This is a genomic window from Domibacillus iocasae (assembly GCF_001750285.1).
In the GTDB taxonomy this organism is placed as follows: Bacteria; Bacillota; Bacilli; order Bacillales; family Domibacillaceae; genus Domibacillus; species Domibacillus iocasae.
In genome coordinates this window covers 173,015-226,879 of record NZ_MAMP01000020.1, presented here as the reverse complement: position 1 = coordinate 226,879, position 53,865 = coordinate 173,015, and the positions used below count along the sequence as shown (strand labels likewise).

Here is a 53,865-nt window from a genome sequence, read left to right as displayed (position 1 = left end):
ATGGATTCGCAAGGGAGAAAGGATGGGGCATATGAAGCATCCGGGCAGTAAAGCGGGGACAAAACCAAAAATCAGCAATATGTCTGTCACGCTGAAACGGATTGGCCGCTATTTGCTTAAGCGAAAAGGAAAGCTGGCTTTAACGATGACAATGGTCACGCTCAGTTCCGCACTGGCGCTCGCCGGTCCATTTTTAACCGGTCTGGCCATTGATGATTATATAACATCCGGCGATGCACAGGGGCTTTTTTGGCTGCTTGCTGGTCTCGCGCTTGTATATATGGGCTATTCACTCGTGACTTTTTTGCAAAACTATTGGATGGCGGACATTGCACAAAAAACAGTGTATGAACTGCGGGATGACTTGTTCCGCCATTTTCACAAACTGCCGATTTCTTTTTTCGATAAGCGCCGCCATGGTGAATTGATGAGCCGGGTGACCAATGACATCGATAACATTAGCAGCACGTTAAACAGTTCCATTATCCAAGTAGCATCGGGTCTTTTGACGCTTATAGGCTCCATTGTCGTTATGCTTTATTTAAGCCCGCTTCTAACGGTTGTGACACTGCTTATCATTCCGCTTATGTTTGGCGGAATGAAATGGATTACCAACCGGACAGGACCGAGATTTAAAGAGCAGCAGCGCCACCTCGGTGACTTGAATGGTTTTATTGAAGAAGCCATTTCAAGCAGGCACATCGTCAAAATGTTTTCACGCGAGGACGAAATGATCGATGAATTCATGGAAAAAAATGAGCGGCTGCGGGAAGCCGGCTATTTGGCACAGGCGTATTCGGGATTTATTCCGAAGCTGATGAACTTGCTGAATAATGCGGGTTTTGCGGTAATTGCGCTCGCCGGCGGTATTTTAGCGCTGAATGGACATGCGACTGTTGGTACGATTGTGATTTTTACCGAATACGCCCGTCAGTTCACACGACCGCTTAATGATCTTGCCAATCAATACAACACAATGTTATCGGCTGTGGCCGGGGCGGAACGTGTTTTTGATATTATGGATACAGATGAAGCGGTTGATGGAAAGGAAGGAAGGCAGCATAAACTGTCTGGTCATGTCGTTTTTGAGGATGTATCTTTTTCTTATGAAAAAGGGAAAGAAACGCTGTCGAACATGTCATTTGAAGCATCGATTGGTGAAACGATCGCACTTATCGGACCGACGGGATCAGGTAAAACAACCATTATGAATTTGCTGGCCCGGTTTTATGAGCCGGATGGCGGAGCTATTTTATTTGATAGTGTGGACAGCAGCGAGATAGCAGGTTCTGTGCTGCGCGGCCAAATGGGTTTTGTTTTGCAGGATACGGTGTTATTTGAAGAGACAGTGATGGAAAACATTCGCTACGGCCGACTGGATGCGACAGATGAAGAAGTGATCGAAGCGGCGCGAAAAGCCAATGCCCATTCGTTTATTATGCGTATGCCGGATGGCTACGCGTCAAAATTAAGTCAGGACGGCTCGGGCATCAGTCAGGGACAGCGGCAGCTTCTATCCATTGCGCGGGCCATTTTAGCTGATCCGGTTGTTCTTATTTTAGACGAAGCAACGAGCAGCATTGATACGATTACAGAGCTCCATATTCAAGATGCACTTGGCCGGTTGATGGAAGGGAGGACGAGTTTTGTGATCGCTCATCGGCTGAACACGATCCAGCGTGCCGATCAGGTAATAAAGCTGCAAAACGGCAGCATCGAAGCAATTGGCTCTTATGAAGAAGTTGTTTTGGATTCCTATACAACTGGACATAAATCAAGTTAAATGGATATAAAAAAGCATCGCAGGCGATTGTGCGATGCTTTTTCTTCTTAATTATAGCTCCAGCGTTTGCGGAGGCTGTCCTTTTTTATTCATTAAGCGAATTTGATCCGGATTAATTTGCAAAATAAGCAGCTTCGGATCTTCTGGACCATCAAACCAAGGCTCTAAATGTTCGTTCCATACTTTTTCTTTTAAGCTTTCGTCATCTGACTCAATCACTTTTCCTTCGATTTCCACATATGTGTCCCCGACGCCTTCTCCTTCATATCCAAGCAGAATATGTGTATAAGGGTTTTGCTCAATATCTTCAGTTTTATGCGTATCTTTGCTCGTCACGGTATAAAGGGTTAAATCATCGTTGAAAAATGTCATGTAGCGCGAACGGGGCTTATTATCGTGAATTGTTGCCATCGTTCCGACACGGCTTTCTTTTAAAATAGATAAGACTTGCTCTTTCACTGAACTCATTGATTGATCACTCCTTATGTTCTATTCTGTACTATTCCACTTTTCTCTTGAATTAAACGCATGAATTAAACAAATAAAAAACACTCAAAGCGAGTGTTTTTTATTTGAACCATTATTCCGGCTGCGATTTTACTAAAATATTCACATGGTTTTTTGCTTTCATTAAATGCCGGTCCATTCTAATTTGATTTATACTTTTCCAGGCACGATGGCCGGTTCGTAAATCGTTTCCACATAGTAGCAGCTTACTTCTTCATTTACCATATATTTAAGGAAGCACCTATATTGATGGAGGGAAAAGATGGTTTTTCTCAGCTTTTATGCCGCTCTTATTTGTATAATCGGCAGTATTGTCGGCTTAACCCCGAATCCAGACAGCGGTGAGCGAATCATCCTGTTCATTTGGCTTGGATTTGGCGTGATGTTATTTGTTTACACGGTGTATTGGTACAATAAGCGGCGAAAAAAAGGTAAAGATGATGACTGTCCAGGCTTGGACTGTCCAACATCAACGATCAACAAACGAATATTTGACTGCGATCGGGACGGAGACTGCGACTGTGGTCCGGATTGTTCGTTATGAAAGATTTTTTAACACTTCAATTTATGCCGTGCCATCGCCGCCCGGAGCATTCTTTAATTGTAAAAGGAAAGAAGTTTCCAGTCTGTTATCGCTGTATGTTTATCTTAATCGGCTTTTTTATGTCGATTCCAATGGCCTTTTTTACACTGCTTTTTTCCGTTATTCCGTCTTTTTTTGCTGCCGTTTTGATGAATGTGCCGGGGCTGATCGATGGGTTTACACAATAGAAAAAATGCCGCACGAGCAATAATTCTCTTCGAATCGGTACAGGTTTTTTAACAGGTTTTGGACTGGCACCGTTCGTCGTGGCATCTGCAAAAGCAGGGACCTTTTTTATTGTGAACTGAAAAAGTCATATACATTTTTACTGATCAATAAAACTGTGACGATGATAAATAGAAGCCGAACGTACGTCGTTCCTTTTCGAATCGCGAATTTTGATCCGGTCAGAGCACCGAGAATCATCGCCACGCCCATTACCAGCCCGTATGAAATGTGAACCATATCCATCGTCAAAAACAGAATCAATGCGGCGATGTTGCTTCCGAAGTTCAACAGTTTTGCATTGCCGGCAGACTGCATGAAATCAAAACCGAGCAATAGGAAGGCAAACAAAATAAATGAGCCGGTCCCAGCACCAAGAAAACCGTCATAAAAGCCAATAAACAAAATAGCCGTCATAAACAGCACGGCTTTTTTCCAACTTAGTTTTTTATACGTAGACACGCTTCCCCAATTCTTTTTAAAGATTGTATAAACTGCAACGGCGATGAGCAAAACGAGAATAAGCGGCTTTAAAATATCTGGAGAAACGTAACGAACTGTTATTGCGCCGAGAAGAGAACCGATAAACGCGATTGGAAACAGCTTGCCTGTCAGACGGAAATCAACTTTTCCAGCTTTAATAAAAGCAATCGTACTCGTCAGCGCACCCATTGTGCTGGACAACTTATTAGTCGCGACAGCAGTAGCTGGTGGAAGTCCTGTTGCAAGAAGAGCGGGAATGGAAATTAGTCCTCCGCCCCCGACTACCGCATCGATAAAAGCTGCTAAAAAACCGAAAAAAAATAACGTAAGAATGATCGTTTCGTCCAAATAAACACCTCGCTTATAATAGTTACCACTGTAATAGTAACTATTATTTTTCGTTTTGTAAACATGATATGATAAGAAAAAGAAACGTTCTGGAGGGCAAAATGGACGAACTTATTCAAAAAATACAATCGATTGGCTTTAATCAATACGAATCAAAAGCGTATGTCACACTTGTGAAAATCGGAACATCAACAGCGTATCAAGTCAGCAAAGAATCCGGCATACCGCGGGCGCGCGTATATGATGTACTGAAAAGTTTGTCTGCCCAAGGAGTGGTGATTCAAGAAGAAATAAACGACAGTGTTTATTATTCACCCCTGCCGGTGGATGTTTTTTTGTCCTCTATTCAATCCGAGTGGGAAACGAAATTTTCATCTATCCACGAATCATTAAAAATGTTAGAGGCGATTCAGCCGGTTCCGGATAACCGGGTTGCGTCCATTCAAGGACAGGAATCAATTCTTGCATTTTGTGAAACACTTCTAAAAAAAGCCAAACGAAAAGTGATTGTTTCTTTATGGAGCGAGATGTATGAAATGCTAGAACCGCTCTTGAAAGAAGCAGCGCATCGTTGTAAGATGAAGGGTATTGTTTTTCAAGTAATCAATCCGATCACTGGACTTGATTTGCATCGCCAGACAAGTTTTGTTGAGCAGATTGGGCATAAAAAGTGGTTTATTTTATCCGTTGATGGCAGCGAAATGCTATATGGTCCATCTGTAGAACAGCGCGATAACGCTTTTTATACGGATGATCCGGTTCATATTTATTTGCTTGAAAATTATGTATGGCACGATATATTAGTCAATCGCCTTGTGAAGGAAAAAGAACTGGAAAAATGGATTTCTGCAGAGCGGAATGAATTTTTTAATTAGAAAGAGGGCATGTAATTGTGGCAAAGATTCAAGCTCCGGTCAAAAAAGGAGAAACCGTTCACGTATCGGTTGCTGATTTAACACATGAGGGAAAAGGGGTAGCGAAAGTTGACGGCTATCCGTTATTTATAGAAGGCATTCTGCCGGGTGAAACAGGGGAAATTGAAGTAACGAAATTAAATAAGGGATACGGATTTGCAAGACTAATCCGTCTTGAGCAGGCATCACCGGAACGAGTGGAGCCGCCTTGTCCGGTATACGATGAATGCGGCGGCTGCCAGCTTCAGCACTTGTCTTATACAGGGCAGATGGAGATGAAATACAACCAGGTTCGCAATGTAATTGACCGGATCGCCAAGCTGCCGCATGTGCCGGTTCACCCGGTGCTCGGCATGGATGACCCATGGCGTTACCGGAATAAAGCGCAGGTGCCAGTCGGATTATCAGGCGGCCGGATTGTCGCGGGTTTTTATAAAAAACGTTCGCATGAGATCATTGATATGACCGAATGCCTGATCCAGCACGAAGAAAGTGATGCGATCATTCAAAAGGTGAAAGATGTCTGCGCGGCACACGGCGTCATGCCGTATGATGAACAGCGCCATAAAGGTGTATTGCGTCATGTTATGGCACGGATCGGTTACCAAACCGGTGAAAAAATGGCTGTTTTGATTACGCGCACACATGAGCTGCCGAACAAAGACGCTATCGTGGAAGGAATCCGCGCTGCCATTCCAGGCATTACATCAATTGTTCAAAACGTAAATCCAGATAAAACAAACGTTATTTTTGGCAGTCAAACACAGACACTGTACGGAGAAAATGTTATTTACGATACGATCGGGGGCATCAAATTTGCCATTTCCGCTCGGTCATTTTACCAGGTCAACCCGGTGCAGACAGAAGTACTGTATAACAGAGCACTGGAGTATGCCGGCCTGACCGGGGAAGAAACGGTTATCGACGCTTACTGCGGTATCGGTACTATTTCTTTGTTCCTCGCTCAAAAAGCGAAGCAGGTGTATGGCGTCGAAATCGTTCCGCAGGCGATTGAAGATGCAAAACAAAATGCAGAGCTAAACGGTATCACAAATGCATATTTTGAAGCGGGCAAAGCAGAAGAAGTGATCCCGGCCTGGTTCAAGCAAGGCATTAAGCCGGACGTTATCGTTGTTGACCCGCCGCGTAAAGGCTGTGACGAAGCGTTATTGGATACGATTTTAAAAATGAAGCCGAAGAAAGTTGTTTATGTATCATGCAACCCGGGGACACTCGCACGTGATTTGCGGGTATTAGAAGATGGAGGCTATAAGACGCGTGAAGTGCAGCCGGTGGATATGTTTCCCCAAACGGTGCATGTAGAGGCAGTAGCAGTGTTAGAGTTGATTTAATAAGGTTTTGAAGCAAGGAAGAGGTCAGTTGACCACATTTTGACCACATTCTCTGCATTTTTTAGATTTTGGAAATGTAATCTTCGAATAGCTGTGTTGATTTTTCTTTCATGTTATCTGTGACATGTGCATAGACATTTCCGGTCGTTTGGATGTTTCCGTGGCCAAGTCGATCTTGTACTTCTTTTAAGGACATGCCAGACTCTAAACATAATGTCGCATGTGTATGTCTCAGATCATGAAAACGAATTTTCTGTACGCCGGCTTCTTTTATAACTTGGTTAAACATAAAAGTCATTGTTCTCGGATAAATGGGTTTTCCCGTTTCCGTGGTAAACACCAGATCATGTTCGACGAAAATTCTTCGATGAATCATTTTCAATTCATTTTGGTGAGCCTTCCATCTTTTTAAGTCTGAAATGAGGGAGTCTCCGATTTTTATTTTACGGACAGAACTTTTGGTTTTCGGTGTATTAAACCGGAAGCCTTTTTTGTCATACACCAAAGACCGTTCAATATTAATTTCTTTATTTTCAAAATCAATATCAGACCACTTTAATGAAAGAACCTCACCACGGCGAGCTCCCGTTTTAAAAGCTGTACTGATAATCGTGTACATACGCAAATTGGTGAGAAGAGCAGTACTCAAACATTGTTGAGCTTCATCCCGTGACCAGGTAGGATAGATGACTTTTCGTGGACGTGGTCGTTCCACATCACTTAACGGATTCACATCAATTACATTCCATTTCCTTGCTGCCTCAAGTGCGCCATAAAGAACGGTGGAAACGTACTCAATATAACGTGGAGACAGCTCCTCTTCAGTTAAATCATTTATGAATTTCTGCAAAAACATTGCATTTAACGCAGACACCCGGACATCCCCCATGACAGGAATTACACGACGCTGCATTGTATTCATATAGCTGGAGAGAGTAGTTTCCTTTAACCGATGTTTCATAACCAGGTTAAACCACTGATCAAAGAGTTGTCGCACTGTCATATCCTGCACGTCCGAACCGATCCCACGCTTGTCCTGCTTAATCATTTCCTCGATTGCTTCGTCTACCTTAGCCTGTGCTTCTTTTTTGGTAAGAGCTCTTCTTGTTATTTGGCGTCGTTTGCCGGTGATAGGATCGCGCGGACCTTCAGCTGTACATTTCCATGCATAACCTTGCTTATTTTTTGCATCTACTTTCTTTAAATAACTCATGATATAATTCCTCCTTTGATATATTATGCTAATCGTTTCTCCAAACACAGTGGTAAAAAAGAGGGGAATAGTCTAATTAAACGGTAAATTCAATCAAGAAAACAAGTTGAAATAGTAATGTAAATATTACCTTGCGCCAAAAGAATATACGTTCTTTTTGAAGTTAAAAAAAGAAGCGGTTAAACCACTGATTAAACCTTGCTGCCGCAAACCACGGCATTACATTGAATTTCTCTGAAACTATCAAAATAGTTTCTTCTAGAGAAGGAGGAAATTGGATTTTCTCAAGCATGAAACCAGGTACACAGAAATAGGCGGCGAAATGATCTGCCTGCCATTCTTGCATCATGCGTAAACCAGACGGAAGAAGGTTTTGGTTGCCGGCATGGCGCAGCACATGGGCCAGCTCATGAGCGAAGTCTTGCCATTGGAGCGGGGGAGGAAGTTGTTTGTTGACCAAAATCACCACGAATCCGGCAGCATAAACGCTTTTGCTTGGAGCGTCTACATAATCAATAACGATACCGAGTCGGTGAGCGATCAATTCCATATCAATATCTTCAGGATTATCAATATTCATGTTTCGATAGAGCGCTTCAACAAAATCTTCAAGGTGGGTTTTTGTATAGGTCATATGGCTGCCTCTTTTCCAATTTACAATAGTGGGAATATATGTTCTTTTGAGTATACAACAAAACTCCCCCTCGTAGAAGGGAGAGCTTGAAAGTTTTTCGACAATTATTTCGGCATAGATAATTCTACTTCGAAACCTGGTTTATTTTTAGCATGGTTTTGATCAGTAAACACTGAACGATCGTTCTTCAAAACAATTACTTCAAAGAATGGAGTGAAACGCTCTTCTGAAATACCAAAGGCAGATAAGAATTTACCAAACATCTCTTGTTCTTCGCGTTCAGATTCACCATCAGCTAAAGATGAATCGACGATGTTTACTAGGATGCACATTTTTTGAGCATCTGTTAAAGCTGGTGCAGCTTCTTTTAGGAATTGATCGATAGAGTTGCGGCGTATATATTTAATAGCTTTATCCATTAAATCATCGTTATTACCACCAACCATGATCTTGCCATTTTTACTCTTACCACCTAAAACAGCGAGGAGTTGACCGATTTCCTCATTGTCAAACTCACCATCAGAACCCATCATATACAGCAAAGATGTTGCAAAAGCAAAGTGCGGGGTCATTCCATTGTCGTTTTTTGCGTCGTCACCTTTAAACATATCAAACAATCCCATCAGTAAAACCTCCTAAAATTATAATTATATGAAAATCCTCATAAGAGGTTTCATCCTAATAATGAACTTCCCTAAATTAAAAGGGTAGCTTGTAATATCAATTTTCGCAAGCGTAATTATCTTTGTCACGGTCATGTTTTGAATCATATGCTGGATGACCGGCTGGCACGCCGTCTGGATAAACAGCTCTTAACGCTGTGCAATTTTGGAATGATTCTACTTGCGCAACAGGCTCTTCAACTACTGGTTCTGGCTCAGGTTCTACTTCTACTACTACAGGTTCCGGCTCCGGCTCCGGTTCATAAACAGTAGCGTCATACCCGTCTTCAGTGGCATAGTTTTCAACTTCCCAAATGCCGATACTTTTATCTTTTGCTGCTGCTTGTGCAACTTCAAGTTCATCCAAATATTTGGTGTTTGGTGGGTAAACAGCGACACGGGCAAGTCCTTCTTCAACCAGTATTTTATTGAACATCTTGTCACCAACATATACGTAAGCGAGAAGGCGGCCGTATCGATCGCGCTCTTCAACGCCGAGCTCGATTTCAACTTCTTTACCGGACAGCTGTTCAGTTGTAAAAGCAGAAGCTTCTTTTCCAAGGGGCTGTACACCGGTTTGTGGATGCTTTGTTTCAGGGGTATCGACTAAAATAAGACGGATAGTTTCTTCTTTGCCATCCATATTTACTTTGATAGTGTCTCCATCTGTGACAGAAAGAACAGTTGCGGCGATAAAGCCATTATCTTTCTCGATTACAGCGACTGCTTTGGCAGCTTCTTCTTTCTCAGCGGCTGCTTCGGTTGCTTTTTTAGTCTCAGCTTCTTTCTGAGCTAATTCCTTTTCTTTGGAGGCTAATTCTTTTTCTTTTTCTTCAAGAGCTTTTTCTGTTTCAGCCGCCTCTTTTTCTGCAGCGGCTAGTTTAGCATCTCTTTCTTCTAACTTCTCTTTTTGCTGTTCCTGTACCTGCTGCTGTGCTGTTTCAGAAGGTGGCTGGACAAAGATCATAGCAAGTATCAGAGAAACGATAGGGCCAATAATAATCAGCCATATAGGTCTTTTTACAAATGGCTTTTTCTGTCCTGCGGCAAAGATGCCTAACAGAATAAGCAAAAGACCAATTAATGCCCAGGGGCTAACGACTGATAAAAGCAGTGAAAATAAAATCGCTATAGCGAGCAAAATAATTTTGACAATTTTCAATTTATCTAATCCTTTCTATTAATCTTTTCTATTTTTAATCTAACATTCTCAAAAACTGTTTATAGTTCTCTTTTTACATTTGAATATTGCGGAAATAAAGATTAAAGAAGCAGCTTCTTCTGCGCATCAAATTCTTCTTGTGACAAGATACCGGCGTCTTTTAGTTCGGCCAGTTTTTTCAACTCGTCAGCAACAGAAAGGGAGGAGCTGTTTGGAGAAGAGACAGCCGCTTCTTTTCTCTGAATTTTTCCTTCTACAATCCCTTTTACCTCTTCAGCCATATGTTGTTCTTTTTTTGAAAACATCACAGTGTTTTCATCTGCTGACATATAGATTCCTTTTACATCTTTGCTTCCAGGAATGCTGAACTGCAAGAAACCACCCTTTATAGCGGAAGCGGGAATTAGTTGAACGCTGGTTATCATATCTAATTTCAGTGACTTCTCGCCTTTTAGTCCGGAAGATTTGTTAAAAAGGCCTTTGCGATCAATGCGAATAAAATCTGAATCAATTGTTACAGTCGTTTTGCCACCATGCTTAAATTCATAAGTGTGCATAGTTATGGTTACACCTCTCAATGTTAGTTGTTTCAAACATATAAAGAAAAAAGTCCCATCTAATATATAAAAATAATACACGCCTAAGCGTGTTCATTTTAATCCTCTTCTTTTTAACACTTCCCAGATTTGCCGCATTTCCTCAAGCTGATCCTCTGGCGCTTCTTTCATTTCACGAAAAAACAATCCGGTTTCTGGATCGTTAAAGAAGGCAAGCATTTTTTGATCTTCTTCAGAAAGTTCTGGATTTGGTATTGCGGGGCGTCCTACTAAATAATCAACGGATACTTTATAGTAGTCAGCAATCTTTACCAAGATATCGATATCCGGTTCTACTCTATTGTTTTCATAATGAGAATACCGAGCTCTCGAAAGACCTATAGCATTTGCTACTTCTTCTTGTGTTCTTTTTCCTCGTAATGCTTTTAATTTATCTCCAAGAATTTTTGCTTTTTCCATAAGTATTCTCACCTCATTATCCTTAATTATAGACAATCAGCGATAAAATTTGTATCTATGATAAAAAAGTTTTCAAATAATTATTGACGATACAAAATTTATCGGATATATTTTAAATACGATAAATAATTTATCGGAAAGGAGTTGAAAGTTTTGGAGCGTAAGCTGCTTATAAAACTCAGAATCGGAAAAGGATTTACTCAAGAAGAGTTAGCAGAAGATCTTGGCATATCAACAATTTATGTACGAAAGCTCGAAAAAGGCAATGTAAATCCTGGCCGTAAAACAATGATTAAGTACGAACAATATTTCAAAGTAAGTATGAAAGAATTGTTTCCAGATCTTTTTTTTGACAGTGGTGATACAAAACTTATCGAAAAGAAGGAAGTCAGCTAAGAAAGGAAGGTGATCAAAAATAGAGGCGATTCAGGCCTCACCTTCCATAAACGGCGAAATTCGCTGTCAAAACATTGTTCCTATTTGAGAATTAAATATTCTTAATAGAGAACAAAAAAGAGTTTTGTCGATTGCTTACAGAAATACCGACATATTGCGGATAGGAGGAACTAAAGTGAATCAACTTGTTTTCATCCAAAATGGCAAGGCACTTACAGACAGTTTAACAGTCGCAGAAGTTTTCGGAAAACGTCATGACACTGTGCTACGGGACATTAGGAATCTTGATTGCAGTGAAGGATTTAACCTCCACAATTTTGCGGAGATCGATTACACCGATGATCGTAACCGCACATATAAAAAGTATTTGATTAAACGTGATGGGTTAGCATTCCTGGTTATGGGATACACCGGAAAAACTGCTGCTGAATATAAAGAAAAGTTTATTCGAGAATTTAATCAGATGGAAGAGCGACTTCGTAACAACGTCCATGTCCTTGATGAACGGACATCCCTAATCCAATCGATGAAGCTCACAATCGAAACGGCAGAACGCCAAGATCAAATTCAAGAAGTGGTTAATACGCACTCCTTAAAAATTTCTGAACTTGAGACAAAGGTGGAGGAACAGATCACGCTCACATCTGGCGAACAACGCCGCTTACAAAAGGGCATTGCGATTAAAGTGTACGAACTTGAATCTGATCCAGCTGTACGACCGCGATTGTTTAAAGAACTACATCGTGAAATTAAAGATCGATTCGGAGTTTCCTCCTATAAAGACGTAAAACAGAAAGAATTGCAATCAGCAATCCGCTACGTTGAAAACTGGGTGCCACGAAAGGCGGTGGTTTAAATGCAAATCAATATTACTTTAACGGATGAACAAGTCGAGCAGGTCAGTGTTCAACTTCAGCATCTAATGAAAGAAAGCATCCAATCGGCAGTTAAAGAACTGGCTGAAGCGCAGCGCCATCCAGAAATTTTAAACAAGCAAGAAGCAAAAGAAATTCTTCGCATCAAGAGCGATTTTAAAATGGATGAGTTGCTTAATCGTCCGGACTTCCCAGTCATGCGAACAGTTGAAAAAGGCAAGCCTTACTTCATTTATGACGAGCTTATGGCATGGGTAAAAACGCAGTCCTCCTGGTCGAAAGAAGAAAATAAATCTTTCAGGAGTGTTATCTAATTTTATTGTACTATGCATCAGACAAAAGATTGGTAAATGAAGGAGGAAAAGTCAGTGGCAAAAGGTAATATTGGCCGTGCATTAAAAGAGGCGCGTGGCGAACAGACACAACTGCAACTCTCAATAGAACATCAAATATCAAGAGAAACAGTCTCGGCGTATGAAACAGGGCGGGCAAAGATTCCGCCTGACATATCTCGAAGCATCATAAGTAAAAAGGATGATGCTTGGCTGGCAATGGCTGTCCGTCATGAATATACCCGAACAGGTCCTGTTCGGTTAGAAGGCAAGAGAGTCGATCTGCATAGGTCCAGTACGAAAGAGAAGCTGCTTGAAGAACTTGAAGAAGCGAAGATTTTTCTAGAAAAGTGCTGCATGTCCAATCATTTATCTTTTATCACATCTTTTGACCGGCAGGATTTAGAAGAAACACTTGTACAGTTAGTAGATGTTGTGACGGGCATTGAACACTTTTTAGCTGTCGTTTGCGAGGAAGCAGACATTAGTTATCTAGATGTCTGGCAAAAGCATTACAACAAGTTAATAAGCCGTGGATACGTAAATAAAGAACAGATCGCTGGAGGAAAAGCATGAAGAAAAAGGACAAGCCAAGGAAACGTCGTCGACCATATCAAGTGATCGTCCAAAGACTTAATCAGCAAGGAATAAAAGCGAAAGTGGTGAAGAAACGTCATGTATTGGGTGTTTGATGCAGCACAAACTATTAATTTAACAATCGCTGGTATGGCTCTTTGTGGAATCGGCTGGATTTGCCGAGGTGTATGGGGCCGGTACAAAGAAGATGCAAAAAAATAACGCCTGCAGTGGAGTGCAGACGTCGAATCAACAGCTAATTATTCTACAGATATTATAACACATATTTTTCTTAGGTGGGCACTTCGGTGCTCGTCAACGGCGATCGGAGTGGGCTTACCCCTGTGCCTGTGGGCTCCGGTCGCGGTTGATGGGCTTCAGCCATCAGAAAGAAGGTGAAAGCATGAAGCAAGGAAAGAATCCAACACGCGCTGAAAAAGCGGTCATTACCTCTTATAACTTGAATCCGAACAACTGGCTGATCTGCAAGAAAGTAAATGATATGTACACGCTTGAGCATCGTCAAACGGGCAAGATCCGGCAGATCCCGATGGACCCAGTGAAAAAATTAGGATAAGGAGCGATGAATGTGGAACATCCAGAAATTACACAAATCATGCAAACAGGTTATCCAGCAGATATGCAGAAAGAGCCAGAAGGCACTGATTATTTCGGCAATGAATACTTCGCCGGTGAAGAAATTGTAATCACTGAAGACAACGAAGTCATTCGTCTTGAGAGTTTGGAAGATTACTTGATCGAAGTAAAAGGGATTCGTTTTACAAAAGCATGAAAAAACCCGCTGTAGGAGGCGGGCCGTTAGAAATTTATAAGATACACCCATTGTACTGCACATTTAAAACTGAATCAAGGGAGTGGATTTAAGTGGAAATCACTTTTGAACATATTCAGATGGAAAACTTCAAGAATCACAATGAGTTTTCATCTAACATGGGCGCGATCACAAACATTTACGGGCGCAACGGTGCTGGTAAGTCCAGCATCGGTGACGCGGTCACTTGGCTGCTATACGGAACAGATCAAATGGGCAGCAAGCTTGATCCGAGGCCCATTGATCAGCCAGACACCGAAACAGTCGCCACCGTCAAAATGCTGGTAGATGGGAAAGCGATGATTCTTTCCCGCTCCCAAAACAAAACAACGAAATACCACCTTAATGAAGTACCAGTCAAAGCAACGGAATTTAATGAAGCCATTGAAGCCATTTTTGACAAGGATTTGTTCCTGTCCATGTTTAATCCAATTTACTTCTTCACACAGAACTGGAAAGAGCAACGCACCCAGGTACTGCGGTATGTGGATGAACCGTTAAACAGCGAAGTGTTTGCTGAAATGGCCGAATTGCAGGCCAAGCTTCTACAAGAACATTTGAAGAAGCATTCGCTTGATGATTTGGAAAAGGTTCATAAGGAACGGTTCAAGAAGCGGGATGTAGAGTACACGAAAGCTGATGAACGTCTGGCCACGCTGAAAGAGCAGCTTGAAAAAGAGCTGGAGGGCAAAGAGCCAATCGATCTTGATGCCATTAAAGCGGAAATTGATTCACTCGCAAAAGAACGGGATTCATTAGATGAACAATATCATAAGGCTTCTGCTGTTATTCAGAAAAGAAACTCTCTTTTAGCACAGATCGATTTTAAGCGGGAAGAAGCAATGAAGCAAATGGCGGCTCTGGAAGCCATCAAGAAGGAACCAATTGAAGAAAACTGCCGGACATGCGGACAAGGCTTAAACGAAGATGCAATCGATGCAGTGAAACAGGATATGAAAAAACGGTTTTCCGAAGGTGTTGATCATGGGAAGCAGCTGCAGGCTGAACTAAACGAAATGAAAAAACAACTTGAAGAACTGCAAGAAGTTGAAATGATCGATACCCGCAAGAAAAGTGCTGAATTGGATGAACGTATATACTCACTGATGGCAAAACGTGATGCAGCTGCTCGGATCGGCCGGTTAGAAACAGAGATTTCACTGGCTGCTGAAAACAAAGCGCATGTCCTGAAAGAACGGAATGAATCACAGGCGCTGATCGACAGCATTAAGATATTCCGAACCAAACAGGCAGAAGTCATGGTAAAGAAAGTAGACAGCCTATTTACCACCATTTCAGTACGGTTATTCGAAAAGCTAAAAAATGGCGAAATGAAAGAAACCTTCGAGATTGAAATGGACAGCAAGCCATACAGCAAACTTTCAACAGCCGAAAAGATTAAATGTGGTCTTGAAATGGTGGAAGTGCTGAGCCAGCAGTCCGAATTAATCATCCCAACGTTTATTGATAACGCAGAATCGATTCTAAAATATACAGCGCCAGCAGGACAGCTTATTTCAGCCAAAGTAAAAGCCGGTGAGTTGAAAGTAGAGATCAAAGACGAAATCAAGGAGGTTGCTTCTTAATGACAACTGAAAAAGCTGTTCAAAAGTCTTCGAATGAAATTGTAGCTGGCACGTTGACCCGTGGTGAAGTTGCCACATTAAAGCAGACACTGGCGCCGCAAGGCATTAATGATGCGCAGTTTAACCTATACATCCAAACGTGCGCCGCATCCGGTTTAAATCCGTTTATGAATCATATTTACGCCATTCCATACAACGGAACAATGAACATTCAGATCAGTGTTGATGGCATTCATTATTTGGCAAGAAAGCATCCAGATTACATTACTGCTTCTGCTGAAATCGTTGGCGAAAATGAAGTCGAAAATTTTGAAGCAGAATTGGTCAACGGCGAATTTAAAATTTTGAAACACAAAATTGCTTTACCGATTAGAGGGAGTGCGGTTGCTGCTTATGCTATCGCCAAACGAAAGGGAGCGCCGGATCAAGTAATCTTCATGGACCGGTCAGAAGTATCGAATATGGAAAAAGGCAGAAACCCGCTCTGGAAATCGAATTTCAATGACATGTTCAAAAAGCACGTCATGAAACGGGCGCTTAAAGCTCAGTTTGGGGTTGATATCGATGATCATACCATCGATGGTGTAAGGGATTCGGTACAGGAAAACGTCCGTGAAACACAGCGTAAAGAGATCATCATCGATGAAAATGAATCAGCCAGCGAAGAAGATTTAAGAACAAAAGTTGAAAAAGAGATCGAGGATTTAATGAAAGCAAAATCGATGTCCAGTGATGATGTTGAGTCATTGGCGATGAAGCAGTTTGAAAAGCCGGCTAAAGAATTAACCCTGCAGCAATTAACAGGATTAAAACGGTTTGTAGAATTTCATCAGCCGCCTCAGCCAAAGAAGAAGCAGGAAGAAGCCATTGAGGCTGAATATACAGAAATAACAGAGCCACCGCTTCCGGAGGAGCCAAGAGAGCAGGAAGGGCAGAAGAAACCTTCTGTTGATGAGATGAACTTTGATGAATTTGATTTTAACGCCATGCAAGAAGAATTTCCATTTGAACGGTGATAACCATGACCACTCTTTCACGCGAAGAAAAAGTGTTTAAGGCGATCGAGGCAGCCAGACAACGGCAAGGGCAACTAGAGTACAAAATGGAAATCCCGTCATTTATCCGACGGCAAGCGAAAAGCAAAGATGATTATATCCGGTGGGTGCGGAGTTATTTCCGCTCTGTCCATTCGGATTTGCAGCTGATGCGGATTGAAAAGAAATACGGAATATTGATTAAACAAAACAACAGGGAGTGAACAGCAGTGGCGAAATTTAGAATGGTTCATACCGCATTTTGGGATGACCCGAAAGTAAATGAGGAAATGACGCCGGAGGACAGATATTTCTTTCTTTATCTCCTGACAAACGGCAATACAACACAGATCGGCATTTATCAAATTACGAAAAAGCAGATGGCGTTTGATATGGGTTATTCGATTGAAAGCATTAACTCTCTGCTCCAGCGCTTTACAGATCATCACAAGATTATTAAATACAGTGAAAAAACGCGTGAGATTGCCATTCTTAACTGGGGTCGTTTCAACTTCAATAAAGGCGGTAAGCCGGTCATGGATTGTGTGCGAGCAGAGTTGAAAATGGTCAAGGATCCCGAGCTTATTCCATTCGTTGCAGAGCGAATTGAAAAGCCGGAAATCAAAAAAATTTACGATACGTACTACGACTCGTTACACGATACGTCCACGAGTCGTGAAAAAAACGAAAACGAAGATTCCAAAAATATGCAAATGCCGTTAAATCAAGGTTTTGACGATACGTCCACGATACGGGGACAAGAAGAAGAAAAAGAAGAAGAAAAAGAAAAAGAAAAAGAAAAAGAAAAAGAAGAAGAAAAAGAAGAAGAAAAAGAACAACAACAAGAAGAACAAAATGCAGACAGTCGTCGTCTCTTTTCCCAACAACAAAATGTCTCTTCTTTTTACCAAAATAACTTTGGACCAGAAACACCTTATCTGACTCAGGAAATCAATTACGCCGTTGACGAGTTTGGCGAAGAGCTGGTGATCGAGTCCATGAAGATTGCTTTAACCAGCGGAAAACGAACATGGCGTTATTGTGCTGGCATTCTTAAAAACTGGCGTGAAAACAATGTGAAGACACTAGATGATGTAGCAGCTGTAGAAGCTGAATTTGAACACAGCAAAGGAGTGGGTAAGCATGGCAATTCCCAAACCCAGTACCACCAGCATAACGGACATCCTGAGCCACTTAAGCGAGACTCACTTACAAATGGTGCCGTCGGCTGGCTTGGCAAAGGAAAACGTGAAGTGTCCCAAGTGCCAGGACAAGCAAGTGATTATCTATAGGGTTCATAAAGACACGGAATGGAACGAGGTACCCGGTGTTAAAACACTTGTACCTGACAGTATGGTGTTGGAGGCAGACTTTCTGGACATGAAGGTCTGCCAGCCAGAAGAAGCATGGCAGTGGCGTGAAACTTATTCTATACGATGTGAATGTGTGGAGCGGCGAAAACGTGAGCGGCTGATGAAATCAAGTGACATTACGGACGAATTTAGAAAGCTCCGGTTTCAAAATTTCCGGATCGAAGGCAAGCATCCAATTGTTGTACAGGCAAAGCAATGCGCACTGTCGTACTTTTCCGAGTTTGATAATGTCCGGTCACTGCGTGAAAACAGCATTTCGCTGTTGGGGCAGCCGGGAGCTGGCAAAACACATCTGCTGACCGCTGTTGCGAACAATCTGATTGATCGAAAAGGGGTGTCAGTTCAATACTTCCCGTACATCGAAGGCACAAAGGAACTGCGTGATGATTTCAATTTGCTTACTGAGAAGCTGGAACGCATGAAAAAAGCGGACGTGCTGTTTATTGATGACCTATTCAAGCCAGTGAAGCGGGTCCCGCGAGCATCCGACTGGCAGGTTGAGCAAATGTACGATGTGCTGAATTACCGCTACTTAAATCACCTGCCTATTATGGTTTCATCAGAACTGACAATTCATGAGCTGGTGGAAGTAGACGAAGCACTGGCCACACGAATTAGCGAAATGAGCAAAAGCTTCACCGTCGTGATCAAGGGCAACCGAATGGAATTGAATCATCGTTTGGAGGGATTGAAGGATGTCTAATCAAGACTCAATTATTTTACAAAGCAGCAGTGTGCGCCAAGTAATATATCAGGGGTCGGGCATGTACATGTTTCAGCCGAAGCCAGGGCATAAGCCATTAAGCGAAATAGAGCAGCAGGCAAAAGACGCGGCTTTTAAAAAGCACTTGGAAGAAGCAGAGGCTCGGCTTGAAGCGGAAGAAAAAACAGGCGGTGACGCTGCATGAGTAAATGCAGAGGCTGCGGCGCAGAAATTCAATGGATTAAGACCGACTCGGGCAAAGCGATGCCAGTAGATATGAAAAAGCAAACAATCGTCACGGCTTCTGGCCAAGTCGTAAATGGCTTCACGTCGCACTTTGCAACGTGTCCGCAGGCAAATAATTTCAGAAAGGGCAATCAACCATGAACCGCTCAAACGTTTATCAATTGCTGAAAAATCATTATGAGAAGACCGGCAAAGTCTTGAATGCGGTTGAATTACTCGTTGAATTAACTGTCTCTTACGGAAAAACAGATCCAGCAGAAGTTATGGCTGGCCGCCGGATGTTTGACACCTATTTATCAACGCCAGGGAGGAAGACAGCATGACACCGATTCAAGGATATGAGCATTTAACAGATGCTGAACGCAAGCTGTTCATCTTTGCCCACAACAAGCATTTAGCCGTCGTTGATCCGAATGAACGTGACCAGTACAGCTTGGGCAATGTCGTTAAGGTAACACCAAATCCGCAGGAAGCAGCAGTCGATGTCCAATTCCAGAACGGTCAGAAACGGCAATATACGGCGAAAGGAGTACGTCACTAATGGATCACTACACACCACAAACGTATGAAATGGCACGTGCTTTAAATAAGCACACTGGACTTGAAAAGCCGTCTTTCAAGGAGCGGGAGAAGCTGCTTGCTGGATATAAAGCAAACAGCATGACTAAGGTTGAAAAGGTTACTGCTGTTATGGTGAAGGAGGTCATGACGGTTGAAAACACCAAGAATCCTACATTACCCCGGGAGTAAGTGGAGCATGGCTGATTGGATCATCAGTCACATGCCGGCTCACGAAACATATCTTGAACCTTTCTTTGGATCCGGAGCGGTATTTTTTAACAAACCATCTTCCATTGTCGAGACGATTAACGATTTGGATGAACAAGTTGTCAACCTTTTTAAAGTCATCCGTGATCATCCGGACCAGCTGGCATGGCTGATTGAATTTACACCATTGTCGCGTCAAGAGTATTACGAAAGTTATGAAGCTGCTGACGATTCGATTGAGGATGCAAGGAGGTTCTTAATCCGTTGTTGGCAGGCGATTGGTGCAAAAACAAGTGATCGGACCGGATGGCGCAGCATCATTTCAGCAAATGGTCCAAAAACAGCGAGGGACTGGACGAAGCTGCCGGAAAAGATTCTACTCGTTGCTGATCGATTGAAAGATGCACAGATTGAACATCAGCCGGCGATTCAATTGCTTGAACGATATCAGCGACCAGACGTTCTTATTTATGCGGATCCACCTTACATTATCGAAACACGAACAAAACGGCATTATAAATGTGAGATGACACTAGATGATCATGTTGAGCTGCTAGAAATGTTGGACAAGCACCCGGGACCGGTCTTGTTATCCGGCTACGCTCATCCTGTCTACGATGACCGGTTGAAGCATTGGCACCGCGAAACAATGGATGTTTCAGCAGAAGCGGGGGCGCGGCGTGAAGAAGTCCTTTGGATCAACCCAGCTGCAGCAAGCGGATACTTTCAGCAAACAATTTTTGATGTGGGAGTGAAGTGAATGGGCGCTCGTAACTGGAACGCAAAGAAGACATTTGCTTTTGGAAAGGTGTTCGACAGCAAAGCAGAGGCTGAATATTACAAGCTTCTGATTGCTGACCCGAACATCGAAAACGTAGAAGTGCAACCGGTGTTTGATATTATTCCAGCGTATTCTGTAATATGCCGTCGCTGTGAAGGCTCAGGGCGCCAAATCAGCATCAAAACAAAACGCGAGATCAATTGCTCGCTTTGCTCCGGCAAGGGCTCAAAAACGAAGGCAGGGGCGAAATACACAGCTGATTTTAAAGTGTACTGGAAAGGCGGACGAACTGAGATTATTGATGTGAAAGGCGGTCCTGCCTCGAGGGATTTTTCGCTCCGGCGCAAGCTGCTTGAACAGGCGATCGGACAGGAAGTCACGATTATGGAATATACAAAAGCAGGATGGAGGAGGAAGCGATAATGTCTAAATACGAATACCACATGGCACAGGCAGCCAAGCACGAAAAAGCAGGCAATCTGGTGCGGGCGGAAATGCATCTTGATCTTGCGGATCAGTGCAAACGGTGATCAGCATTTGACCAAAACTGAAAAACAAGTATAAAAAACCCCTTGCATATTAAAGGGAGAATAAAGCTAATTATTAGGATACTAAATCTAAAATAAAGGAAGCAGCATCATCTAATCGTTTAAAAGATGTTGTTGTTTGACAGCTAGCTTGAGTTATCCGTATTGGTTTGGCGCTTTCTATATATTGAACATGCAATAAAGGAAGACCGTTTTTGTTGAATGTATCAATGATAGTACTGTCTTTAGATACTCGCAGCATTTCTAATCTCACTTTGATACTTTTAGAAGTCATTTTTTAACCTACTTTCAACAGATAAGAGAATTATAAAAAGAAATGAATAGGCATGTTTGAACTCTATTTACCCTAAAGACCGTTATTTCATTCTTCATACAGAAAGAATGTTTATTAGCTTGTTTAGTTAACAATTCGTCCATTATGCGTTGTAAGGAGGGAGCAAAATGCTGCAAGGAGCATGCGTAGATCCGGAAATATTTCCAGCCAGTGAAACATTCTTTCTTTTTCCGGCCGGTACCGATTATGTGTATGCATCCAGATTTCCACAGAAAAGCGCACACATAGGCTGTTATGAAAAGAAGAACTTTCATATCAAGGAAGTAAATGAAACGCCAGAATGGCAGCCAGAGCCGCCAAAAAGAGCCGATGCTATTGAATGCCAAGTAATCTATTCTGCAAAGCTGATTTGGTGCTGGGAGCATTCTAAGAAAATGATTGATCAAACTTACTTTGTTATAGCACGCGGATCCGGATCACATGTGGATGTTTATGCAAATGTGGATTTAACGAATATGCGGGGCTGTTTTCCGATTCACTGGTTTGAGAATTTCGGTTTAGTAGATCAGGAGACTGAAATCGAAAAAATAGAAACAGTATCTGATCAAGTCGTTAAGGAAGACATTTTCGATGTACCAGAAGAACCAGCGTTGTTCGAACAAATGAAACTATTTTAAAGGGGTGGCAGCCATGTCGGAAGGAGAGTGGGTTTCTGTCGCAGTAGGTGAGGATATTGTAATTGGCTATATCACAACAATTACCCTCTACGGGGGTCAAGTGGAAATTAAGAGAGTGGCCAGAATCAAAGACCGTAAACTGAAATGGTTAGTGCCGAGTCGTGCGCTATTTGAATCATATCGCTTAGAACCAGCAGACAGCTTACTTAATGAATATCAGGACAAAACAGCGCTCATTGATTTGGCGCTTCTCACAAAGGACAAGCAGTGGTTTGAAGAATTAACAAGACCGGCGGTGGAAATGTGGAGCAGCTGACGATTTTCGATGTTACTGAACAGCCTTTGGATGAAAAGCAAGTGTTCGATGAAACAAAAGCTAATGTCAAAGAAAAAAAGTGGATGGGCAATGACGTTGAAAAATATTGCATCATTTCTGCCATTATTCCAGAAGACGTACTGAGTCCAATCGAGCTGGGAGTACAAGGTGAAGGGCTCAAATATGGCAGTCCTGAATATGAAAGGCGCACAGCACGGTGGAGCGACTATGTTTTAGCCATATGGAATTATGAAAAATGGGATAATGGCAGAGGCTTTCACGGATGCAGCTGGGAAACGGCATGCAAGATGCTTCAGGAAGCCAGGGATAACAAGCAGCCAATTACGATGCGAGTCAGCCTAAACAGTGGGTACCCGTTTTATCCGGATCAAGTAGTCGATTACCAATAAGGGAGGAAAAATGATATGGCATACCGTGGAGCAGTAATTGAGCAGCAGTGGACGCCAGAAGAAGTACAAGCCTATTGCTTTGAAAAGTTTGAATCAAACCGACCAGTGTATTTGCGAAATACTAAGAAACAAACTCGGCCGAAGCGCACTGTTAACTCAAATGGAAATCTCAGTAAGGCACAGTACGTGAGGTTTATGGAGAAAGGCATCGATGATGAACACATTCTGGCAAAGTATCAGGACTTGACGCCAGAACGTCTTGAGATGGCTAAGAAACGATGGGGATTTGCATAAAAAATAGCCAGGCGAGGGAGCCTGGCTGCAGAAATGATTTCGATTTGTTGGAGTTGGAATTTGGGAACTAACTATAACATTTTCGCCAACTTTAAAACCTTTTATACATTTATTTAGTTCAATAGCGTTAAAAAAGAAAAAATCATTTCAATAGCAGGGACTACAACTGCTAAAGCTAAAACAGTCCCAACAGAAAGGCGTACATCTTGGTTTTCGTAAAGACCTTCAAGGAATGACATAAACTAACCTCCAAAATTTAATGAAACTATATACGGAGGGGAAAATAAAAAGTTTCAAAAAAGCCAGAGAAGAAATCCCCGGCTCATAAAAAATATCGACAATATTATTTTATCAGAACGGGGGCTTCTCGACTATGAGAGAATGCGAGATTGATATATCCACAATGAAGCTAGAATTGGATATAATGGAAATACCAAGAAGCTGTGTGGTGGTGATCTGTGACGGCAAAGCCAAACTTAGAGAGCTGCCGCCGCATGGAGAATATAAAATCGTCACGCACCAGGGTAAAGTGAAGCGGATGAGGCGGGAAGAGGGGGAGGATTTTTGACACCAGCAGACTTTATTTACATGTTAACGGTAAAGAAGAATGACATTACTTTTAATCCTGAATTTTCAACGGATGGAATTTTAGGCTTTATAGGTTCATTTGTAGGTGTAATAGCTGCTTTTTACATCGGAAACAAAACGCTTAGTAAAACTGTTCTAATGGACAATCAAGAATTTGTCAAAAGCTTTTCAGTTTCAAAGATTTATATTGAGAAATTTTTGAGAGACGGAGAAAAAGTAATGACAAGGTTCTCAGAGGACTTCAGTGATCCGAAAACTCTGCACAGATCCATTTTTACTATTCACCAAATGAGAGAATCACTAGAGCATATTTTGGAGCAGTTAAATATCGATGGTAAATTAGATGGAAAACCAACTTCAGATATTAAAGATGACTTGCTCATGAAAATATCTAAAAAAGTTCCATTATTTTGTCATCAGGAAGTATTTAAATTACTTTTCTTAATGATGACATTTTACAATCAAATGGTAGACGAATTTAAAAACAAAGGTTTTGAAGAAAAACCTGTGAGAATAGAGTATCTTCCGTTTCCATCTGAAGTTCATTATGATGTCATTTTTAAAGATTTAAAAAAACAGTACATGAAAACTGCGAAAAAAGTTAAAGCATAATAGAGTTCTCTCAGCCATCTGAAGGACACTAGACAGACACGAAAATTCGTGAGCTGTTTGGTGTCCTTTTTTATTTGCTAAAAAGGAGCGATGGGGATGAAAACGATGAAAGAGCAGCTGCAGCAGTGGAAGAACACAAACCCGATGCCAGTGGAGAAAAAGAAGACACAAAAGCAAAAGCCGAAGAAGAAACAGCCCGCCAAACAACCAGAATCGTTCACTGAGCGGGATATGAAGTATTTGATGAACACAAGTATGAAGACATTGCGACGCGGCAGAGGCGGCGCCTACAAATAAAGGAGGACTGGATTATGCGGACACTCATTTACGAATACAAACAATCATTACGAGCGCTAAAGGAAATGAAAGCAGCCATTGAAGCAAAAACGGAATTGTTAGAGCAGGATCTCCAGGATAAAACGCTCATTAACAGCATGATCAGCGAAATGGAGTTTGCCATTCAGTGGATGGTGTCTGGCCGGAATCCAGATGCAAGACGGGGAGCAGATAGGACAGGGGCTTATACATTGGATCCAAAGTTAATTGAAGCGGTTGTGCCAAATAGAGTGGCTAGTGAGGAACAGAAGCTGACAGCTGATGAGCAATGGTTGCTGGACGATGTACTGGGAGATTTAACACAACGTGAAAGGGATGTTTTTACACTGGTTAAAGCGGAAGGAATCACGTTTGAGTATACGGCAGAATTGCTGGGGCTTAGTAAATCATCTGTCCAGACGTATCTGGAACGGGCAGAACGAAAAATTGAAGATCGGAAAAATGGCAGCCTTTTTCTTGTTTCGTGAAAAAGGCTTTTTATAATGTTTATTAGTGCAAATAATTTATAATATTTATTATATTATGTGGCATAATAACCCTGAAGGTTGGAAGAGGGCGGGCACCCTCGTCCGTTTATAGTACCTTTACGATTAACAACGCGGTGATAAATGTAATTAGAATCATGCACAACGCTGTGCAGAAGGCTTTTAAAATCCGTTTCATATCCTCTCTCCTTTCTAGACCTGGACATATTGTGCCCTTTTGGAGAAAAAACATGTAGTCCGTTCGAAAAGCGTCTTTAACGGCAATCGCCTTTACTGGCGCTTTTTGTCGTACAGATGGCATATAAATGAGAGAGTAAAAAAATAAACCCTGCCAGTCGGCGGGGTTAAATTATTTTCTTCATGCCACATTTCCGGCATTCGCGTAAAAAAATAGCATTTTTAATCGAGCTCTTAAATTGAGCGTTATCGCAGTTGTCACAACGCCCGCTTTTAATATCCGGATATTCAAGGATATTGTAAGTGACACTTAAATCAATTTCTTGCTTTGTTTCCATGATATTCACCTCGCCCGAACAATCATAACATCGAATTAGTGAGGTATGGTGAAGGAAATTATCTCCTTTTGTCAAATTTGAGTTGTCTTACAATGGTGTTTTTTAATTTATAGAAATATGACAAACGATTTTTGGAGGATTATGTCTTTTTTTCTAGAATTATAGTATAGAGAAAAGGAGGTGAAATAAATGAATATAGGAAAAATAAGAGAAATTGAAGACTTGAAAGAAGAATTTTCTCAATTGCAATCTCAAAATAATCAATTGTACCAAGCAAAGGTAGAACCAGCTTTAATTAAAAAAAGATCTGAATTGCTTGATGCCTTTTCTCGGTTCTTTGAAGATGAAGGATTCGATATAGAAAAACTCCCCAACAAAGTAGTAGCTAGATATAAAAGCACTACATTTCAAGTTGCACTTGAAGGCAATATAGCAAAGATTTACAATGGGAATGAGCAGTTCACAGATGTGTTTATCGAAGTTCAAGGTCACAATCGAAGTGACTCTTACACATTACCAGTGGATAAATTAGACCAAGAAATTACTAAGCTGAAAAGATCTATTGAAACAGAGAAAAGAGTGACTAGCCATTTTAACAATCCTATTGTTACATATACTGCTCGAAGAATAGGAAGAAAAATGGATAGTGCAGAAGAAGTAATAAAAAAATTATTTGCTAATTAAAAAGCATCCCTTTGCGGGATGCTTTTTCTTTGTTCAAAATAAATTTGGAGGTGGTGTTTATGGATGGCTAAAGGGAAGTTCGAACAATGGCTCACTCCAGAAGGTCTTTTGCAGATTGAAGGATGGGCCAGAGACGGCTTAACTGATGAACAGATTGCCCACAACATGGGGATAAAACGCCAGACACTATACGACTGGAAGAAGAAGTATCCCGACATTTCTGACGCCTTAAAAAGAGGCAAGGAGATTGTCGATCGTCAGGTTGAGAACGCCTTGCTTAAACGGGCGCTTGGGTATCAATTTGAAGAAGAAACCTATATTTCAATGCCGTTAAGCCAGGAAGAATATGATTTAAAAGTGGATGTCGAATTAGGCATCTGGAATAAAGCGCATCCGAATGCTACGCAGGATGAGCGCGACTTATTTATTTTGTCCATTCCAAAGAGAAGAGAAGTGCTTGAAAAGAAAGTGGTTAAGCAGGTATCCCCTGATACAACCGCTCAAATTTTTTGGCTGAAAAATAGAAAGCCTGCTGAATGGAGAGACAAGCGTGAAATTGAGCATGGCGGCGAGATCACCAACAATATTGATCTTTCTGGCCTGTCGGTAGAGGAGTTGAGGAAACTTGCCCGCTCTGACGACTGAACAACGAAAAGCGATTGCGAAATTAGCCAGGGAAGAACTTGCCCGCCGCTCTTTTCGTGATTACGTGGTCCATGTTCATCGTGGAAATTATACGCATTTTCGGCATACTCAATTCATCTGTGATGCACTTGAGCCTATCGCTAAAGGTGAACAGCGTTTCCTGATGATCGAAATGCCGCCGCGTCATGGTAAATCAATGACTGTGACAGAATCGTTTCCTTCTTATTTCATTGCAAACAATCCAGATAAACGAGTCATTGCTGCCTCTTATGCTGATTCTTTGGCCCGCAAATTTGGGCGCCTGAACCGGCAAAAAGTAGAGGAATACGGCAAGGCTCTTTTTGACGTTGAAATTTCGGCTGTGAATGCGGCTCAAAATAACTGGGGGATTGGCGGGAAACGTGGCGGGATGATTGCAACTGGTATCGGAGGTTCTATTACTGGCGAAGGTGCAGACTTGCTGCTGATTGATGACCCATTTAAAAATGCTGAAGAAGCAAATTCAAGTACCATTCGCGATAAGGTATGGGCAGAGTGGGAGAGCACCTTGTCAACGCGCTTGCACAAAGGAGGCTCTGTCATTGTCATCATGACCCGCTGGCATGAAGATGACATTATTGGGAGACTGCTTGAGCGGTCGCCTTATAACTGGCAGCGGCTTCGGCTTCCGGCTATTGCAGAGGATGAAGACGATGCACTTGGCAGGGAGATGGGAGAGCCGCTTTGCCCTGAGCTTGGATTTGATGAAGAATGGGCAAAAAACAAAAAAATCGAGGTTGGTTCCCGTACATGGGCTTCTCTATTTCAACAACGTCCTTCACCAGCAGGCGGAAACATTTTTAATCGTCACTGGTGGAAATTCTACGTACCGGATGAAACAACCAGGGCTCAGCTTGGCTTATCAAATGATGTAGAGATCCTGCCGCGTATATGGGATAAACAAGCTCAATCTTGGGACTGTACCTTCAAAGACACCAAAACATCTGACTTTGTTGTCGGTGAAGTCTGGGGCAAAAAGCAGGCGAATTTCTTTTTGCTTGATATGATCCGGGACCGGTTAAACCTGCCAGAAACCATGAAGGCTATCCGTCAGCTGACAGCCAAGTGGCCAGCTGCTAAAGCCAAATACATTGAAGATAAAGCAAACGGACCTGCTGTCATCCAGATGTTACAGGATGAAATCAGCGGGTTAATTGCCGTCAATCCGGAAGGCGGCAAGGAAGTAAGGGCAAATGCAGTATCGCCACTTGTGGAAGCTGGTAATGTGTATCTGCCGCATCCAGCTATTGCTCCTTGGGTGAATGACTTCATTGAGGAAGCCACCGCTTTTCCTAATGGGAAAAATGACGATATGGTCGATAGTGCAACGCAGGCTTTGAATAAGCTTCAGACAGCAAAAAGCAACTTGCTCGAACGTCAAAAACGATTAGCTGGGAGGTGAATAAATGAATAGATTGGATATGGCTAAACAGCAAATGAAGCAAGAGAGAAATGATTTTATGATAGGCCATGGCAAGGGCGGGGAAAAGGATATGTTAGTCCGCCAAAAGCCTGGACTTCGGCAGACGTTAAGCGAGGGCGATATCACTAATATTTATGCGAATAACAGAATTGTTCAAAACATCATCGACATTCCCGCAGAGGATATGACACGCAGCTGGTTCACCTTGCGCATGGAGAATGACAAGTTAGGCAATGACATCATGAGCCGACTGGCTGATTTGAACGTGAAAGATGCATTCAAGAAGATGCGCCAGTACGAGCGTTTGCGTGGGGATGGCTTTGTCAGTCTTGGTGTAACGCAGAAGACAGATTTCACCCTCGCCTCAGAATTGAAAGAGGACGAATTAAAAAGAATCGATTATCTCCATGCTTTTTCTGGAATGAAAGTGACCAGTTTTTTAACGAACGAAGATGTATTCAGTCCGAAGTACGGTCAAATTGAACGGTTTAAAATTCGTAGGCGCACCAGTAAATCTGGCATCATTGTTCCGCAAATGGATGAAACCATTGTTCACTCTTCTCGCTTCCTGCATGATCAGACACGCCGCATGGAAGATGAGGAACGTGGACAGTCATTACTTGAACCGATGTACGATATCATTAAGGTGCTAGACACTTCACTGTGGTCCGTCGGGCAAATCCTTTATGATTACACGTTCAAGGTATATAAATCAAAAGGCATTGAGGATTTGACGAAAGAAGATAAACGAGAATTAACGACTTTGATGGACTTTATGTTTCGAACAGAAGCCCTTGCCATCATTGCTGAAGGCGAGGAGTTGAAGAAGGAGTCCACAAATACAAATGGCATCAATAATCTGCTGGATTTCGTATGGGATTACCTGGCCGGTGCCGCTCGTATGCCTAAAACGGTTATTAAAGGGCAGGAAGCCGGTACACTGGCGGGCGCTCAATACGATGTCATGAACTATTACTCTCGCATTGCTGCTTCACAGGAGAATGAAATGAAGCCGCTGCTTGAACGGATAATCCGCATGCTTTTGTGGGCAGAGGATGAACCAGGCGGCCGCGTGGATCCGGACTCACTGGAATGGGAAATTAAGTTTAATCCTCTGTGGTCCGTAGATGCCAAAACAGATGCGGAAATTCGGAAGATATCTGCTGAAACGGATGCAATTTACATTACGCATGGTGTTCACACACCAGATGATGTGAGGGAAGCACGCTTTGGTCAGTTTGGTTTTGCAGAAGAAATGAAGCTCAGCGGGGATGCAGCCGATCCAGCTTATATAGATAAGATGGCGAAAGAAGTCTACTCAGCTTGGAAAGAACGTGGTCAGAATGGCTAGGAAAGTGCCTCCCACACTTTTTCCCGATGCCGTAGCAGTTTCATATTATCGGAATGTTAAAAGGCTCATAGACGAGCTAGGCAAGGTTACTCTCAGCATGTTTGATGAAAGCATTAAGCCGCAGATCAAAGAGTACCGAAACCGTGTTGATGATGAATCGTACAGAGTTGATGGACCGCTTGATGTAATCAGGCAGTCTATTGAGGTCATGAAAGGATTATCGCTCGGTATTTTTACCGCTGATAATATCCTGAACATTGCTTCTAACTTTGTGAATGGCGTAAACAATTTCAACAAAAAGAACATGCAGGATCAGGGGCGTGTGAAAGGCATCGATCCTACGCAGTTTGAGCCTTGGCTTGATGAGTTCATGAGAACGTCCATAGCGGAGAATGTGAGCTATATCAGCACCATCCGTGATGAATACTTTCCTAAAATCGAATCCATTATCTATCAAGGCGTAAAGAATGGTACCAGTCCAAAAGAAATTCGGGATCAGCTGGTGCAGCGTACAGGCATGTCAGAGAAGCGGGCGAAATTCATTGCCCGGGATCAGACAGGCTCCATTCTTGGCCAGATGACTGCTGAACGGCACAAGGCAATGGGAGTTAAGAAGTTTAAGTGGAGCACATCAAACGATGAAAAGGTACGTGATTCGCACGACAAGCTGGAAGGACAGGTATTTGAATATGCTGATCCGCCGGCTGTTGGGTTGCCGGGTACTGACTATAATTGTAGGTGTACAGCGATACCTTACTTTGAATAAGTTTAAACAAATAAGGAAAGTCTTTGTAAGTAGATGTTAAAATAAATTTGGCTATTTTAAAAATTTATTTTGATAAAGAGGTGTAAGGGTTTGAGCGGTCTTTTGTTTCTAGGAGATATAATTCGGTTGAAAGATAGTAAGGAAAAAATTGAATTGATAGAAGGGCATCATCTTAGAAAAGCTACAAGTGAAGAGATTAAGGATATAAAAGAGGGGATGGATTCTCTAGGTAACTCAGACGGATTGAGGCACAGGCATGAATCAATTTCCAAACCCATCGATAATGGCTATAAGTTTGAAGAAATAGATGAAAAAGATTGGAATTATTGGGTAATAGAAGTGAATAAATCATTTGTGAGTAGTGACTTTGTGCTAGCAATAACATTGTGGAAAAACGGTTTAAACAAACTTTTTGAATTGCTGTACACTTTTGATAAGGATGAATTTGTATCTATAGATGATTATTTCAAAGATCCACTTAATCAGCATACTATTATGTCGATACGCCGTATAGGCTCTGCAACTGGAATTATAAATCAACCTAACATCTATTTTAATTTTTTAGATAACGATGCTGATGATTACAATATAATAGAGATATCAGAAGTTGATGCTGAAGATATAAAAACACTTTATACTCTAGTCAGAAATTTCCGAGCAGATGCTGAGAAATACCCTTATATACAAAAAGCATTGGTGGATTTTGGGACATTAAAAATGATTTCTAAAAAAACCCCGTTTTTTTATGTGGGTATATTCTCAATAATTGAATCCTTGTTAGCTCACAATCCATCAGGAGATGGGGATAAAGGAATTACCCATCAGTTGTCTAAGAAGTTGCTTCTCCTAAATAAAAGATTTAAGAAGCCCTTGGTCCTAAAAGAGTACTTTAATAATCCCGCTAATTTCGAAAAAACTATAGGTAAGCTATATAATTACAGAAGCACTATTGCTCATGGGGACTTTGCTAATTTTGAAAGCACCCTTCAATCCATAGAAAGTAAAGAGAAGGCAACTGAATTTCTGTATGTTTTATTGAAAAATTTAATAATTATTTCTTTAGAAGAACCGGAACTAGTATCGGATTTGAAAAATTTATAAAGAGAAGAAGGCTATCACTAAGATAGTCTTTTTTTATTGCTTAAAAGGAGGTGAGAACATTGTGAGAGTACAGCGATATGACAAGATGCTGATTAGGGATTCCATGCTGAAAAAGGATTCATTCGGTTTTTTAACTGTGACCGCTCCTATTACCCGCCCTGGCGTTTTTCCGTATCAAAGGCAGGATGGAACGGTTCAGTATGAAGCAAAGCTTCCAGACGATGTGTTCAGTGATTTAGCCATCTATTCAGCACGGGCAAAGCCAGTAACGGACGGACATCCAAATGAAGAAGTAACAGTCGATAATATCAGCCGTTATTCAAAAGGAATGACACATACAGACAGCCGTGTAGAAGGTGGCATGCTGGTTGTTTCTATGACAGTCACGGATGCTGCTTTAATGGACCGTATCTTTAGCGGTGAACAAAGTGAAATCAGTATCGGGTTTTTAAGCGATATTGTGGAACAGCGCGGCACATACCAAGGTGATGAATACGGCTATGTGCAGAAAAATATTGATATTAACCATGTCGCCATCGTGGACAGAGGACGAGCGGGCCCGAAAGTGGCGATCCGCGCTGATTCTGATGCATGGCAAATTGATAATGAAAGTGGAGGGAAACCAAACATGCCAGTATACAAAATTGACGGAAAAGATTATGAAGTGGATCCGACTGTAAAAGCCTATATGGATGCGCAGGATGCGAAGCTTCTTGTAGCTGATTCAAAAGTAAAGGAATATGACAGTCTGAAAGGTCGCTTCGATGCACAGGCAGTTGCGTTAGAAGCGGCGCAAAAAGAAGCGAAAGACGCGAAGGAAAATCAAATGTCTGCGGATGAATTAGATCAGAAGGTGGAGGCGCGAGTGGCACTAATTGCTGGTGCAAAGCCGCTACTAGAAGATTCATTTGACTTTAAAGGTAAATCAGAACGCGAGATCAAGGAAGCAGTCATTTTGAAAGCGAAGCCGGATTTTAAAGGCGACGGTCTTTCAGATGATTACGTAAATGCTTTTTATGATGCGACAGTGGGCCACGTGCAGCAGCAAGGCTTTTCTTCTACTGGTTCAAATCATCTTTTCTCAGGTGATGGTGCTTCTTCTGGCCAGCTTCAAGAGAAGAAAAACCAACGCTTAAAAATGAATCAATAAAAATAAAGGAGGGCACTGATTATGCCTATTACAGAATACGGAAAGTACATGCCGGAAGCGCAACGGGCAGGGGCACTTGCCAATTACCAGGATTACAGCGCAGATACAAAAGCCGCTGAAGAAGTGATTCCTTTTGGTGCAGCCGTTCAGCTGGGTGCAGATGGTGAGGGAGTAGTAAACGTAAAGGCTGGCGGCAAGCCGTACGGTATCGCCCTGGCGCAGGACATTCATGATTGGATTAATAACGCGGATGATCAGCATTACAAGCAATATAAGCCAGTTGCTGTCGTACGCAAAGGTGTTATTTGGGTTACTGCAGGCGAAGATGTCCTGACAGGCGAATTAGTCAATGTTAACCCGGCAGATGGTCGTTTTTATGCTTCTGATACTGCAACAGCTGGAACAATTCCTGTTCCGACTGGTGCTTTTAAAACATCTGCAGCAGTCGGCGCATTAGTCCAGATTGAAATTAACCAGCCATAAGAGAAAAGGGAGGAAGATAGAATATGACAGGATTTAGAGAAGATATGTTGATCCGTCCGCAAGACCTTGAAGCAATCGATAATGTTGTATATGAACCGAAAAAAGAGGAACTGATTGGCCGGACATTGTTCAGCGTGAAAAGTGACGTTCCAGCCGCTGCAGAAGTATATGGATATGATGTCATTACCCGTTCAGGATCTGCAAAAATCTTAGCACCAGGGGCGGACGATGTACCGTTGGTTGACGCTGATAAGCGCCGCCACAAGGTTGATATTTATTCCATTGCTAATGCCATTCGCTACAGCATTCAGGAGCTGCGCCAAGCGCAGATGGCAGGCATCCCTGTTGATTCTGCAAAAGCTGAGATTGCTCGCCGCGCGATGGCAGAAAAAGAAAACCGCCTCATTTGGCATGGGGATGCAAAATACGATATGCCTGGTGTTCTAAATGCAGAAGGAATTCAAACGGTTGCTGTGGATGCTGGAGCGAGCGCACAAACGGAATGGGCTGAAAAGACGGGGAAAGAAATTGTCGCGGATCTCCGAAAAGCACGTTCATTGGTAAATCGTCTGCCAGGCCATAATGCCAATACGCTCGTTTTAACGCCTGCTGGCATGGAAGCATTGGAAATGGAGTACAACGCTAATACAGATAAAACAGTATTGGAGTTTATCCGCAGTCAAAACTGGTTCTCAAATATTGTCGCTACGTCGGATCTTGAAGGGCAAGGGGTCGGCGGCACAGATTGCTTCTTGGTTCTCGACAATTCACCTTCTGTTATTCAAATCTTAATCACGATGGATATTTACCGCCATCCGACAGAATACAAGTTTCCAAACTACAAAGTGCCGTTTGAGGAGCGTTTAGGTGGCGCTGTTGTCCGCTACCCTATGGCAATCGTGAGAGGAGACGGTATCTGATGTTAGTACAAAACAAAGGCAAACACGTTCGTCATGCTGCAGGTGTCATGGTCATTCCAGGTGCCAACCAAATTGAGGATGCTGCATGGAAGAAATTCAGCGGTCATCCTCTAATGAAAAAGCTGATTAGTGCAGGAGAAATCGAAGCGATGGGCCAGGCACAGACAACGAAAGATTTGAAAGCAGATAAAGCCATTGCACTGGTGAAGGACACGTTTGATGTGTCGCTGTTAACAGAGTGGAGAGCGGCAGAGGACCGCACAACGGTTTTAGAAGCCATCGATGCGCAACTGGCTGAACTTCAAGGTGAAGGCAATCCAAATGGCACGCCGGACGGCGATGAATAAGGAGGGAATCACTGATGATCGTAAACAATAAAGGCGAACACGCTCGTCATATCGGCGTGTATTTGGAACCGGGTGCGAATGTTCTGTCTGAAAAAGATGCGACAAAATTCACGAAAGTGTATGAAGATCCGCGCCTGCAGCATTTAACGAATGATATTGAAGTTGTAAAAGAAAATGAAGAGGATTCTTCTTCTTCTGCTTTTACTAGCTTAAATGCTAAACAAGCAATTGAACTGGTAAAGAGCACGTCTGATTTGGCGCTGCTGGAGCAGTTTAGAAAAGAAGAAACAGAAGGCGACGGCCGCAAGACCGTTCTTGAAGCGATCGATGCCCGTGTAGAAGTATTGAGCAACCCTGTTATCGAGGAAGCACCTGCAGCTGAAGAACAGGAGTGATGAAACATGGCAGAGACAACAATTGAACGCATTAGGGCAACCGCTTCTCATTTGGCAGCTGTTCCAGATGGCACACTTGCTTTGTTAATGGAAGATGCCGCACTCGAAGTCTCCAAGCTAAAAGCGCCGGAAGAATACAAGGAAAAGCTAGTCCGGTACCTGACGATTCACTTTGCGTCCGTAGAAAAGAAGACAGTCCTTAAAGAGAAACTGGAAGGGCTTGAAAAAGTGTATGCTGACAATGACGGAGCAAAAGGTTTGGCTTCAACGGTATATGGCGCGGAATATCAGCGAATGTTAGACGATTTGGGTCTCTCTCCTAAAAAGGTCGGGCTCAATCTGATGGTGCTTTAACATGGCTGGAAAAGACTTTGAAGTAACGGTTACTGACGAAAATCAGTTGGATGTCATTGAGCAAATTTTTGATGACCTCAATAATTATGCGGTCGAAGTTGGAATTTTTGCTGCTGATAATTCATTTTATGCCATGATTGCGAATGTTCATGAGTACGGCCTTACGATTAAGCCGAAAAAAACAAAAGCGCTGACGATTCCAGTTAATCCGAAAGCGCATGGGAAAAGAGCTTCTGATTTTCCAGACCTTTTTAAACCGCGTGGCACAAATGTGTTGGCAATTCCAAAGGGGAAGGATGATTTTGAAGTTCTTTTTGTGCTGATGAAATCTGTAACGATCCCAGAGCGTTCTTTTGTCCGTTCGACTTTCGATGAGAAAGAGGAAACTTGGTATCAATTCTTGCAACAGCAGATGAACTTGGTTTTGGCAGGGAAGCTTTCAGTCAAAGACATGTACAACCGCTTGGGTTCATTAGCAGCGGCGGATATTCAAGCGAAAATGGCGAATTTCGGTTCGCCTAATAATTCGACGGCCACAACAAGCGCAAAAGGGTCAAGCAGTCCGCTTATTGATTCTGGTGGCCTTCGTCAGCGTGTGACGTGGAAAGTGGTGAAACGAAATGCCTGAAAAAATGATTTTTGCTCCAATGGTACAGGAAAATGGGAAGCCATTCACGGCTTTTCAAAAGCCGGTAGGAGAAAAAGGACGCTATGTGGCAGGTGACTGGGTAGAACCGGAGTCTATTCCTGTTCCGTCATTTGGCGTCATTTTGCTGTTTTCCGATGACGATCTCCGTTATTCAGAAGCAGGTACCTACTCAACAAAAGATCGAAAGCTTTATACGATCGATCCGCTTGAGCAGGGGCAGGAAATTGAATACAAAGGCATCCGTTACACGGTCCAGCAGTTCAAGGACTACAGTGATTACGCGGATGTCTTTATTTATGTGGCAAGGTGGGCTGGCAATGCTGACAACAGCGTTTAAAAACCTTATTGCTCTACTCGAAAAGCATACGGGCGTTACATTCGTTAAAGCGGATCAGGAGGGTGCTGTACAGCCCCCCTTTCCATACGTCGTTTATAAAATCACTTCCCCTTATATAAAAGAACGAAATGCTGGGTTTAGCAGTCCTTATGAGGAGGGCGGCATCCAGTATGACCGCTTTCAAGGACAGCATCTTTTTACAGTGTCGTTCAACGCCTTTGCGGATGACCAGGAGGCGGCTATGAATTATGCCTTTCAGGTACACCGATGGTTTCTTTTTTATGGACAAGAAGCTGTCTCGGAACAAAACTTTGCAGTCGTTAACGTGTTTAACATTGAAAACCGCACCACTCATTTAATAGATCACTATGAATACAAATACGGATTTGATGTGCAGCTGAGAGCCGCTTTTGAAGAATTAAAGGCACTTGATACGTTCATTGAATCTGTAGAAATCACAAATACAGGAGGGTAAAACATGCCAATTAGAGACGTAAGCGTAAATATTGCGCTGGATAAACCGATCGGGCTTGCTGGTTTTGGAAAGCCATTAATCATCGGACAGAATACAGACGGTTTTGCGTATAAAGAATATTTAACCTTAGAGTCGCTGGAAGCCGACTTTGCTAAAGGAACAGATGTATATAAAAAAGCACAGGCGCTACTTGACCAGGATAACCGTCCGGCCCGCTTCGCTGTTGCAGGCTATGATTCTGCTTCTACGGATGCCACAGTATCAAAAACAGCTGCTGAACTAGTAGCTGCTTCGCTGTATCTCGACTGGTATTTTTTAATCACAACAAGCAATACGCCGGCGGATATTGTGGCAGTGGCGGATGCCATTGAAGCTTCAAAAGCAAGCGGTTATCCGAAGATGTATTCCGGCCAGGTAGCAGCTGCTGCTGATTTGGCTACCGTTTTAGCCAAGGGTTATGAACGCACTTTTGTAGGCGTTCATCCTATTACTGAAGCATTGGATGCGGCAAATGTTGGGGAGAACGGCAATAAAGAAGTCGGTTCAATCACATGGAAAGGAAAATCACTCAACGGCATCACACCGCAGGTTCTGACAGCGGATGAACTCGCGGCGATTGAAGATGCAAATGGTTACGCCTATCTCACAAAAGCCGGTGATAACGTTACTTCTGAAGGAAAGGTTATGTCTGGAGAGTATATCGACGTCATGCATGGCCTTGACTGGGTAACGGCTAATATTGAGCAGCGTGTGCAAAAGGTCTTTAACAATAAACCAAAGGTTGCCTATACAGACGGGGGCATTTCACAGCTTGAATCGGCCGTTTTGAGCGTCTTAAAAATTGGGTTCCGTCAGGGTATTATTGCAGACGATGAAACCGGCGCAGGCATTTACTCAACATCTTTCCGTCTGCGTTCAGAAACAACTCCAGAGGAACGGGCATCCCGGAAATATACAGGCGGAAACTTTAACTTTGAATTAGCCGGCGCTATCCATGAGGCAGCGATCAGCGGCACCGTATCACAATAACCCATTTATTAAAGGAGGAAGGCACACATGGCAATAAAAGCATATGATTCCAGTAAAGTGATCCTGCTTGTTAATGACTTGCAGATCACCGGCCTGGCAGAAGACACACCAATTGGATTTGAAGCCGCTGAAGACGGCTTTGAGTATTCAGTCGGTTTTTATCCTGAGGACGTGGTCATTTCAGAAACAAATAACAACGTGCACACAGCAACAATTATTTTGCAGGCAACAAGCCCATATGTGAGAGTAATGGACGCATATGCCATGAACAACGAGTTTGTTTCTGTGTACGTGATGAACAATAATGAGCCGCGTGAAAAATCCGGTGGTACAACAGCCCGCATCCAGCGTCCAGCTAACCGGTCTTATGCAAAAACATCGGAAAACCGTGAATACTCCGTGGTTGTCTTTGATTACAAAATCGAGGATTAATCATGGGGCGCGGCAAGGTCGTACAGCTTAATGTATCGAAGAAGCGGTCTAAACAGGCCGCTCTTTTATTATTCAAATACAAATCGGAGGTCCATAAAATGGCGAAAAAATTAGGAACGAAAAAAGAAGTAACAATCGAAGGCGTAAAATACACATTCCAGCATCCTGGTACTGAGGCAGCACTTGATATTCAAGACCGTGCAGTAACAAAAACAGGAGGATTCTCTTCGAAAAAAATGGCTGAAGAACTGTTTAAGCATGTAATCATTGAACCAAAAGTGTCTTTCGATTATTTCGATGAGCATGACGGCTTTGACGAGGTGTTCGAAGAGGCGTTTACCTTTCTTCGAACATGAAAATAATCCAATAGATCAGGTCATGGCCCGGGTTCATATAAAAGATAAATGGTGGTTTTATAAACCAATTGTGAACAAGGTCTTGTCCTATACAGAAGCAAGCAGCATGAGTCCAAAACAGCTACAGGAATTTAGTGTCGCAATGGATTTGCAAAAAGAAGCAGACGAATCGGCTGCTAAGAATCAAAAGTAGCCGTTTTTTAATTAATTACAGCGGAAAGGAGGGGAATGAATGGCTTCTGAAAACGCGCGCGATATGGCCGTTGGTATTGCCGTAAACGCTGACAGCAACCCGATCATACGGATCAACCGTGAAATGAACAATACACGCCGGAATGCAATGGGTGTGAACCGTTCTGTTGCTGGTATGGGACAGAGTTTCCGCAACACACATAGGGAAATGATCGATGAATCACAGGCATTTGTAAAGCAGGCTGATCGGCAAAGTGCATTAATCCGAAACTTGGCCAAAACAATGGGTTCCAGCGCCACGCAGTTGGCTGATAACTGGCGGGATATGAGCGATGAAATGAAAAAATCGCTTATCCGTAATCACAATGATATGCGGAAATACCGTCAGCAGTTGATGGGTGTTGAAGGCGACATGTGGAAGCTCAGCAATCAGATGGGCCACTACAAGGGCACAACAAATGACTTCATGAGCGAAGTGAACAAGCTGGGCAAAGAGCATAAAAAGATTAGCGAGCAAATGATTAACAGCAATGTCTCGCTTCGCCAAAGTTACATTCAGCAGGCTGCCACCGTGATGAACCTGAGCACCACATCATCGAAAATCACCAAGGTTTATGATGATACGAACAACGCTTTGTACAGGGTCAATAAGCCATTACTGGCTGTCACAGATGGCATGGAGCGCCTAGCGAAGCAAGGAAATCCTGTCGTCATTGCATTAAAGCAGCTTGGTCCGAATGCATCGATGAAAGAGCTGCAGGACCGGATCAACTTGATTAATACCGGAATTATGCGTCAACAGATGCTGCTCATGGTCATGGGCGCCGCATGGATTGGGTTTACTGCCATTGTGGCCAGAACGGCAATGGGACCTGACGTAGAGAAAAACCTTCAAGCTCAGGCACAAGCATGGGCGGACTATAGACAGGCAGTAGATCAACGCACGCAGGAAATCGCGAATACATTCGGCTTATTTGAGCAGGTGCAGATGCAGGCGACAAACCCGCGCCAGTTGTATTTAAACCTGCAACAGCAGATCAAAATTATGCAAGGCTGGCAGACTAACCTTTCAACTCTAGCTCAAAAGGGAGTAGATCAAGGATTTATAGCGGAGCTTCGCAAAATGGGTCCTTCAGCAGCCGGTGAGATCGCTGCACTTACTCAAATGAGCGACAAAGGCTTAAATGAGTACGTCGCCATGTGGAAAGAAAAGCACCAGCTTGCCCGAACCGCCGCTACGACCGAATTAGAAAAACTTCGTCAAGAAACAGTTGCTAAAGTACAGGGATTGAAAGATTCACTCAAGCCACTGGGCGTTGCCGTTTATGAGTTCAAGAATGTTTGGGCATCTGCTTTAGCTCCCTTTGTGGAATTTTGGGGGCAAATGGCTTCATATGTGGTCAAAGCAGGTACGAAAGTAGGCGAGTTTGTTCAAAAGCTGAATGACATTAGCCCGTGGATCACTAAGATTGCTGGAATGTTTGCATTCTTAGCAACTACTATGGTTTTGATTCTTACTCCTATGGCAATAGGGATTGGTTATATTGCAGGTATGAAGGTAGCCTTTGCTGCTGCTTGGATGGCTATTAAACCATTTGCTATTGGTTTAGCCAGTGTTGGGGGAACGGCTATGTTGGTTGCTGGTGGTGTCATTGCCCTGGGTGCTGCTCTTTATTTGTTGTGGACCCGATCAGAAACATTCAGAACGGCCGTAATAAGTGGCTGGGAATCCATAAAGCAGTCTGCTATTTCTGTGTATGGATTTTTAAAACCATATATTTTACAGGCATTTGAAGCCATCGTTTCGTTTGGTCAGCAGAAGCTTACTCAGTTACGTCAATTTTGGGATGAAAATGGGCAGCAGATATTTCAAGCTGTTAAAAATATCTGGACGCCTATTGGCGCTGTGATCAAAACCGTTCTTGGAGCGGTGTGGTCCGTCATGAAATTTGTGTGGCCAGCTGTATTGTTCTTGATCAAATCTGTTTGGAACAATATTAAAGGTGTTATCGATGGCGGCTTGAAGGTTATTTTAGGCGTCGTGAAATTATTCTCCTCCATATTTACTGGCGATTTCGGCGGTATGTGGGAAGCGGTCAAACAGATCTTCTCAGGCGCGGTTCAGTTTATTTGGAATTTCGTTCAGCTGACATTCTACGGAAAACTTCTCGGTGCAGGAAAAACGTTTATCATGGCTTTCCGTTCTGGATTCACGACTATGTGGACGGGCATCAAGAGTATTTTTACTTCAGGCGTAACGAATGTACGTAATTTCTTCGTGAATGGCTTCAACTGGCTCCGGAACTTCTCGAATAATATTGTCAGTAGCATGACATCAGGAATTGCGACACGGTTCATGAACATGGTGAATAACACGCGTAAACTATTTACGATTTTGCGGGCCTATGGTGACAGTATTTTTAAAGCCATGTGGGGAGCAATACGCGGCACCGTTAGCAATATAGTAACCGGTGTTCGGACGGGTTTCACAACCATGAAAAACCGAGCTGTAGAAATCGCAACTAGCCTGAAAACAACTGTCATGAACCGCTTCACTGACATCGTAAACGCTGCGAAAAACTTGCCGAAAAGAATTGGTGATGGCATAAAGGCAATGGCGAAAGGCGCAATGAGTGGCGTGAAGGCGCTGGCTAATACGCTTGCTGCCGGCTTGGAGTCAGTCCTTAACAAAATTACGCAGGACGGGATCAACAAGGTATTAAGCAAATTAGGCGTTGATAAAAAATATCAAATTCCAAAGTTTGATATTCCTCGATATGCCCAAGGAACAAAAGGACACCCAGGCGGCCCGGCTCTTTTGGGAGATGGACGCGGAACCAATGCGGGTCCAGAGCTTTACCGAACACCGCAAGGGAAAGTCGGATTAAGCCCAGCTACCAATACGATCATGAACCTTCCAAAAGGGACACAGGTACTATCCGCCACTAATACCCGCAAAGTACTGGGCGGCATGCCGGCATACAATCAAGGGAACACGACTGTCGGAGACTTCATGGCTGGAGCAGGCAACGCTATAAGAGACAAAGTCGCTACAGCAGCTACCAAAGCGAAAGATTTTGCCTTTGATGTTTGGGATTATGCTTCTGATCCAGGCATGCTCATGAACAAAGTATTCGATACCTTCAATCTAAAGGTTCCTAACGTATCAGGTGCTTTTGGCCAGGTTGCTTCTGGTGCCGTTTCTAAAGTGAAGGATGGCGCTATTGAGTATGTAAAAAGCAAGATTGGCTCCCTCATGGATTTCGGCGGCGGTTTTACAGGGGGAATGGAAAAAGACCCTCATAAAATCGGTGCTGGTGCTGGTAAGGGCGGCATGATGCGCTACGTTGAGTACTGGTACAACCAGGTTAAAGACCGTTTCGGAAAAACGAATTTTATGGGTGGATTCAACAACCGAAATGTGCGTGGCGGAAGCAGTAAATCCATGCATTCATATGGTCGTGCCTTTGACATTGGCGGCTCTCATGAAACGATGAGCAAGATTGCAGAGTATTTAAGAACAACTGCCACCAATCTTCAGTATGTCATCTACAACCATAAGATTGCCGGTCCTGGCCAGGGGAAACCTTGGCGAAATTATGATGGGGTAAATCCACATACGGACCACGTACATGCTGACTTTAAAGCTGTAAGTACTGGTGGCGGGGCTATTGCTAATATTAAGGGTGGCGCTGCAGCATGGAGATCCGCAATCCTTAAGGCAGCTGGTCAAATGAAGGAGCCTGTAACATCGGCTCAAGTCGATGGAATCATTGCGCAAATCCACAGGGAATCCAAAGGAAACCAAACGATCTTCCAAGACTCTCGTGTCAATGACATTAATATGAGAAATGGAAATCCAGCGAGGGGATTGCTTCAGTACATCCCGCAAACATTCAAAAAATATATGATGCCAGGACACACGAATATTTTGTCCGGCTTCGACCAGTTGATGGCGTTTTTTAACAATACAAACTGGAGAAAAGACCTTCCTTACGGCCGAAGAGGGTGGGGTCCGACAGGGGCCCGGAAATATTACAGAGGTGGACGCATTGCTTCTCGTAATCCGGTATGGGTAGGAGAGAACGGGCCTGAAATTGCTCAGTTCCCTGGCGGGACGAAAATCACGAGCAATCGTGACAGCATGGCCATGGCCGGCAGCTACGATTCATCCGGTACTAGTACAGGCTCACCAACAGGCGGCAATATTTACATTAATAAAGTCGAAGTTATTGTCCAGGGTAAAGCTACAAAAGAAGATGGCTATGCAGCTGCAGAAGGTTTTGCAGAAAAAATGAACGAATACTTCGGAGGTCTAAACCGGATAATGCCAATGAATAGAGAGGGGTGAGGGGAAAGTGGAGTTAAACGGTAAAGTCAATCTGCAGGGATATCTGATTCATGGTATCACAGAAGATTGGGATGTGCCTGGAGACCTTCCTTCACAGCCAGTCGAAGATGGAATGGATTTGACCGATCACGTCATAGTGGGAGCGACCACTCTTTCTCTCACTGGTATTTTGACAAGGCCGACACCTGAGCGGGTGCAGGTGCTGATTGACCGGTTGGAATCATGGAAAGCAGCCGGTACCCGTCTTCAATATGAAGGAAGCAAGATTGTTCAAAACGTGGCTATAAAGGATTTTAAATACAGCAAAGATGCAAAGATCCGGAATGGCTATAATTTTTCAATGACATTACAGCAGATACGGGTCGGAAAACCTTCTTATGTAAAAACAACTGCGCCTGCCGCAACAAAGCCCGTCACCAATTCGGGGCAGAAGCAGCCGGCCAATGCCAATACAAAAGAAAAGTACCATATCGTGAAAAAGGGAGACACATATTGGGCATTAGCAAAAAAATACGGATCGACAGTAAAACAGCTGCGTGATTGGAATAAGTACCCTGACAGGAAGATTCCAATAAAAGCAAAATTGAGGGTTGCTTAATGAAATATGAATACGTGCCAATTGAAAAAGAAAATGTCCCTTATCGGTTTGAGATAGAGCTCGGTACCGAGCTGTTTGAATGGGAAGTGCGTTACAACCATTTACATGATTTCTTCACAGTGGATTTGTATAAAAACGATGAGCCACTGGTTTACGGAGAGAAAATCGTGTACGGCATCCCGCTATTCCAGGATGTGTACGATCAGCGTTTTCCAGCGCCGACGATTGTGCCGCTGGATGAAGCGGGTTTTGAAAGTACAGTAACGTATGAAAATTTAGGGAAAACGGTATTTTTGGCGGTGATGAATCAATGAATTTTGGCCGTTATTGCAAAGTAGCGATTGATACCCTGTCTCTTGACAGTGACATGCTGACCCACGAATTTGAGGTTCCATTTGACAACGATACGGAGCCGAATGAAAGCACCATTTCAATTTACAATTTGAAAAAGGATACGATTAACCGGATCAAGCAGACTAAAAAACTGGTGCTGTCAGCCGGTTATAAAGGAGATATCGGCACGATCTTAAACGGGCATGTCTCAACTGTTATCACAGACGCAAGCGGTGCAGACCGGGCAACGAAAATCACAGTGCTGGATTCGACGCCTTTGGATAATGCAAAGACTGTTTCCAAAACCTTTAAAGCAAACATCAAGGCAGACCAGATTATTAAAGATTTAGCTGCTTTACTTAAGCTGAATCTGCATGTGCTGAATTTGCCGAACAACAAAACCTATAAAACAGGCTTTACTGCAGAAGGAGAAATCATGAATATCATTCGTGATGTCGCCCGAAGCAGTGGAGCCTCTTTTTATATCAACAAACAAAAGATTGTTATCCGGCCTATTCATGTTGGCGATCCTGTTCAATTCATCTTAAAGCCGGAAACGGGATTAATTGGTTCACCTGAGTATTTTGAGGATGAATTGAATGGACAGCGATTCAAGGGTTACAAGATACGCTGCCAGCTACAGCCGCGAATTACGACAGCTTCCATCATACGTGTGGAGTCTAAAGTGTTTAAAGGGCGTCTTTATGTCCGAAACGGCGTGCATCGCTGGAGCAATTCAGATTTTATTACAGAAATGGATGCGATCTTATGAGCCAGGCAACCGCATTTTTCGAAAACCTTCAAGCAAATCTTTTGGCGAATTTAAACACTGGCATGCCCTGCCGTGTAATCAGCTATAACAAAGAGCTGCGTGAAGCAAAGATACAGCCGCTGTTCAAGACAAAAGAAAAAGGAAGAGATCCGATAGACCGTTCTCCTGTTGAAGGGGTTCCGGTTGTCTTTCAACGTTATGAAGTGTCTTATCCGGATGGCAGCAAAGAAATCCTAGTTTGCACCCCTGATTTAAAGAGAAATGATGTGGTCTGGGTTTCATTTGCTCAGCGGGATATGGCAGATGTGTTAGACGGAAAGAGTGCCTATCCAGGCCCAGAAACAGCGTTTAAGACAAACAATGCAGTGATAACGGGGTTGATTCGATGAAAGACATTTTATTAGATGACAGCAGCGATCTTCTGTTTGAAAAGGGCGATTTCGTGTTAGGTGAAGATGAGCAGGAACTGAAGCAGTCCCTTTATATCAACTTGGCCACCAATAAAGGGGAATGGTTCTTAGATGTAGAAGCGGGGCTGTCCTTTAAATCGATTACCGGAAAACCGACGGACGCGCAGATTCGTGCAGCTGTTATTGAAGCGCTGGCGCAGGAGCCGCGTGTCACGCTGATTCAGGGCGTACAGATTGAGCAGGACAGAAAAAACAGAAAAGTAATGATCTTGTTTAAAGTCCAGACAACAGAAGGCGTGGTGGAAGACGAGGTGATGATAAATGGCGCTTGATAAAAACGGCTATAAACGAAAAACGTATGACGAGCTGTTAACAGAAATGCAAACCCGTGCAAAAGAATTGTTTGGGGAAAACACCAATGTTTCAAACCGGTCGGTGATCGGCATTTTACTCCGGATCATGGCTTGGTTCCTGTCTCTTGTATGGGAAGACAATGAGGATGTGTATTATTCTGCTTCTATAAACAGTGCAACCGGTGCAAGTCTGGACAGGCTGCTGCCTTATGGCGGGATATCCCGAAACAGCGAGGGATATGCAGAAGGTCCGCTGCTTATAAACGGAACACCCAACTATACGCTGCTTCAGGGTTTTCAAGTGACGAATCCATCCGATGTATTTTTTGAAACCATAGAGGACGTCACACTTGATGCGAATGGAAGCGGCACCGTAACCATTCGGGCTGTTGAACCTGGCATCACCGGAAATGTTGGTGTTGGACAGGTGACTATTATTGTAAATCCAGATGCCAATATTGACTCAGTTACCAATCCGGAAGAAACTGCAAACGGCCGCGAGAAAGAAACCGATACCGAATCAAAAGACCGATACGCTGTTTCAGTTGAGGGTCTTGGTTCTGCCACGCTTCCTTCTGTCCGCGCAAATCTTTTAAAGCTTCCCGGTGTCCGTGCAGCACAGGTAATTGAAAACTATACAATGGAAACGGTGAACGGACAGCCAGCGAAATCCATTCAGGCGTTTGTTCTTGGTGGAATTGATCAGGAAATTGCTGAAACAGTTTTCACTACAAAAGCCGGTGGAATAGAGCCATTCGGGACTATTACGAAAACTGTTTTAGACTTGAGCGGTTATGAACACATAGTTCGTTTTTCTAGAGCTGAAGAAGTCCTTATCCGGATACGTGTAACAATTCAAAAAAACAACGCTTTCCCGGCAGATGGAGGGGACCAGGTTCGTTCTGCCCTTGTCCGTTTTATAGGCGGCGAAGATATCAGCGGCGCTTTATATGCTGGATTAAGCATGGGCGATGATGTCATTTACTCGAGGATTATTGCGCAAATTTATAAGGTGGAAGGGATAGACGACGTTCAACTGGAGCTTTCAGCCGATGGAATCAATTATGTTTCCAGCAATATTGCCATAGGACTGCAACAGGTAGCCCAGACAGACAGCGACTTCATTGAGGTGACGGCAAATGTTTAATGCACCTGCTATTGTCAATCGTTTTGCAGATTTCTTCAACAAGCGGCCGGATAGCAATTTAGGGAAGTTCATGCTTTTGTTTTCTGAACAGCTTCAGGAATTAAAAGACACGAATCAGCGTATTCGAGAATGGCGGTCTATTGATAATGCTGAAGGAGCCGGGCTTGACTTTATTGGCCAGAATGTCCGCCAGTCTCGTGGTGTTGCCACAGATGAAGTGTACCGCGTTTTATTGAAATCAAAAATAGCCCGAAACCTTTCAACAGGTGATATTAACACGATTATCCGCGTCTTAGCTTTGGCACTGAATGCAGATTACAAGGATATCAGAATAAAAGAGAAATGGGCAGATCCAGAGAATCCGGAGCCTGCAGCTATTTCTCTTATTTCTGTTCCAATCACTCGGCTGAACGAAGTGGGAATGGATCCCGTTCAGTTTGGGCGTATTGTTCAAAAGACAGTAGGCGGTGGAATTCGTGTAGAAAGCATTGAGCTCACGGGTACCTTTGAGTTTGGCACTACAGCGATTCAGTACGATCCAAACAAAGGATTCTCAGACGTCGATGGAACCACGGGCGGTTATTTTGGCTCTCTGTACAGTCCATCAACCGATCAGGATTTACCGATTTAAGGAGGGATAAGAATGCCATTAACAGCACCACTTGCAGAATGGAATGCCGCTGGTATTGAGCCACCACAGTCATTGAAAAACGAAGGATGGAAGGCAGGCATGAAGCCGCCAGACGCCTATTTTAACTGGTATATGTATAACACATATCATGCATTGTTAGAGCTGCAGACAAAAGCGGCTTTAAAAGATGAAATCAGCAGTGCTGCAGATCAAGTATCCATAAAAGACACAGGAGAAAAATTTACAGCAATCAATGTTGAGGATGCACTTGCTGAATTGAAACAGGACGCTGCGACGCATTCGGACGATTACGTGAAGCATCCAGGCACTGCTACAACAATCAATACCGGCAATGAATACGCCATAACACTTGATCCAGCGCCAACGACTTACACAAACAACATGGGCATTGTACTCACGGTCAATGCCGACTCAACAGGCGCAGTAACACTTAATGTAAATGGGTTGGGTGCGAAAGCAATCAAAAAAGCAAATGGAAATGATGTAACAAACTTAAAAGCCAACGGCGTGTACACTGTTCGCTACAATGCTTCTGCAAATGCCGGTGCAGGGGCTTTTATCTTACAGGGTGAAGGGGGTGAGTACGGAACAGCAACAGCGGCCGAAGTTTTAAACGGGTTTACCCTTGGAACAGAAGGCGGCATCGTTAATGGTGCACTGTCACTCACTGGTAACGCAACTGCGGCACAGGTGCTGACCGGGCAGACGTTTTATAATACAAATGCCAAGAGTAAATTGACGGGCACAATGGCAAACAGGGGAGCCGTCACCATTACACCCGGAACCACTAATCAGACGATTGCCGCCGGCTTTCATAACGGATCAGGAGTCGTGACCGGTGATGCTGATTTAATCGCACCTAATATTTTAAGCGGCAAGAACATATTCAATGTTGCTGGAACATTAGTGCCATTCAAAATACAGGCCGGAACTGTTTTGCTACAAGCCAATGATGCTCAAAAGTCACTTAACACCACAACACCGTCGATTGCAAAACAGATTAATGTAGCCGCGCCGGGAATATATCGCATCTCATTTGGTGCGTGGGGGGACGATAATTCCGCTAATCATCAAATCTACGTAAATGGCGTGGCAGCAGGAACACAGCGAACGCCTAATAGCACAACAGCGATTGTCTATACAGAAGATATTGACGTTCCCGCTAATGCAAAGATTGAGTTAAGAATGTGGAGCGTACCCGGTAGTTATTGCTATTGTAACAATTTTAGAATATCCGCTAGTGCTGCTCTAGTATCAAACGCTGTTGTATAAAGGGGAGGGATAAAATGATCTATACCATAGAATATAAAGACAATAGTGACCGTGAACAGGTAAAAGCGGAATATGCTCATCTTTTACTAGTAGAAGAAAGAAACATTTCTGAGGGCAATTTCCTTATTTTTTCTGACTTGGAATTGGTGCAAGATATTATATATACTACCGTGCCATCGAAGGAAATAGACACACTGATGACCTCAAATACAGAAACAGCAGAATACCTGATTGATCTGGACTTTCGGCTATCATCGATTGAACTCGGATTATAAGAAAAGGAGAATGAAAAACCATGACATACACATACTGCAAAAAAGTAATCGAAAACGGAACATACGGTACAAAAGAAGAAATGATGGTCAAACTGGATGTGTTTTTGTTAAATAACCGCATTACACAGGAGCAGTATAATGAGCTTGATGCACAGCTGGAAGCAAAAGAAGCAGCGTAAATGGGCCATAATGCGTCGTAAATAAAACCGAAAGACGTGCAGCTGCAGGTCTATTTTTTATGCTCAAAAACCTTGTCGCCTCCGGGCGGCATTTTTTAATGGATTTAAATAGATAAATTTACAGAAGAGCGAGGGGGCAGACCATTGGAGGCGAATGAGATGTTACAAGAGCACGAGCAACTAATTAAAGAAGACATTTTGCCTCGCCTAAAAAAGGTAGAGGATGCGCAAATGGAATTCACGAAACAAGTCGAATCGATTAAATCATCACAGACCAGCCTTGAATTGACTGTTATGAAAGACGGGAAAGAAACGCGTGAATTATTACGTCCATTTGCAGACCACTATTTAAACAAGGTGACAGCTGAAGGACAAGCAGCAAAAGATATTAAACTTAAAAGATTGGATACACGGGAAAAAGTAGTCATCGCTATTGTGTCTACCATCTTCGGAACAGGCGGACTAACAGGGATTATTGTTGGCGTTATGGCATTTATGAATGGAGGACAATGACATGCAAATTAATTGGAAAGTACGTGTACGATCGCTGCCTTTTTGGGTGGCGATCTTTGCGTTGATCGGATTTATTTTAGGAGAGTACGGCGTGTATGATTCAGGCCGTTATGAACTGCTTGTTGATTTAATTCTTGGTGTCTTTATTACGGGCGGGATTATTATCGATCCTACCACATCGGGCGTTGAGGACAGCCGGCAGGCAATGTACTATCAAAAACCGAGGGAGGATAAAGATCGATGAGTAAACTCTTAAACGACGTTGGGCACGGTCGGAACACTTACCCACCAAGCAAGGGAGTGCCCGGACTGCCGGAACACACTTTTAATGCAGCGGTTGGCCAGGAAGTAAAACGGCTGCTGGCCGGTAAAGTTTCCACATATGAAGCGCAGCCTTTCGGGGGATTAGACGTTTCTCTGAATGAGCGGACTCGTCAATATAATGCTCAGTACGACAAAGATAAAACCGCTATCGGTATTTCTCATCATGCTAATGCCAATGCAAAAAAAGACGTGCGTGGGTTCGGCATTTTTTACTGGCATACTAGCAAGACAGGGAAAGCCCTGGCAGAATTACTTCTTTCAGAGTATAAAAAAGAGTTTCCGGATCTTCCTGTGTGGGGAACCGGTCTTTTCCCATCTGTGCCAAAGACGTGGACGAATCTGCACATGTGCCGCGAAACAGATGCGCCATTTTTATTGGTTGAGTGGGGATTTATGACGAATACAGAGGATCTTGCCCTTCTTAAATCGGACAGTTACCGCCAGCGTTGTGCCCTTGTGACAGCCCGTACAGTGTGCAAGCATTACGGGATCACATTCAATGCGGCTGGTACTTCATCAGCAGCTGTTCCATCAACAAGTACTGCACCCAAAAAGGAGGAACCTACATTGGCATCTGAATTGTATCAACCATCCAATGCAGCTATTAAAAATTCAACTCGTACCGTATTAAATCGCCTAGTCAACAAAGATCCAGGTGGTATTGATCCAAGTCATGTTAAAAAGCTGGATGAAGGTACACTCACCACTAGTGATGCCCTTGGCTTGATCTTTGTGGCCATTGAGCGTGGATTGATTCAAGGTCAAAAAGAATAAACAGAAAAAATCCCCGGTTATGCCGGGGTTGTTTCCAATGTTCGACAAAAACACTAAATTTGTACTATAATAGTTCAGAAGATAGACTTAAATAAAAAAAACACACAGGAAGCCTGTGTGCTTTTCAATAAGTTCATTCGCTAAGTAATACTATACAGAAAAAGAGAAAAATAGTCTACTTTAACTGATTGATTAGCATGGCGGCTCCTGTATTACAGGAGGTTGAGTATGAATCCATTGTCATTTAAAAAGGTTGTTCCTAAAGATCGATTGGAACATCACATTAATAAAGAAAAAATAGAAGCTCCTAAAAACAGCATCGAAGAAATGTATTTTGCTTTTGTCGATAAAAAACAAAAGTTAGCAGAGGCTGTTTTCCGGGAGTATGAGTTTGGTGGACAAACCTCTCTGAATATTTTTGAAATAATTGACTTTCCTAAATCATTAAATAACAAGGCGTCATTGATTAAGCACTTGAAAAGTAAGTTGAATATCCAAACAAAAATTGTTGGTGTTCCCTTAAAGCCGCCTATTCTTAAGGAACCGCAGATCCATTATATTGAGGAGTTGGATAATGCTCTGCTTATTCAATGGGTTTCTGGAAGCCTGAAAAAAGAGTGGAATGGTTACGCTATGGCAGAGAGGCTAGATCCTAGATACGTTACCACTATCGTTAGGTTCGGTAGCCCAAATTTTATTGAGGTAAGGGCTGGCTTCAACACCACGATACAATATTTAAAACTGTTTCGGGTTCTGCTGTCGAAAGAAGAGCAGCCAGTCGAAATGGAATGGATACCACTCACAAAGTTAACTGAGCCGGAGGCCGAAAAAATCGCAGAGATTTTGAAAGCCGGTTTGCTGGATGCAGAGCACTTAGGTAGTGGTGGTATTGGGAAATACGCGGTCTCTGTTGGACCAGACGATCATGACTTGAGGCAAGTAGATGAATACAAAAAGCAATTTTCGGGTAAAAAATACCTTGCTCAGGTTTTACTTGTCGATTACAAAGATATCGACAATGGATACGAAACAAAAGTAAAGTTTCGGATCAACATGAGGGGCGGATTTGAATTTAAAAGTAAAGTAAGTGAGAAAATAATAAAAAGGATTATGGATGTTTTCGTCGAAGTAAGATATAACCAAAAGGCAAGTGGAGAATAGGCAAGTGGAGAATAAAAATTTTTAAAAAAGGAGGTAGGTAGCGATGGCAATAACTGATACTGGGAAAATTGAAAAGGTCTTAGAAAGTTTGGCTGATCAAAATGAGTACCGGTTCAACGCATATCAAGTTGCCTACCTATCCAACGAAAAGGACGTTGATTCAGTAAACGAATATTTATTATATAGAACTCATCCGGATTTTGGTATCTTACAGGTGAAGATCGAAACGATTTGTCCGGAAAATCATCCGGATAAGCATTTTAAGTTCGGAGAGCCTTTGCTTGATGAAGAAGTAGAATGTAGAATTTGCGATGAATCATATGTGCCAGACGAGTATAATTCACACCTTGTTTTTTACTTTAATGAGAAATACAAAAATGACGTAAAAAAAAAAGCACTGAAGCCATCGAGAGTCCTACAGCTGATATAGCTGTTCCCAGGATGGATGATGAATTATACTGGGTAGCTAATGCATTAAAGTCAGGTTCTATAACAAAAACGAGAGATGGGGGATTTTACGTGACAGTTCATAACTACGGCGGAATTAACATTCCAGATAATAAGGGAGCTTTTGCACTTGGAGAAGGTAATACCGTGAATCAACAAAATAATAACGAGGCTTTACAAGATTTAACAAGCCAATTGCTAAGCGCAATTACGCAAGAACAATTTTCCGAAGAAAAGAAAGCAGAGCTTAAACAAGTTATTGAATCAACAGAGCAACTGGCAAATGCTGAAAAGCCAGATAAAGTAATAGTTGATACCATGATTGGAAGAGCTTCAACCCTAATTGATACGGTCGCTAAAACTCCTGGATTAATAACCGCTTTTGGAGCCTGGAAGCAACTTATTTTGACACACACTGGACTTGCCTAATGTAAAAGCTGCTTATATAGCAGCTTTTTTCATTGAAAAAGGCCGGGCGCAGCCGGCGGTCATAAATACTTCTTTGCTATCTTCTTGAAAGGTCCCTCATTAATAATCCGCTCACCTGGTCTTGGCCAGGCTCCACAATACAGATGTACAACGCTATTTATTTGTGTTACTCCCACATGATCCGTCTCCTGTATTTCTTCTTCGCAAAATGGGCATACCATAACAATCTTCTCTTTTTCTTTTCGCATATAATCAACTCCTTTAGGTAAAAGATAGCGGTCAGGTTATATTCAGTAAAGTCGCGATAAATCGAATTAATTTACAATTTTATGTTTATAGAAGAAACGTGATTTTTGTCATGTGGGGGAGCTTTGGGGGAGTTGGGGGAATTATCAACGTCCTTCAATCACATTCATGTAAAACGAAAAATCCCTGAAACCTTGTTGTTAAAGGAATCAGGGATTTTCAAAATGAGCGTATCTTTTTGTGATAATGTCCTCGACAGAAATCTGACCACATGACCACATATTGACCACATGACCACATAAAAATCACATAGACACCAGAAGAGAACAAAAATAAACAGCCTGAAAAGTAAATTTCAGACTGTGGGATTTAAATTATAAAAAGAAAAAAATAAATATCAAAAACAACCGAAAAATACTCCTGCAACGGTGCATGTAGAGGCAGTAGCAGTGTTAGAGTTGATTTAATAAGGTTTTGAAGCAGGGAAGAGGTCAGTTGACCACATTCCCTGCATTTTTTAGATATTGGAGATGTAATCTTCGAAGAGCTGTGTTGATTGTTCTTTCATAGTCAGAAATGGTGGAAGCCAGTCTGAAATTGGGATTTCAAGTATCAATGAATCAGCCAAAGGTGATTGTTACTTTCGACTGGGAAAATGGCTGTAACAACCATTTTGCAATATTGAAATCCAGTTAACCGGTTAAAGAGAAGTGAGACTTTGGACATTTTGTTTATTTATTGACTTTAATAAACAAAAATTTTAGTATAAACCCATAAACCAATCTCTTTCAGCCGATTATGTTTTAAGGAACAAGTTTATTTTAAATATAAATGAAATCGCTTTCAGTGATAAGGGAGGAAAAAATGAAAAAATCACCGGGTCATCAACCTATTAAATCTGCTACTCCAATTCCAAAAGTAACAGGGCCGATTCCTGTAACAAAAACTTCACGCCCGTTCACTGTAGGAGGGACAGACCTTGAAAAATACGGATACCGTCTGGACGAATACTTTATCAGCGGCCAGGCAAATGTGTATGACTGGGGCAAAGATAGAAATGCA

Annotated in this window: 80 protein-coding genes (2 of these 80 only partly in view); 69 read left to right on the top strand and 11 right to left on the bottom strand. The window is 42.7% G+C overall.

Annotation, left to right across the window (positions count from 1 at the left end; genetic code table 11):
- Both BA724_RS08130 and BA724_RS08125 read left to right on the top strand, forming a co-directional pair.
- Window positions 1–51, top strand: the 3' end of a protein-coding gene (locus BA724_RS08130) for an ABC transporter ATP-binding protein (RefSeq protein ID WP_069938162.1). The gene continues 1,680 nt to the left of window position 1, outside the view; only the last 51 of its 1,731 coding nucleotides appear in the window; its start codon lies beyond the left edge, outside the window; it ends in the stop codon at window positions 49–51.
- Window positions 23–1,783 (top strand): ABC transporter ATP-binding protein, encoded by a 1,761-nt coding sequence (locus BA724_RS08125; RefSeq protein ID WP_141719899.1) that lies wholly within the window; start codon window positions 23–25, stop codon window positions 1,781–1,783. The genes BA724_RS08130 and BA724_RS08125 overlap by 29 nt, the downstream gene beginning before the upstream one ends.
- A gap of 51 nt (window positions 1,784–1,834) precedes the next feature.
- On the opposite strand, the gene BA724_RS08120 is transcribed toward BA724_RS08125, so the two are convergent.
- Window positions 1,835–2,251, bottom strand: coding sequence for a pyridoxamine 5'-phosphate oxidase family protein (locus BA724_RS08120; protein WP_069938160.1), 417 nt, complete (start codon window positions 2,249–2,251; stop codon window positions 1,835–1,837).
- A gap of 301 nt (window positions 2,252–2,552) precedes the next feature.
- On the opposite strand from BA724_RS08120, the gene BA724_RS08115 reads away from it, so the two are divergent.
- Complete coding sequence (locus BA724_RS08115) at window positions 2,553–2,834, top strand: hypothetical protein (RefSeq protein WP_069938159.1); 282 nt, start codon at window positions 2,553–2,555, stop codon at window positions 2,832–2,834.
- The gene (locus BA724_RS08110) at window positions 2,831–3,061 is read left to right on the top strand and encodes a DUF2085 domain-containing protein (RefSeq protein ID WP_083256140.1); all 231 of its coding nucleotides are present in this window, start codon (window positions 2,831–2,833) and stop codon (window positions 3,059–3,061) included. Before BA724_RS08115 ends, BA724_RS08110 begins: the two co-directional genes overlap by 4 nt.
- Window positions 3,062–3,167: 106 nt before the next feature.
- Here BA724_RS08110 and BA724_RS08105 read toward each other — a convergent pair whose 3' ends face one another.
- The gene (locus tag BA724_RS08105) at window positions 3,168–3,929 is read right to left on the bottom strand and encodes a TSUP family transporter (RefSeq protein WP_069938158.1); all 762 of its coding nucleotides are present in this window, start codon (window positions 3,927–3,929) and stop codon (window positions 3,168–3,170) included.
- Window positions 3,930–4,030: 101 nt separating this feature from the next.
- Here BA724_RS08105 and BA724_RS08100 point away from each other — a divergent pair, with 101 nt between their 5' ends.
- Together BA724_RS08100 and rlmD are read left to right on the top strand one after the other, a co-directional pair.
- The gene (locus BA724_RS08100) at window positions 4,031–4,804 is read left to right on the top strand and encodes a TrmB family transcriptional regulator (RefSeq protein ID WP_069938157.1); all 774 of its coding nucleotides are present in this window, start codon (window positions 4,031–4,033) and stop codon (window positions 4,802–4,804) included.
- Between the two features lie 17 nt (window positions 4,805–4,821).
- On the top strand, window positions 4,822–6,195 hold the full coding sequence (rlmD, locus tag BA724_RS08095) for a 23S rRNA (uracil(1939)-C(5))-methyltransferase RlmD (RefSeq protein ID WP_069938156.1): 1,374 nt from the start codon (window positions 4,822–4,824) through the stop codon (window positions 6,193–6,195).
- A 61-nt stretch (window positions 6,196–6,256) separates the two neighbouring features.
- On the opposite strand, the gene BA724_RS08090 is transcribed toward rlmD, so the two are convergent.
- From BA724_RS08090 to BA724_RS08065, 6 genes are all read right to left on the bottom strand, one after another.
- Window positions 6,257–7,408: a tyrosine-type recombinase/integrase gene (locus BA724_RS08090; protein WP_069938155.1), complete on the bottom strand. Its 1,152-nt coding sequence runs from the start codon at window positions 7,406–7,408 to the stop codon at window positions 6,257–6,259.
- 163 nt (window positions 7,409–7,571) lie between these two features.
- Entirely contained in the window at window positions 7,572–8,042 is a 471-nt protein-coding gene (locus BA724_RS08085) for an ImmA/IrrE family metallo-endopeptidase (protein ID WP_069938154.1), read from the bottom strand.
- Window positions 8,043–8,146: 104 nt separating this feature from the next.
- Entirely contained in the window at window positions 8,147–8,665 is a 519-nt protein-coding gene (locus tag BA724_RS08080; protein WP_069938153.1) for a tellurite resistance TerB family protein, read from the bottom strand.
- Window positions 8,666–8,762: 97 nt separating this feature from the next.
- Window positions 8,763–9,866 (bottom strand): thermonuclease family protein, encoded by a 1,104-nt coding sequence (locus BA724_RS08075; protein ID WP_069938152.1) that lies wholly within the window; start codon window positions 9,864–9,866, stop codon window positions 8,763–8,765.
- Window positions 9,867–9,967: 101 nt separating this feature from the next.
- Window positions 9,968–10,459 carry a DUF4429 domain-containing protein gene (locus BA724_RS08070; RefSeq protein ID WP_245676173.1) on the bottom strand — a complete coding sequence of 164 codons (492 nt, stop codon included), beginning with the start codon at window positions 10,457–10,459 and terminating at the stop codon, window positions 9,968–9,970.
- Between the two features lie 57 nt (window positions 10,460–10,516).
- Window positions 10,517–10,867 carry a helix-turn-helix domain-containing protein gene (locus BA724_RS08065; RefSeq protein ID WP_069938294.1) on the bottom strand — a complete coding sequence of 117 codons (351 nt, stop codon included), beginning with the start codon at window positions 10,865–10,867 and terminating at the stop codon, window positions 10,517–10,519.
- 168 nt (window positions 10,868–11,035) lie between these two features.
- Between BA724_RS08065 and BA724_RS08060 the strand changes: the two genes are divergently transcribed.
- From BA724_RS08060 to BA724_RS07960, 22 genes are all read left to right on the top strand, one after another.
- Window positions 11,036–11,278, top strand: coding sequence for a helix-turn-helix domain-containing protein (locus tag BA724_RS08060; protein WP_069938150.1), 243 nt, complete (start codon window positions 11,036–11,038; stop codon window positions 11,276–11,278).
- A gap of 175 nt (window positions 11,279–11,453) precedes the next feature.
- Entirely contained in the window at window positions 11,454–12,134 is a 681-nt protein-coding gene (locus BA724_RS08055) for a Rha family transcriptional regulator (RefSeq protein ID WP_069938149.1), read from the top strand.
- Complete coding sequence (locus tag BA724_RS08050; RefSeq protein ID WP_069938148.1) at window positions 12,135–12,467, top strand: hypothetical protein; 333 nt, start codon at window positions 12,135–12,137, stop codon at window positions 12,465–12,467.
- A gap of 54 nt (window positions 12,468–12,521) precedes the next feature.
- A complete protein-coding gene (locus BA724_RS08045; protein ID WP_245676171.1) occupies window positions 12,522–13,061 on the top strand; it encodes a helix-turn-helix domain-containing protein in 540 nt (179 codons plus the stop codon).
- A 99-nt stretch (window positions 13,062–13,160) separates the two neighbouring features.
- Window positions 13,161–13,283, top strand: coding sequence for a hypothetical protein (locus BA724_RS19030; RefSeq protein ID WP_281182001.1), 123 nt, complete (start codon window positions 13,161–13,163; stop codon window positions 13,281–13,283).
- A 181-nt stretch (window positions 13,284–13,464) separates the two neighbouring features.
- A complete protein-coding gene (locus BA724_RS18605; protein WP_169818529.1) occupies window positions 13,465–13,638 on the top strand; it encodes a DUF6906 family protein in 174 nt (57 codons plus the stop codon).
- A gap of 12 nt (window positions 13,639–13,650) precedes the next feature.
- Window positions 13,651–13,854 carry a YqaI family protein gene (locus BA724_RS08040; RefSeq protein ID WP_425389008.1) on the top strand — a complete coding sequence of 68 codons (204 nt, stop codon included), beginning with the start codon at window positions 13,651–13,653 and terminating at the stop codon, window positions 13,852–13,854.
- Window positions 13,855–13,946: 92 nt separating this feature from the next.
- Complete coding sequence (locus tag BA724_RS08035) at window positions 13,947–15,479, top strand: AAA family ATPase (protein ID WP_069938145.1); 1,533 nt, start codon at window positions 13,947–13,949, stop codon at window positions 15,477–15,479.
- The gene (locus BA724_RS08030) at window positions 15,479–16,495 is read left to right on the top strand and encodes a RecT family recombinase (protein ID WP_069938144.1); all 1,017 of its coding nucleotides are present in this window, start codon (window positions 15,479–15,481) and stop codon (window positions 16,493–16,495) included. The genes BA724_RS08035 and BA724_RS08030 overlap by 1 nt, the downstream gene beginning before the upstream one ends.
- 248 nt (window positions 16,496–16,743) lie before the next feature.
- Window positions 16,744–17,805 (top strand): DnaD domain-containing protein, encoded by a 1,062-nt coding sequence (locus BA724_RS08020; protein ID WP_069938142.1) that lies wholly within the window; start codon window positions 16,744–16,746, stop codon window positions 17,803–17,805.
- Window positions 17,729–18,589 carry an ATP-binding protein gene (locus tag BA724_RS08015; protein WP_083256139.1) on the top strand — a complete coding sequence of 287 codons (861 nt, stop codon included), beginning with the start codon at window positions 17,729–17,731 and terminating at the stop codon, window positions 18,587–18,589. The genes BA724_RS08020 and BA724_RS08015 overlap by 77 nt, the downstream gene beginning before the upstream one ends.
- On the top strand, window positions 18,582–18,794 hold the full coding sequence (locus tag BA724_RS08010; RefSeq protein WP_069938141.1) for a hypothetical protein: 213 nt from the start codon (window positions 18,582–18,584) through the stop codon (window positions 18,792–18,794). The genes BA724_RS08015 and BA724_RS08010 overlap by 8 nt, the downstream gene beginning before the upstream one ends.
- Window positions 18,791–18,976, top strand: coding sequence for a hypothetical protein (locus BA724_RS08005; protein ID WP_069938140.1), 186 nt, complete (start codon window positions 18,791–18,793; stop codon window positions 18,974–18,976). Before BA724_RS08010 ends, BA724_RS08005 begins: the two co-directional genes overlap by 4 nt.
- Complete coding sequence (locus tag BA724_RS08000) at window positions 18,973–19,158, top strand: hypothetical protein (protein ID WP_069938139.1); 186 nt, start codon at window positions 18,973–18,975, stop codon at window positions 19,156–19,158. The genes BA724_RS08005 and BA724_RS08000 overlap by 4 nt, the downstream gene beginning before the upstream one ends.
- Entirely contained in the window at window positions 19,155–19,376 is a 222-nt protein-coding gene (locus tag BA724_RS07995) for a hypothetical protein (protein ID WP_069938138.1), read from the top strand. The genes BA724_RS08000 and BA724_RS07995 overlap by 4 nt, the downstream gene beginning before the upstream one ends.
- On the top strand, window positions 19,376–19,585 hold the full coding sequence (locus tag BA724_RS07990) for a hypothetical protein (protein ID WP_069938137.1): 210 nt from the start codon (window positions 19,376–19,378) through the stop codon (window positions 19,583–19,585). The genes BA724_RS07995 and BA724_RS07990 overlap by 1 nt, the downstream gene beginning before the upstream one ends.
- Window positions 19,548–20,363 carry a DNA adenine methylase gene (locus BA724_RS07985; protein WP_083256138.1) on the top strand — a complete coding sequence of 272 codons (816 nt, stop codon included), beginning with the start codon at window positions 19,548–19,550 and terminating at the stop codon, window positions 20,361–20,363. The genes BA724_RS07990 and BA724_RS07985 overlap by 38 nt, the downstream gene beginning before the upstream one ends.
- Complete coding sequence (locus BA724_RS07980; protein ID WP_069938135.1) at window positions 20,364–20,807, top strand: DUF1064 domain-containing protein; 444 nt, start codon at window positions 20,364–20,366, stop codon at window positions 20,805–20,807.
- 566 nt (window positions 20,808–21,373) lie between these two features.
- Window positions 21,374–21,883: a hypothetical protein gene (locus BA724_RS07975; RefSeq protein WP_069938134.1), complete on the top strand. Its 510-nt coding sequence runs from the start codon at window positions 21,374–21,376 to the stop codon at window positions 21,881–21,883.
- A 13-nt stretch (window positions 21,884–21,896) separates the two neighbouring features.
- On the top strand, window positions 21,897–22,199 hold the full coding sequence (locus BA724_RS07970; RefSeq protein ID WP_069938133.1) for an IDEAL domain-containing protein: 303 nt from the start codon (window positions 21,897–21,899) through the stop codon (window positions 22,197–22,199).
- Entirely contained in the window at window positions 22,187–22,609 is a 423-nt protein-coding gene (locus BA724_RS07965) for a hypothetical protein (protein ID WP_069938132.1), read from the top strand. The genes BA724_RS07970 and BA724_RS07965 overlap by 13 nt, the downstream gene beginning before the upstream one ends.
- Window positions 22,610–22,624: 15 nt before the next feature.
- Window positions 22,625–22,903 carry a hypothetical protein gene (locus BA724_RS07960; RefSeq protein WP_069938131.1) on the top strand — a complete coding sequence of 93 codons (279 nt, stop codon included), beginning with the start codon at window positions 22,625–22,627 and terminating at the stop codon, window positions 22,901–22,903.
- A gap of 113 nt (window positions 22,904–23,016) precedes the next feature.
- Here the strand turns inward: BA724_RS07960 and BA724_RS19025 are convergent, their stop codons facing one another.
- Window positions 23,017–23,142, bottom strand: coding sequence for a hypothetical protein (locus BA724_RS19025; protein ID WP_281182000.1), 126 nt, complete (start codon window positions 23,140–23,142; stop codon window positions 23,017–23,019).
- Between the two features lie 134 nt (window positions 23,143–23,276).
- Between BA724_RS19025 and BA724_RS07955 the strand changes: the two genes are divergently transcribed.
- From BA724_RS07955 to BA724_RS07940, 4 genes are all read left to right on the top strand, one after another.
- The gene (locus BA724_RS07955; protein WP_069938130.1) at window positions 23,277–23,471 is read left to right on the top strand and encodes an XtrA/YqaO family protein; all 195 of its coding nucleotides are present in this window, start codon (window positions 23,277–23,279) and stop codon (window positions 23,469–23,471) included.
- On the top strand, window positions 23,468–24,103 hold the full coding sequence (locus BA724_RS07950; protein ID WP_069938129.1) for a hypothetical protein: 636 nt from the start codon (window positions 23,468–23,470) through the stop codon (window positions 24,101–24,103). The genes BA724_RS07955 and BA724_RS07950 overlap by 4 nt, the downstream gene beginning before the upstream one ends.
- A gap of 96 nt (window positions 24,104–24,199) precedes the next feature.
- A complete protein-coding gene (locus BA724_RS07945) occupies window positions 24,200–24,400 on the top strand; it encodes a hypothetical protein (RefSeq protein WP_069938128.1) in 201 nt (66 codons plus the stop codon).
- A 14-nt stretch (window positions 24,401–24,414) separates the two neighbouring features.
- A complete protein-coding gene (locus BA724_RS07940; protein WP_069938127.1) occupies window positions 24,415–24,906 on the top strand; it encodes a sigma factor-like helix-turn-helix DNA-binding protein in 492 nt (163 codons plus the stop codon).
- A gap of 362 nt (window positions 24,907–25,268) precedes the next feature.
- Here BA724_RS07940 and BA724_RS18600 read toward each other — a convergent pair whose 3' ends face one another.
- Complete coding sequence (locus BA724_RS18600) at window positions 25,269–25,439, bottom strand: DUF8096 family protein (protein ID WP_169818528.1); 171 nt, start codon at window positions 25,437–25,439, stop codon at window positions 25,269–25,271.
- Window positions 25,440–25,628: 189 nt separating this feature from the next.
- On the opposite strand from BA724_RS18600, the gene BA724_RS07935 reads away from it, so the two are divergent.
- The 36 genes from BA724_RS07935 to BA724_RS07770 all read left to right on the top strand — a co-directional run bounded on the left by BA724_RS07935 (window position 25,629) and on the right by BA724_RS07770 (window position 52,557).
- The gene (locus BA724_RS07935) at window positions 25,629–26,123 is read left to right on the top strand and encodes a hypothetical protein (RefSeq protein WP_069938126.1); all 495 of its coding nucleotides are present in this window, start codon (window positions 25,629–25,631) and stop codon (window positions 26,121–26,123) included.
- 63 nt (window positions 26,124–26,186) lie between these two features.
- Window positions 26,187–26,768 (top strand): hypothetical protein, encoded by a 582-nt coding sequence (locus BA724_RS07930; RefSeq protein ID WP_069938125.1) that lies wholly within the window; start codon window positions 26,187–26,189, stop codon window positions 26,766–26,768.
- Window positions 26,749–28,209, top strand: coding sequence for a phage terminase large subunit (gene terL / locus BA724_RS07925; protein WP_069938124.1), 1,461 nt, complete (start codon window positions 26,749–26,751; stop codon window positions 28,207–28,209). The genes BA724_RS07930 and terL overlap by 20 nt, the downstream gene beginning before the upstream one ends.
- A 4-nt stretch (window positions 28,210–28,213) precedes the next feature.
- Window positions 28,214–29,581: an anti-CBASS protein Acb1 family protein gene (locus BA724_RS07920; RefSeq protein ID WP_069938123.1), complete on the top strand. Its 1,368-nt coding sequence runs from the start codon at window positions 28,214–28,216 to the stop codon at window positions 29,579–29,581.
- A gap of 97 nt (window positions 29,582–29,678) precedes the next feature.
- Window positions 29,679–30,347, top strand: coding sequence for a phage head morphogenesis protein (locus BA724_RS07915; protein WP_169818527.1), 669 nt, complete (start codon window positions 29,679–29,681; stop codon window positions 30,345–30,347).
- A 126-nt stretch (window positions 30,348–30,473) separates the two neighbouring features.
- Entirely contained in the window at window positions 30,474–31,448 is a 975-nt protein-coding gene (locus BA724_RS07910; RefSeq protein WP_141719898.1) for a HEPN domain-containing protein, read from the top strand.
- Window positions 31,449–31,509: 61 nt separating this feature from the next.
- Window positions 31,510–32,598, top strand: coding sequence for a DUF2213 domain-containing protein (locus tag BA724_RS07905; protein WP_083256137.1), 1,089 nt, complete (start codon window positions 31,510–31,512; stop codon window positions 32,596–32,598).
- Window positions 32,599–32,619: 21 nt separating this feature from the next.
- Window positions 32,620–33,081 (top strand): structural cement protein Gp24, encoded by a 462-nt coding sequence (locus tag BA724_RS07900; RefSeq protein ID WP_069938119.1) that lies wholly within the window; start codon window positions 32,620–32,622, stop codon window positions 33,079–33,081.
- A gap of 23 nt (window positions 33,082–33,104) precedes the next feature.
- Window positions 33,105–34,001: a DUF2184 domain-containing protein gene (locus BA724_RS07895; RefSeq protein ID WP_069938118.1), complete on the top strand. Its 897-nt coding sequence runs from the start codon at window positions 33,105–33,107 to the stop codon at window positions 33,999–34,001.
- Window positions 34,001–34,348 carry a hypothetical protein gene (locus tag BA724_RS07890; RefSeq protein WP_069938117.1) on the top strand — a complete coding sequence of 116 codons (348 nt, stop codon included), beginning with the start codon at window positions 34,001–34,003 and terminating at the stop codon, window positions 34,346–34,348. Before BA724_RS07895 ends, BA724_RS07890 begins: the two co-directional genes overlap by 1 nt.
- Before the next feature lie 14 nt (window positions 34,349–34,362).
- Window positions 34,363–34,743: a hypothetical protein gene (locus BA724_RS07885; protein ID WP_069938116.1), complete on the top strand. Its 381-nt coding sequence runs from the start codon at window positions 34,363–34,365 to the stop codon at window positions 34,741–34,743.
- 6 nt (window positions 34,744–34,749) lie between these two features.
- Window positions 34,750–35,097, top strand: a complete 348-nt coding sequence (locus BA724_RS07880; RefSeq protein WP_069938115.1) for a DUF4054 domain-containing protein — start codon at window positions 34,750–34,752, stop codon at window positions 35,095–35,097.
- A gap of 1 nt (window position 35,098) precedes the next feature.
- Complete coding sequence (locus BA724_RS07875; protein WP_069938114.1) at window positions 35,099–35,725, top strand: hypothetical protein; 627 nt, start codon at window positions 35,099–35,101, stop codon at window positions 35,723–35,725.
- Window positions 35,718–36,083, top strand: a complete 366-nt coding sequence (locus BA724_RS07870) for a hypothetical protein (protein WP_069938113.1) — start codon at window positions 35,718–35,720, stop codon at window positions 36,081–36,083. Before BA724_RS07875 ends, BA724_RS07870 begins: the two co-directional genes overlap by 8 nt.
- Window positions 36,064–36,558: a phage neck terminator protein gene (locus BA724_RS07865; protein ID WP_069938112.1), complete on the top strand. Its 495-nt coding sequence runs from the start codon at window positions 36,064–36,066 to the stop codon at window positions 36,556–36,558. Before BA724_RS07870 ends, BA724_RS07865 begins: the two co-directional genes overlap by 20 nt.
- 3 nt (window positions 36,559–36,561) lie before the next feature.
- Window positions 36,562–37,587, top strand: coding sequence for a DUF3383 family protein (locus tag BA724_RS07860; RefSeq protein WP_069938111.1), 1,026 nt, complete (start codon window positions 36,562–36,564; stop codon window positions 37,585–37,587).
- Between the two features lie 27 nt (window positions 37,588–37,614).
- On the top strand, window positions 37,615–38,019 hold the full coding sequence (locus BA724_RS07855) for a phage structural protein (RefSeq protein WP_069938110.1): 405 nt from the start codon (window positions 37,615–37,617) through the stop codon (window positions 38,017–38,019).
- A 98-nt stretch (window positions 38,020–38,117) separates the two neighbouring features.
- Window positions 38,118–38,375, top strand: a complete 258-nt coding sequence (locus tag BA724_RS07850; protein ID WP_069938109.1) for a hypothetical protein — start codon at window positions 38,118–38,120, stop codon at window positions 38,373–38,375.
- A 70-nt stretch (window positions 38,376–38,445) separates the two neighbouring features.
- A complete protein-coding gene (locus BA724_RS19020; RefSeq protein ID WP_281181999.1) occupies window positions 38,446–38,568 on the top strand; it encodes a hypothetical protein in 123 nt (40 codons plus the stop codon).
- Window positions 38,569–38,607: 39 nt separating this feature from the next.
- The gene (locus tag BA724_RS19015) at window positions 38,608–42,918 is read left to right on the top strand and encodes a VldE C-terminal domain-containing protein (protein WP_069938108.1); all 4,311 of its coding nucleotides are present in this window, start codon (window positions 38,608–38,610) and stop codon (window positions 42,916–42,918) included.
- Between the two features lie 7 nt (window positions 42,919–42,925).
- Window positions 42,926–43,516: a LysM peptidoglycan-binding domain-containing protein gene (locus BA724_RS07840; protein ID WP_069938107.1), complete on the top strand. Its 591-nt coding sequence runs from the start codon at window positions 42,926–42,928 to the stop codon at window positions 43,514–43,516.
- Window positions 43,516–43,830, top strand: coding sequence for a phage baseplate plug family protein (locus BA724_RS07835; RefSeq protein WP_069938106.1), 315 nt, complete (start codon window positions 43,516–43,518; stop codon window positions 43,828–43,830). The genes BA724_RS07840 and BA724_RS07835 overlap by 1 nt, the downstream gene beginning before the upstream one ends.
- Complete coding sequence (locus tag BA724_RS07830; RefSeq protein WP_069938105.1) at window positions 43,827–44,621, top strand: phage protein; 795 nt, start codon at window positions 43,827–43,829, stop codon at window positions 44,619–44,621. Before BA724_RS07835 ends, BA724_RS07830 begins: the two co-directional genes overlap by 4 nt.
- Window positions 44,618–45,010, top strand: coding sequence for a Gp138 family membrane-puncturing spike protein (locus BA724_RS07825; protein WP_069938104.1), 393 nt, complete (start codon window positions 44,618–44,620; stop codon window positions 45,008–45,010). Before BA724_RS07830 ends, BA724_RS07825 begins: the two co-directional genes overlap by 4 nt.
- Window positions 45,007–45,363 carry a contractile injection system sheath initiator gene (locus tag BA724_RS07820; protein WP_069938103.1) on the top strand — a complete coding sequence of 119 codons (357 nt, stop codon included), beginning with the start codon at window positions 45,007–45,009 and terminating at the stop codon, window positions 45,361–45,363. Before BA724_RS07825 ends, BA724_RS07820 begins: the two co-directional genes overlap by 4 nt.
- Entirely contained in the window at window positions 45,353–46,531 is a 1,179-nt protein-coding gene (locus BA724_RS07815; protein WP_069938102.1) for a baseplate J/gp47 family protein, read from the top strand. Before BA724_RS07820 ends, BA724_RS07815 begins: the two co-directional genes overlap by 11 nt.
- On the top strand, window positions 46,524–47,162 hold the full coding sequence (locus tag BA724_RS07810; RefSeq protein WP_069938101.1) for a hypothetical protein: 639 nt from the start codon (window positions 46,524–46,526) through the stop codon (window positions 47,160–47,162). The genes BA724_RS07815 and BA724_RS07810 overlap by 8 nt, the downstream gene beginning before the upstream one ends.
- 12 nt (window positions 47,163–47,174) lie before the next feature.
- Window positions 47,175–48,455, top strand: a complete 1,281-nt coding sequence (locus BA724_RS07805; RefSeq protein WP_069938100.1) for an autotransporter outer membrane beta-barrel domain-containing protein — start codon at window positions 47,175–47,177, stop codon at window positions 48,453–48,455.
- Between the two features lie 14 nt (window positions 48,456–48,469).
- On the top strand, window positions 48,470–48,730 hold the full coding sequence (locus BA724_RS07800; protein WP_069938099.1) for a hypothetical protein: 261 nt from the start codon (window positions 48,470–48,472) through the stop codon (window positions 48,728–48,730).
- Between the two features lie 20 nt (window positions 48,731–48,750).
- Entirely contained in the window at window positions 48,751–48,909 is a 159-nt protein-coding gene (locus BA724_RS18595) for a hypothetical protein (RefSeq protein WP_169818526.1), read from the top strand.
- Between the two features lie 159 nt (window positions 48,910–49,068).
- Complete coding sequence (locus BA724_RS07795; RefSeq protein WP_141719897.1) at window positions 49,069–49,422, top strand: hypothetical protein; 354 nt, start codon at window positions 49,069–49,071, stop codon at window positions 49,420–49,422.
- Window position 49,423: 1 nt separating this feature from the next.
- Window positions 49,424–49,666: a phage holin gene (locus BA724_RS07790; RefSeq protein WP_069938097.1), complete on the top strand. Its 243-nt coding sequence runs from the start codon at window positions 49,424–49,426 to the stop codon at window positions 49,664–49,666.
- Window positions 49,663–50,520, top strand: a complete 858-nt coding sequence (locus BA724_RS07785; protein ID WP_069938096.1) for an N-acetylmuramoyl-L-alanine amidase family protein — start codon at window positions 49,663–49,665, stop codon at window positions 50,518–50,520. Before BA724_RS07790 ends, BA724_RS07785 begins: the two co-directional genes overlap by 4 nt.
- A gap of 228 nt (window positions 50,521–50,748) precedes the next feature.
- Window positions 50,749–51,681 carry a hypothetical protein gene (locus BA724_RS07780; protein WP_069938095.1) on the top strand — a complete coding sequence of 311 codons (933 nt, stop codon included), beginning with the start codon at window positions 50,749–50,751 and terminating at the stop codon, window positions 51,679–51,681.
- A 43-nt stretch (window positions 51,682–51,724) separates the two neighbouring features.
- The gene (locus BA724_RS07775; RefSeq protein ID WP_069938094.1) at window positions 51,725–52,111 is read left to right on the top strand and encodes a hypothetical protein; all 387 of its coding nucleotides are present in this window, start codon (window positions 51,725–51,727) and stop codon (window positions 52,109–52,111) included.
- Window positions 52,112–52,122: 11 nt separating this feature from the next.
- The gene (locus BA724_RS07770; RefSeq protein WP_069938093.1) at window positions 52,123–52,557 is read left to right on the top strand and encodes a hypothetical protein; all 435 of its coding nucleotides are present in this window, start codon (window positions 52,123–52,125) and stop codon (window positions 52,555–52,557) included.
- Window positions 52,558–52,616: 59 nt separating this feature from the next.
- Here the strand turns inward: BA724_RS07770 and BA724_RS07765 are convergent, their stop codons facing one another.
- Entirely contained in the window at window positions 52,617–52,805 is a 189-nt protein-coding gene (locus BA724_RS07765; RefSeq protein ID WP_069938092.1) for a hypothetical protein, read from the bottom strand.
- Between the two features lie 862 nt (window positions 52,806–53,667).
- Here BA724_RS07765 and BA724_RS07760 point away from each other — a divergent pair.
- Window positions 53,668–53,865 carry the start of an alpha/beta hydrolase domain-containing protein gene (locus BA724_RS07760; RefSeq protein WP_069938091.1) on the top strand. Its footprint extends 1,341 nt past the window's final position, so the window shows 198 of its 1,539 coding nt (coding positions 1–198); it begins with the start codon at window positions 53,668–53,670; its stop codon lies off the right edge, out of view.

What these genes read in the sequence shown, in the direction of transcription:
- BA724_RS07955 (WP_069938130.1), top strand. Translation starts at nt 23,277, where the DNA reads ATGAGAGAATGCGAGATTGATATATCCACAATGAAGCTAGAATTGGAT.
- BA724_RS08120 (WP_069938160.1), bottom strand. Translation starts at nt 2,251, where the DNA reads ATGAGTTCAGTGAAAGAGCAAGTCTTATCTATTTTAAAAGAAAGCCGT.
- BA724_RS07800 (WP_069938099.1), top strand. Translation starts at nt 48,470, where the DNA reads ATGATCTATACCATAGAATATAAAGACAATAGTGACCGTGAACAGGTA.
- BA724_RS07995 (WP_069938138.1), top strand. Translation starts at nt 19,155, where the DNA reads ATGACACCGATTCAAGGATATGAGCATTTAACAGATGCTGAACGCAAG.
- BA724_RS07820 (WP_069938103.1), top strand. Translation starts at nt 45,007, where the DNA reads ATGAAAGACATTTTATTAGATGACAGCAGCGATCTTCTGTTTGAAAAG.
- BA724_RS07935 (WP_069938126.1), top strand. Translation starts at nt 25,629, where the DNA reads ATGAATATAGGAAAAATAAGAGAAATTGAAGACTTGAAAGAAGAATTT.
- BA724_RS07975 (WP_069938134.1), top strand. Translation starts at nt 21,374, where the DNA reads ATGCTGCAAGGAGCATGCGTAGATCCGGAAATATTTCCAGCCAGTGAA.
- BA724_RS07775 (WP_069938094.1), top strand. Translation starts at nt 51,725, where the DNA reads ATGGCAATAACTGATACTGGGAAAATTGAAAAGGTCTTAGAAAGTTTG.
- BA724_RS08015 (WP_083256139.1), top strand. Translation starts at nt 17,729, where the DNA reads ATGGTGCCGTCGGCTGGCTTGGCAAAGGAAAACGTGAAGTGTCCCAAG.
- BA724_RS07860 (WP_069938111.1), top strand. Translation starts at nt 36,562, where the DNA reads ATGCCAATTAGAGACGTAAGCGTAAATATTGCGCTGGATAAACCGATC.
- BA724_RS07940 (WP_069938127.1), top strand. Translation starts at nt 24,415, where the DNA reads ATGCGGACACTCATTTACGAATACAAACAATCATTACGAGCGCTAAAG.
- BA724_RS07825 (WP_069938104.1), top strand. Translation starts at nt 44,618, where the DNA reads ATGAGCCAGGCAACCGCATTTTTCGAAAACCTTCAAGCAAATCTTTTG.
- BA724_RS07805 (WP_069938100.1), top strand. Translation starts at nt 47,175, where the DNA reads ATGCCATTAACAGCACCACTTGCAGAATGGAATGCCGCTGGTATTGAG.
- BA724_RS07915 (WP_169818527.1), top strand. Translation starts at nt 29,679, where the DNA reads ATGTTTGATGAAAGCATTAAGCCGCAGATCAAAGAGTACCGAAACCGT.
- BA724_RS19030 (WP_281182001.1), top strand. Translation starts at nt 13,161, where the DNA reads ATGTATTGGGTGTTTGATGCAGCACAAACTATTAATTTAACAATCGCT.
- BA724_RS07990 (WP_069938137.1), top strand. Translation starts at nt 19,376, where the DNA reads ATGGATCACTACACACCACAAACGTATGAAATGGCACGTGCTTTAAAT.
- BA724_RS07875 (WP_069938114.1), top strand. Translation starts at nt 35,099, where the DNA reads ATGGCTGGAAAAGACTTTGAAGTAACGGTTACTGACGAAAATCAGTTG.
- BA724_RS07815 (WP_069938102.1), top strand. Translation starts at nt 45,353, where the DNA reads ATGGCGCTTGATAAAAACGGCTATAAACGAAAAACGTATGACGAGCTG.
- BA724_RS08090 (WP_069938155.1), bottom strand. Translation starts at nt 7,408, where the DNA reads ATGAGTTATTTAAAGAAAGTAGATGCAAAAAATAAGCAAGGTTATGCA.
- BA724_RS07780 (WP_069938095.1), top strand. Translation starts at nt 50,749, where the DNA reads ATGAATCCATTGTCATTTAAAAAGGTTGTTCCTAAAGATCGATTGGAA.
- BA724_RS07980 (WP_069938135.1), top strand. Translation starts at nt 20,364, where the DNA reads ATGGGCGCTCGTAACTGGAACGCAAAGAAGACATTTGCTTTTGGAAAG.
- BA724_RS08005 (WP_069938140.1), top strand. Translation starts at nt 18,791, where the DNA reads ATGAGTAAATGCAGAGGCTGCGGCGCAGAAATTCAATGGATTAAGACC.
- BA724_RS07865 (WP_069938112.1), top strand. Translation starts at nt 36,064, where the DNA reads ATGCTGACAACAGCGTTTAAAAACCTTATTGCTCTACTCGAAAAGCAT.
- BA724_RS07890 (WP_069938117.1), top strand. Translation starts at nt 34,001, where the DNA reads ATGTTAGTACAAAACAAAGGCAAACACGTTCGTCATGCTGCAGGTGTC.
- BA724_RS07960 (WP_069938131.1), top strand. Translation starts at nt 22,625, where the DNA reads ATGGCATACCGTGGAGCAGTAATTGAGCAGCAGTGGACGCCAGAAGAA.
- BA724_RS19025 (WP_281182000.1), bottom strand. Translation starts at nt 23,142, where the DNA reads ATGTCATTCCTTGAAGGTCTTTACGAAAACCAAGATGTACGCCTTTCT.
- BA724_RS18600 (WP_169818528.1), bottom strand. Translation starts at nt 25,439, where the DNA reads ATGGAAACAAAGCAAGAAATTGATTTAAGTGTCACTTACAATATCCTT.
- BA724_RS07835 (WP_069938106.1), top strand. Translation starts at nt 43,516, where the DNA reads ATGAAATATGAATACGTGCCAATTGAAAAAGAAAATGTCCCTTATCGG.
- BA724_RS07900 (WP_069938119.1), top strand. Translation starts at nt 32,620, where the DNA reads ATGCCTATTACAGAATACGGAAAGTACATGCCGGAAGCGCAACGGGCA.
- BA724_RS07790 (WP_069938097.1), top strand. Translation starts at nt 49,424, where the DNA reads ATGCAAATTAATTGGAAAGTACGTGTACGATCGCTGCCTTTTTGGGTG.
- BA724_RS08080 (WP_069938153.1), bottom strand. Translation starts at nt 8,665, where the DNA reads ATGGGATTGTTTGATATGTTTAAAGGTGACGACGCAAAAAACGACAAT.
- BA724_RS07765 (WP_069938092.1), bottom strand. Translation starts at nt 52,805, where the DNA reads ATGCGAAAAGAAAAAGAGAAGATTGTTATGGTATGCCCATTTTGCGAA.
- BA724_RS07850 (WP_069938109.1), top strand. Translation starts at nt 38,118, where the DNA reads ATGGCGAAAAAATTAGGAACGAAAAAAGAAGTAACAATCGAAGGCGTA.
- BA724_RS08100 (WP_069938157.1), top strand. Translation starts at nt 4,031, where the DNA reads ATGGACGAACTTATTCAAAAAATACAATCGATTGGCTTTAATCAATAC.
- BA724_RS18595 (WP_169818526.1), top strand. Translation starts at nt 48,751, where the DNA reads ATGACATACACATACTGCAAAAAAGTAATCGAAAACGGAACATACGGT.
- BA724_RS08115 (WP_069938159.1), top strand. Translation starts at nt 2,553, where the DNA reads ATGGTTTTTCTCAGCTTTTATGCCGCTCTTATTTGTATAATCGGCAGT.
- BA724_RS08125 (WP_141719899.1), top strand. Translation starts at nt 23, where the DNA reads ATGGGGCATATGAAGCATCCGGGCAGTAAAGCGGGGACAAAACCAAAA.
- BA724_RS07810 (WP_069938101.1), top strand. Translation starts at nt 46,524, where the DNA reads ATGTTTAATGCACCTGCTATTGTCAATCGTTTTGCAGATTTCTTCAAC.
- BA724_RS07930 (WP_069938125.1), top strand. Translation starts at nt 26,187, where the DNA reads ATGGCTAAAGGGAAGTTCGAACAATGGCTCACTCCAGAAGGTCTTTTG.
- BA724_RS07945 (WP_069938128.1), top strand. Translation starts at nt 24,200, where the DNA reads ATGAAAACGATGAAAGAGCAGCTGCAGCAGTGGAAGAACACAAACCCG.
- BA724_RS07895 (WP_069938118.1), top strand. Translation starts at nt 33,105, where the DNA reads ATGACAGGATTTAGAGAAGATATGTTGATCCGTCCGCAAGACCTTGAA.
- BA724_RS08030 (WP_069938144.1), top strand. Translation starts at nt 15,479, where the DNA reads ATGACAACTGAAAAAGCTGTTCAAAAGTCTTCGAATGAAATTGTAGCT.
- BA724_RS07870 (WP_069938113.1), top strand. Translation starts at nt 35,718, where the DNA reads ATGCCTGAAAAAATGATTTTTGCTCCAATGGTACAGGAAAATGGGAAG.
- BA724_RS07970 (WP_069938133.1), top strand. Translation starts at nt 21,897, where the DNA reads ATGTCGGAAGGAGAGTGGGTTTCTGTCGCAGTAGGTGAGGATATTGTA.
- BA724_RS18605 (WP_169818529.1), top strand. Translation starts at nt 13,465, where the DNA reads ATGAAGCAAGGAAAGAATCCAACACGCGCTGAAAAAGCGGTCATTACC.
- BA724_RS07885 (WP_069938116.1), top strand. Translation starts at nt 34,363, where the DNA reads ATGATCGTAAACAATAAAGGCGAACACGCTCGTCATATCGGCGTGTAT.
- BA724_RS08010 (WP_069938141.1), top strand. Translation starts at nt 18,582, where the DNA reads ATGTCTAATCAAGACTCAATTATTTTACAAAGCAGCAGTGTGCGCCAA.
- BA724_RS07770 (WP_069938093.1), top strand. Translation starts at nt 52,123, where the DNA reads ATGGATGATGAATTATACTGGGTAGCTAATGCATTAAAGTCAGGTTCT.
- BA724_RS07830 (WP_069938105.1), top strand. Translation starts at nt 43,827, where the DNA reads ATGAATTTTGGCCGTTATTGCAAAGTAGCGATTGATACCCTGTCTCTT.
- BA724_RS07920 (WP_069938123.1), top strand. Translation starts at nt 28,214, where the DNA reads ATGAATAGATTGGATATGGCTAAACAGCAAATGAAGCAAGAGAGAAAT.
- BA724_RS08110 (WP_083256140.1), top strand. Translation starts at nt 2,831, where the DNA reads ATGAAAGATTTTTTAACACTTCAATTTATGCCGTGCCATCGCCGCCCG.
- BA724_RS19015 (WP_069938108.1), top strand. Translation starts at nt 38,608, where the DNA reads ATGGCTTCTGAAAACGCGCGCGATATGGCCGTTGGTATTGCCGTAAAC.
- BA724_RS08000 (WP_069938139.1), top strand. Translation starts at nt 18,973, where the DNA reads ATGAACCGCTCAAACGTTTATCAATTGCTGAAAAATCATTATGAGAAG.
- BA724_RS07855 (WP_069938110.1), top strand. Translation starts at nt 37,615, where the DNA reads ATGGCAATAAAAGCATATGATTCCAGTAAAGTGATCCTGCTTGTTAAT.
- BA724_RS08050 (WP_069938148.1), top strand. Translation starts at nt 12,135, where the DNA reads ATGCAAATCAATATTACTTTAACGGATGAACAAGTCGAGCAGGTCAGT.
- BA724_RS07880 (WP_069938115.1), top strand. Translation starts at nt 34,750, where the DNA reads ATGGCAGAGACAACAATTGAACGCATTAGGGCAACCGCTTCTCATTTG.
- BA724_RS08085 (WP_069938154.1), bottom strand. Translation starts at nt 8,042, where the DNA reads ATGACCTATACAAAAACCCACCTTGAAGATTTTGTTGAAGCGCTCTAT.
- BA724_RS07795 (WP_141719897.1), top strand. Translation starts at nt 49,069, where the DNA reads ATGTTACAAGAGCACGAGCAACTAATTAAAGAAGACATTTTGCCTCGC.
- BA724_RS07785 (WP_069938096.1), top strand. Translation starts at nt 49,663, where the DNA reads ATGAGTAAACTCTTAAACGACGTTGGGCACGGTCGGAACACTTACCCA.